Here is a 54,228-nt window from a genome sequence, read left to right on the forward strand (position 1 = left end):
GCTGCCGCGATCAGGAACAGAGTGTTATCGATACCCATCATCGCCAGTCCCGTGATGACGATAAAGGCGATATAGGTGCCGATCATATAGATTTCGCCGTGAGCGAAATTGATCATGCCAATGATGCCGTAGACCATGGTGTAGCCGATGGCGATCAATGCATAGGTACTGCCGATCGTCAGGCCATTGATGGTCTGCTGCAGGAAATAGAGGAGTTCATCCATTGAGGTTACCTGCGAAACATCGCCCGGTCAGTTTGTGACCGGCCGGGCGAGTGATATTGTCATTGTCGTTATTTAATGCGCTGAACCAATCAAACGCTATCGCGCATCAGTTGGCTTCTGTCTTGGTGCCATCGGCGTGCCAGTTGTAGACGACGAAGTTGAACTCTTCGAGATCCCCTTTCTCGTCATATTTCACCTCACCAATCGGCGTATCGAAGGTATTTTCGTGCAGATAGTCGGCGACTTCGTAAGGATCCGTCGATTCGGTTTCTTTCATTCCCTCGGCCATCAGATAAACGGCGCTGTAGGCCGGCATGACGAAGGGGCCTGAAGGGTCCTGATTCTTGGCTTCGAAAGCCTTGACCAGGTCGGCATTAGCCGGATCGGTTTCAAAAGCCTGGGGTAGCGTAACCAGCAGCCCTTCCGAAGCCTCGCCGGCAATCTTGGAAATATCCGGGTTACCGACACCTTCTGGCCCCATGAACTGAGCGTCAAAGCCTAGCTCCCGGGATTGACGCAGCAAGAGTCCCAGCTCCGGGTGATAGCCCCCGTAATAGACAAAATCGACGTTTTCACGCTTGAGCTTGGAAATAAGCGACGAGAAATCCTTGTCACCGGCGGTGATACCCTCGAACAGAACGACATTGACACCGGCCTCCTCGACGGTATCGCGCACGCCGGAAGCGATACCCTCGCCGTACTGCTGCTTGTCGTGGATGATCGCCATGTTCTCGGGCTTGGCCTGCTCGGCGACGTATTGGCCGGCAACCGGACCTTGCATGCTGTCAAGGCCGATGGTGCGAAAGACCGTTTCATAACCGGCTTCGGTAATTGCCGGACTGGTTGAGGCGGCGGTGATCATCAGGATTCCCTCTTCGGCATAGATATCCGAAGCAGGCTGAGTCGCGCTGGAACAAAGATGACCTACCACGAACTGCACACCGTCATTGACGATCTGGTTGGCCACTGCGACCGCCTGTTTGGGATCGCAGGCATCATCGTACTTCACGCCCTTGAGCTGCTCGCCGTTGACGCCACCTTGCTCGTTTATGCGTTCGATGGCCATTTCGGCGCCGGTGAACTGCATGTCTCCATACTGTGCCAGGGGTCCTGTCACCGGACCGGCCAGACCGATGGTAATGTCTGCCTGGGCCGCCAGACTGGACATCCCCGCACCTACGGCCACTGCCAACAGCGACTTGCGTATCGTGTTTTTCATATTTTTCCCATCTCGTTGTTATCTTTAGGAAAAACCGCCGCATTCAAGCGACTGTTCGAGGATATTATTGACAGCTTCATTGCAGAGTGTAAAGCGTCTTTAGTTCAATATGAGTGCGTTTGATCCGACGTCTTGTGATTACGTCAGACGAGCACGATGAGCAGGACCATCTGATGAAGATAATCGACGATAAATATTACTGCCAGGAAAATAGATAACGGTATAAATACCTGATATCAATTGCCTTGACATACAGGGCAGAAATAGAGTCGGCGGGAAGCTACCATGGTGCGCTCGACCAGCCTGCCACAGCCATGACACGGTAAACCGTCACGTTGAAATACGGCAAAACGCCACTGCTGACGTTTTTCTCCCTGCCGACGCGCTGCCTTGGCCCAGTCATCGCGATTGGTGACCCCTTTCTGGCGATAGGCACGCTCGACCACTTCCAGCATCATTCGCGCCAGCTGCTCTCGTTGAGCTGTCGTCAGATCCATGGGTCGCTGCCGATAAGAGAGCCGGGCAAAAAACAGGATTTCGGAGCGGAGATAGTTGCCGATGCCGGCAAACAATGACTGATCCAGTAGCAAGTTGCCAAGTGCCCGTCGTTTGAATCGTGTCGCCTCCAGACGCTCGACGATCGATCCGACGCTCACGGCATGAGTCAACAAATCCGGCCCTAGCCGAGCCAGAAAAGGATGTTCTTTCAGTCGATCGGCCTGCCACAAGGAGATATCCGAGGCACTGTACAAACTTGCCGAGCGCCCTTGCGCCGTGAGACGCGCTCGCAATGAGCGCTTGGTATCCGGCTCGCGTTCCTCGTCGTGATATTTCCATACGCCGTAGAGCTGATTGTGCGAATAAAGTACGCGCTCATCGTCGAAGCGAATCAGCAACGCCTTGCCCCAGCTGTCTACCGCCGCCACCTCACGACCTTTCAAGGAAGCGGCTTGACTGGCAAGTTCTGGAAAGGCGAACCACACCTCATCAAGGCGTCTACCGCCGATCTGCTCTTGAAGAGCATCCGCAGTACGGCGGATTTCGGGGCCTTCCGGCATCGCTCAGACCGTTCCTAGAAGCAATTGCTGCTCTTTGAGTTTGTGCAACTGATCCCGTAGCTGAGCCGCCGTCTCGAATTCGAGATTCTGCGCCGCCTCGTGCATTCCGTCTTCGACTCGAGATATTTCCTTGATGAGCTCATGGGGCGCCAAGGTGCTTGGATCGTAAATGGCGTCTTTTTCTGCCACCTGGCGTTCGCTCTTGCGACGGTTGCCCTTCTTGCCCGGGGTCTGGGCGCCTTCCATGATATCCGCCACGGACTTGGTCACGGTTCGTGGTGTGATGCCATGCTCTTCATTATGGGTGATCTGCTTGGCCCGACGCCGTTCGGTCTCATCGATGGCGCGGCGCATGGAATCCGTAACCCGATCACCATAGAGAATCGCCTTGCCCTTGGCATTACGAGCAGCGCGACCGATGGTCTGAATCAACGAACGGTCAGAGCGAAGGAAACCCTCCTTGTCCGCATCGAGGATCGCCACCAGGGACACTTCCGGGATGTCCAGCCCCTCACGCAACAGGTTGATGCCCACCAGCACGTCGAACTTGCCCAGGCGCAGATCCCGAATGATCTCGACCCGCTCCACGGTATCGATATCCGAGTGCAGATAGCGTACCCGGATATCATGCTCGTCCAGATATTCGGTCAAATCTTCCGCCATGCGCTTGGTCAGGGTGGTGACCAGCACCCTTTCGCCTACGTCGGTACGCAGTCGAATCTCAGAGAGCAGATCATCCACCTGGGTCGAAGCCGGACGCACCTCGACTTCCGGATCGAGTAGTCCGGTAGGACGCACCACCTGCTCTACCACCTGACCCTGATGTTCGGCTTCGTACTTACCCGGTGTCGCGGAGACGAACACCGTCTGCGGACAGACGCTTTCCCACTCCTCGAAGGTCATGGGACGATTGTCCAGGGCCGAGGGCAGCCGGAAGCCGTATTCGACCAGAGTCTCCTTGCGTGACCGATCACCTTTGTACATGCCGCCTACCTGGGGCACGCTGACGTGAGACTCATCGATGAACAGCAGCGCGTCCGCGGGCAGATAGTCGAAGAACGTAGGCGGCGGTTCGCCGGGTTTGCGACCCGAGAGATAGCGGGAGTAGTTCTCGATGCCGTTGCAATAGCCGAGTTCCAGCATCATCTCGATGTCATAGAGGGTACGCTGTTCCAGGCGCTGCGCTTCAACCAGCTTGTCGTGCTTGCGCATCCAATCCAGCCGGCCCGCAAGCTCTTCCTTGATCGAATCGATGGCACCCAGAATGGTTTCCCGAGGCGTCACGTAGTGACTCTTGGGATAGATGGTCATGCGCGGCACCTTGCCACGCGCCTCCCCGGTCAACGGATCGAACAGACTGATCGTATCAATCTCGTCACCGAACAGCTCGACCCGTACCGCCTCCTCCTCGGAGTCCGCCGGGAAGATGTCGATGACGTCGCCCCGCACTCGATAGGTACCGCGACGAAAATCCATGTCATTGCGGGTGTACTGAAGCTCTGCCAGACGCCGCAGAAAAGAGCGCTGATCGATGAGTTCGCCACGATTGAAGTGCAGTCGCATCTTCAGGTATTGGTCCGGGTCGCCAAGACCATAGATGGCCGACACCGATGCCACGATCAATGCGTCCTTGCGCTCCAGCAGCGCCTTGGTGGCAGACAGGCGCATCTGCTCGATATGGTCGTTGATCGAGGCATCCTTCTCGATGAAGGTGTCCGAAGACGGCACGTAGGCTTCGGGCTGGTAGTAGTCATAGTAGGAGACGAAGTATTCCACTGCGTTGTCCGGCAGGAACGACTTGAACTCGCCGTACAGCTGCGCCGCCAGTGTCTTGTTGGGGGCCATCACGATGGTCGGACGCTGCAACTTTTCGACCACGTTGGCCATGGTGAAGGTTTTACCGGAGCCGGTCACGCCCAGCAGAGTTTGATGGGCCAGGCCCGCTTCAAGACCCTTGACTAGCCCAGCAATGGCAGCCGGCTGATCACCAGCCGGCTGATAGTTTGATTGAATACGAAAGGATTTGCTCATGCACTTGAGATGGTTCCCCAGAGGATAAAGTTCAAGCGTAAACGTACTATAAAAATAGATCCGGGAAGCTAGGTGTCCATCTTAGTGGTTATCTGCACATCCGAAGTCGTCAACAGCCGATGGATCGGGCAGCGATCGGCAATCTCCAGCAGCCGGGCACGCTGTTTCTCATCCTCGATGCCTTCAAAGGCCATTTCGATATCGACGCGATAAACGCCGTGACGCTCCTGGCTGTCGTCCCGAGTGACGGTCACCCCTACCTTTTCCAACGGCCACTCCTTGCGCCGGGCGTACATCCGCGCAGTAATTGCCTTGCAGGCACCCAGGGCCAGATCGAGATAGTCGTGAGGGTCCGGCGCACTTTCCTCGCCTCCCACGATCTTGGGCGCATCGACGATGATATCCTCGAAGGATTCAATCTCGGCGCGCTGGCGCAACCCGTGACGATCCATACTGGTGATGACGATAGTCAAGACATTCTCCTTGATGGCTTGGTACTCAGTTTGCCTTGATGCCGAGCTTTTCCACGGCGGCGATCAAGGTCTCACGGCGCACGTTGCCTTCCACCTCGGCGCCGTGACGCCCAACCTCTGCACTCTCGACACCGTCCAGGGTCATTAGTGCAGTGGTAACGCGGTTGACCTGCTCAACACTTTCGAGTTCTTCGAAACTCAGCGATATGTGATCCACGAAAGTTTTCCTGTCGAATGGTGACACCGCTAGTTTGCAGTATAGAGTCCCAGTCGTCGAAGAGTAGCACTAGCCGCGGGTAAAAAACCCTCGGTCAATGCGCATTTCAGCCATATCCAATATAAAGATTCGCGAAAGGTTTTCTTTTTATTTCAATGATTTGATACCTCTTCCTTACTGTTATTAATAGCGCCTACGCTAACGAAAGATGTCTAGGCACTCCTCGTAAAGCGTAAATCTTCATCAGAGAGGACAACCCTTTCGGTGATAAATCTGTGCGGTATCGATAATTAAAGGGAGCAACGACATCATGAGAAATACGATCAAACTTCATAGCGCTGCCATCGCAGTTGCTTTTACGCTTGCCGGAGTGCTTGGAGTGAGCGCGATGGCAAGTGCCGACGTTGATAAAGACAATCTGAATCCGTGGCAACATTGCGGTATCGGCGCTGCTATTTTCGACAAAAATGAAACCGCTGCAGCGATCTCCAATGTCATCTGGGATTCCGGCACCACGGCCGTAACCTCAGCCACTCTTTCTCCTGACACTTGCGAAAGCGAACAAGTCCAGGTCGCTCAGTTCATCGATGAAACCTACGATGTACTCGCGATGGAAACTGCTGTGGGTGAAGGCGAGCATCTGCAAACAGCCTTGACCCTTGCGGGTTGTGCAGCAAGTACTCAGGAAGATGTCATCGGCACCTTGCGTACCGACCTTGGCAAGATCAGCGTCGATGCACGCTATGGCGATATGTCCCACAGCGATAAGGCCTACGAGTTTTACCGCAGTCTGACCACTGCTTCCGGTTGTTCCGTGGGTTAAACCCAACCGACCCGAATGACGGAAAAGATCGGAGCACTTTGCTCCGATCTGCCGTTCCCTCTACAACATATCCAACAATTCCGATGAGGCTTCTCCATGCGGCGAATTCGATTGCTCGTGGCTTTCTGTCTTGGCGCTTTGAGCGTTGACAGCATGGCGAATGAGATATCGCTTGCCGACGATGAGCAGTGGCGCTCGCTCTTGCATTTCGATCGAGGCGGCTTCTTCGAAGCGCCACGCAGTGCGGTCATCGACTCTAATTTTTTCCTTGCTCCTAATGGTGCTACCGATCCGACAGCAGAACTCGAAGCGACTCTGAACGCTTTTCGAGAAGATCCGAAGAGCATGGAAGCTGGGGCTCATGCGCTGTGCCGCTTTCCTGCACGAGCCTTGTGGATCAGTCGAATGACTGGAGAACAGTGGCCCCAAGGTGCAGTCTGCCCGGATTTAGATGTATGGAAAGAACGTTATCAGGATGCCTCGGTGGGACTGGTATTCGCCTCAGGGTATCTGGGAAACCCAGCCTCGTTTTTCGGACACCTGATGATTCAATTGACGCCTTCTGCGGCAGAGTCGAAGGAGTGGGTCGACGCGACTCAACTGCTCGATACCAGCCTCAATTTCGGTGCGGACGTGCCCGCAACGGACGGTCTTGCCAAGTACATGGCCAAGGGCTTGCTGGGGGGCTATGAGGCAAAATTTTCCAACGCGCCCTTCTATCGCAATACGACGATCTATTCCGAGAGGGAAATGCGCGATCTCTGGCACTACGAGCTAGCGTTACCGGATTGGGATCGTCAGCTTCTGATCCTCCATCTGTATGAAATCCTTGGTCAGGATTACGACTATCTTTTCTTGACCCAGAACTGCGCGTCACGAATCGCCCGAACCCTGGAAGTTGTCGTTGATACCGACCTGACCGCTGGTAGCGTCGCCTGGGTTACGCCAGAAAGCGTGATTCGCAATATCGGCACTATTAACAGTAGTTCAGGTAATAGTAATAGCTCAGACCAGCCATTGCTCAAGTCGGTCACTCACGTACCCTCGCGTCGCCTGATCACCGAGCAGCGCTATCGCGCACTAAGCAGTGCAGAGAAAACCGCGGCCCGCAGAATAGTGCCAAGAACGGATCACCTCGACCTGACCAGACCAGAGTACCTTGCGTTGTCACCCAAGCGCCGCGCAGCGGTGATCGAAACTTTGCAGAGTCATGTAGCTCTCTTGCGCGACACCCAGCCGCAAGCGACCTACCCGGATATCACGCGCCGGCTTCAATTGGAGCGCCTTGGGCTTCCTCCCGGCCAGCAGTCCGAGAATACGCAGACGAGCACGCCGATTCATGAAGCAACCCCTTCCAGTGCCATAAGAGCACAGGGTATCTACAATAACGTTCTAGGCAGCGGTTTGCGCTTGACGATACGGCCACTGCACTATGATTTGATGGATAGCGAAGCGACACGCATGCCCAACGCCGCTTTGGAAATCGGCACGACCAAAATCGATCTTGGATATGGAAATCCCAAGCTACGAGAATTCACACTATTCTCGATCACTAATCTTTATACGCAGCATGTTCCTCTACCGGCATCACCTACCCTGGCCTGGCATGCATCTGCGGGTATAGCTCGCTCAGCACTCGACTGTAACAATTGCCTCGATGGCAACGCCAAACTGCTTGCCGGCAAGTCCTCGCAGTTCGGCAGTCATATCCCTTTTGCCTTGATAGGCGGTCAACTCAGGACGCAGCGTCACAATGACGGCGCCCTGGCGCCAATGGCCCAAGCAGGTTTGCTGTCGCATTGGGCCAGTCGTCAGCGCACGCTCCTGACCCTCGAACACGCCGATGCTCTCCAGGGGAGATCTTCTCGATCGACGCACTGGAATATTCAATATCGCCTGGCCTTGAACAATAACCTGGATATCCGGGTCGAGGCACAGGGCGATGACGATGCCAGAGAACTCGCAGCCGGTATGTCGTTCTATTTTTGATTAGAGTATTCATAATGCTGCCGGAAGACGTTCGAGCTCCATCACCTTGCAATCCCTTGCGCTAAACCCAATAGTCATGAACAAACTCGGCGCTCAACGGAGCCCTCATGACCAATTGGACTGCTCATCTTCAAGCGGCCGGCGCACGCTGTCATGGCGAGCGCCAGATCGATTTCGGCGACCCACGACAGGCCCATCAGCCCAATGATGCCACCCTGCTCTCCCCCTTGATCCATCTCGGCATTCTGGAAATCGAAGGAACGGATACAAAACGCTTTCTTCAGGGCCAGACCAGCGCCCAGGTGGAATTGGCGAATGGCGATTTCGCACCTTTGACTGCGTTCTGCTCGGTCAAGGGTCGTATGTTGCTAACGCCCAACTGCTGCGCGTTGCCGAAGACCGCTATTGGCTGTTGCTCGATCGCGACTTGATCGAGCCGCTCACCAAGCACCTAAGCAAGTTCGCGGTTTTCTACAAGGCAGATATTCGTCCGCGAGACGACCTGGCCCTGATCGGCCTTCTGGGTCGCGATGCCCCGGCATTGCTGGAAGCACGCCTGGACATGCTACCGCCTGCCATCTGGCATCAGACGATGCAGGATGAATGCACACTGCTGCAGCATCCTGGCCCACGCTCTCGCTTCGTTGCGTGTGTGCCTTCAGCAGAGGCCAATACGGTCTGGGATGCCCTGGCTCGCTCGGCAACGCCGGTGGGCAATGCGGTCTGGCAATTGCACGACATCAAAGCGGGCCTTGCCTGGCTGACTGCGGCGCAGCAGGACACCTATCTCCCCCAGATGATCAATTGGGAAGCGCTTGGCGGTATCAGCTTCAAGAAGGGCTGCTATACAGGGCAAGAAGTCGTGGCTCGCGCGCATTTTCGCGGACAGGTCAAGAAGCGTCTGATACGGGCACAGCTCGATGGAAACCTAGTTCCCGAGCCCGGCACGCCGGTATGCAATGCCGAGGGCAAGCGTCATGGTGAGGTTTTCATCGCCGCTCTGGATGCCTACGACCAGGCGGAGATACTCGCGGTAGTCAATACGCGTGATGAGGAGACACCGCTCGAGGTTCTTGGGCAGCGTTTAAAGCGTCTCAAACTGCCCTATGCTATTGAGCGTCTCGACCCGGAGGAACTCGCCGCACAGGGCTAAATCACCCCGGGTTCCTGCGTTAGCCAACGTCGAGGCCGAACAATCGCAGCGCATTGCTCGTGCTGTTCAGGGCGACCTGCTCGAAGGGTTCGCCTCGTAAACCGGCGATATGCTCGCACACCCGAGCCACTCTTGCAGGTTCGTTACGCTGCCCTTGAAATCCCGCCAAGGGCATGTCCGGGCTGTCGGTTTCCAGCACGTAGCCATCATTCGGTAAAGAGACGACCGCGCGCTGCAGCCGCTTGGCCCGCTCATAGGTCGTCGCCCCACCTAGACCGAGCACAAACCCCAGATCGAGAAACTTACCAGCCTGTTCCGGGCTGCCGGCGAAAGCATGAATCATCCCACCCCGGGACAAATTCAGCTGACGCAAGCGCTTGGCAACCTTGTCGTTGGCCCGCACGCAATGAACCACGACCGGAAGATCGCGCTGCTTTGCGATTCGCAGCTGTGCATCGAAGAGCTGCCACTGTGCATCGAGGGTTTCTTCAAAGCGTGCATCGATGCCGCACTCCCCCAGCGCCACGGTGTCAGGATGCTCATCGAGCATCGCCTCCAGCGCCTCGATATCCTCATCTTCATGCTCTTCCATGAAGTAAGGATGAAGGCCCAGGTTCAGACTGACGTCCTCCCGCCGAGCAAGCTCGATCACCGCCGGCCAACGCGCTCGCGTCGTGCCAGGCACGATGAAATGTCTGACGCCGATCCCACGAGCCCGAGTGAATACGGCTTCGCGATCATCATTGAAGTCGTCGAGATCAAGATGGCAGTGAGCGTCGATCAGCATCCCTTTCCATGGACTCCATTCGGCTAGCGGGTTTGCATTTCGTCATCGAGCCTGGAGGTACAGGCAGGACAGCGGGTTGCATCGACGGGAATCTTGCTGATGCAGTAAGGACAGCTCTTGACCGTCGGTGCGGAGGTTTCCGGCGGATAGGCCAGGTTCTTCAGACGATTGATATTACGCACCAGGATAAACACCGCCAGGGCGACGATCAGAAAAGACAGCAAAGCATTGAAGAAAAGACCGTAATTGAGGGTCGCCGCGCCAGCGGCCTGAGCCTGTTCCAGGGTGTAGTAAGGCCCTTCTCCACTGCCTTGACGCAGCACGATAAACTGGTTGCTGAAATTGATGTCGCCGGTGATCAATCCAATCACCGGCGTGAAGATATCCTTGACCAGGCTATTGACGATGGAGGTGAAGGCAGCACCAATGATGATACCCACCGCCATATCGACGACATTACCCTTGACTGCGAATTCGCGAAATTCCTTGAGAAACTTCGATGCCATGATCACTGGATCCTCTTTTTGGAAGTTCAGGATTTGTTTTCAGTGTTCCCGGGTCGCGTTGAAGCGCACCTCCGGCCAGCGTTCCTGGGTCATCTGTAAATTGACGCGAGTCGGTGCAATATAGGTTAGATAGCCCCCACCATCCAAGGCGAGATTGGTGCTGGCCTTGCGCTTGAACTCATCAAGTTTTTTGGCATCGTCGCAGTACACCCAGCGCGCCGTCTGAACGTTGACTGCCTCATAGATGCAGTCGACCTTGTACTCTTCCTTGAGCCGGTGGGCGACCACGTCGAACTGCAAGGTGCCCACGGCGCCGACGATCAGATCGTTATTGTCCAAGGGCATGAACACCTGGGTCGCGCCCTCCTCGGAAAGCTGCTGCAGGCCTTTTTGTAGCGCCTTCATCTTCAGCGGATCGCGCAGGCGTACGCGCTTGAACAACTCCGGTGCGAAGTGCGGAATGCCGGTGAAACGCATCTCCTCGCCCATGGTGAAGGTATCGCCGATCTGGATGGTGCCGTGGTTGTGCAACCCGATGATGTCCCCGGGCCAGGCCTCCTCGACCTGAGCCCGGTCCGAGGCCATGAAGGTCAGGGCATCGGCAATCTTGACGTCCTTGCCGATACGCACATGACGCATCTTCATGTTTTTTTCGTACTTGCCGGAACAGACCCGCAGAAAGGCCACCCTATCCCGATGCTTGGGGTCCATGTTGGCCTGAATCTTGAATACGAAGCCGGAAAACTGTGTGTCGTCGGCACTAACGGTTCGCGTATCCGTATCTCGTGCCTGAGGCGCCGGCGCATGTTCGACGAAACCATCGAGCATTTCGCGCACGCCAAAGTTGCCCATGGCGGTACCGAAATACACCGGCGTAAGTTCGCCGCGACGATAGGCCTCTAGATCGAACTCATGAGAGGCGCCGCGTACCAGCTCCACCTCCATGCGCAGCTCCTCGGCTTGCTCGGTACCTAAGGTTTCATCGACCTGAGGGTTGTCGAGGCCTTCGATGCGCACATCTTCGGGAATACGGCTGCCCTGGCCCTGCTTGTAGAGATGAATCACATCGGTATAAAGATGATAGACCCCACGGAAATGGCGCCCCATGCCGATGGGCCAGGTCATGGGGGCGCATTGGATGTTGAGTACCGTCTCGACTTCATCCATGACCTCGACCGGATCGCGGATATCGCGATCCATCTTGTTGATGAAGGTCAGAATCGGCGTAGTGCGAAGCCGACATACCTCCATCAGCTTGATAGTGCGCTCCTCGACACCTTTGGCGCCGTCGATCACCATCAGCGCCGAGTCCACGGCGGTCAAGGTGCGGTAGGTGTCCTCGGAGAAATCCTCGTGTCCTGGCGTATCGAGCAGATTGACGATTCGCCCGCCGTAGGGGAACTGCATGACTGAGGTGGTCACGGAGATTCCCCGCTCCTGCTCCATTTTCATCCAGTCCGAGGTGGCATGGCGCTCGTTGCGCTTGCCTTTGACGGAACCAGCAAGCTGAATGGCATTACCGAACAGCAAGAGTTTTTCGGTAATGGTGGTCTTACCGGCATCCGGGTGGGAAATGATGGCAAAGGTGCGGCGAATATCCGCTTGTTGGGCTATCTGGCTATCGGGCATTGAGCGGTATCGCTAAGTTGTACTCAGTTTCGAACGCGTCGAAAGACGTTCAAAACCAAAGGAAGTGTGTTCTGGTGAGAGATTGTAATCATTGCGACCATGTGAGTGTAGCGTCTGAGCTTCATTAACAGTCTCTATCGTGACGATTAACACGAACGCTTCTCGTCGTTATCATGATCTGAATACCGAGACCTCTGCTATAAAACATGCCAAGCTGTTTCTCGTGAGTCCCGTTATTGGCCAGGAGATATCCATGAGCGATCGTTACGCGGTGGTAAAAGAATTCGATAATGACGACGAGGTGGTTGGCTGGAAGGTGATCGATACCGAACAGGATAATCACGTCATGGCGACCCACTCATCGGAGGGTGAGGCTCAGCGTGAAGCCAGCGAACTGGAAAGCAAACACACCTCTTCCTGAATCCATTATCGATCTATCCCATTATGCTGACACCCTATGATTTTGGCGCCGTAGGCGACGGGCGCGCCGATGATACCCAAGCCGTCAATGAGTTTCTCGCCTACGCCGCTGACCACATCGTGCTGGAAGCCAAGTTCGTGGGCACATTCCGTGTGACCGATACGATCAAGTTTCGCCCCAGCGATCCCAAGCAGAAGTCATTTGCCACCAGCGACATGCGCATGAGAGCCACGTTGATCGTGGATCGTTCCCTGCGCAACCCTGGCCCCGGCGTCGAGATTGCAGGAGTGCGAGGCTGCGTGTTCGGTGGCAAGCTGACGATAAAGGGTGTCACCGGACGGCGCTGGCCAGAAGATCGCAACATGACCCATGGCGTCGTCTATGGGGACAACGTGCGCCACACTCTGTTCGATTCGCTGTACGTTTCCGGCGCCCTGCTGTGGGGCGTGCAGAAAGTCGGCAAGGGCGAGGATGCGGTGGAGGACATCGGTTCCAATAGCCGCGTTCATCATCGCATGCTGTATTGCCACGACTGCGGCTTGTCAGACCGCAACAAGGCGTCCGCCGCCTGGGCCGGTCGCTATGTCGGGCATACCGACAACGACGATAGCCATGGCCGCGAGCGCTCCATCATCACCCTGGCCGATCCTGCGCCACCCCACTTGGAGGATGCAGGCCGCAGCGTCGTTCTCATTCGAGACAATCTCTACGGCGTTGCCCGGGTAGTGGATAGAACGCATCTCGAAGTGTTTCCCCGTATCGCCCAGGACGTGGCTAGCGGTGACGAGGTGACCTTTGCCATTGGCGGCGGCGTGTATCAGGACAGCGTCGATTTCAGCCTCTGGGCCTACGACATCGTCGATGTCGCTTGGTGCGGCATCGGTTGGTACGACGCCAACTCCTATGGCAACGCGGTTCAGCTGATGCATGTCAAGGAAGCCACGGTAGCCGGTCTCATTGGTCGCTTTCCAGACGGCTGGACCCACGGCGGTTTCATCGGTCAGCTCTACATCGAAAAAGGCAGCGTCATTCGCGGCCTGCCAACTTGGGGCGCGTCATCCTTTACCTTCGGCAATCGCGAAGTCGCCCATGAGAAGGATTTCTATCGTATTCGCGCCAATAAAGGTGAAGAGTACCGCCGCGCGCCTTTCCCGAATACGCCGTCTGACGCCGAATAGAAGCTGTCACCGAGTGCCGCTAGGAAGCAAGGGAGGTGAATCGGTTATCATGGCGCCACCTACTCTCGTGGAATCGCCATGCAGCCCCCTCTTCCCTTGCCGCTCTCGACGCCCAATCGTAATCTGGTACGCCTGACGCTGATCCGCGGCATCAGCTGGACCGGCTTTCTCGGCGCGATCGTTTTCGGTATCGAAGTGCTTGGTTTCGAACTGCGCACCGTGCCGGTCATCAGCGTCATCATTGCCATGGGCCTGATCAATATCATCACCTGGTGGCGTCTGAGCCGCCCCCGGGCCGTCACCAACACCGAATATCTCCTGCAGCTGCTCGTCGAGGTCGCTGGGCTCGCCATGCTGTTCTACTTTACTGGCGGGGCCACCAATCCGGTCATCAGCTACTATCTGGTTCCGGTGACCATAGCCGCCGCCACGCTACCCTGGCTGTATGCCTGGATCGTCGCCAGCGCTGCCATGGCCTGCTATACCTTTCTGATGCTCTTCTACGATCGTGTGCCGGAAATGAGTCACGGCCTGATGAGTCCGGATATCAGCCTGCATGTATTGGGCATGTGGCTGAATTTCGGTTTATCCGCCGGTCTCGTGACATTTTTCATCTACAAGATGGCGCTGGCGCTGCGGCGGCGAGACATGGCATTGTCTCGCACCCGGGAAACCGTGCTGCGTAACGAGCAGGTGCTTGCCGTGGCAACTCAGGCGGCGGGCACCGCTCATGAGCTTGGCACCCCCCTCTCCACCATGGCGGTGCTGCTAAGCGAAATGCGCCATGATGCCAAGGGCGATCCCGCTCTGGAAGAGGATATCGACCTGCTTCGCCAGCAGGTGGACACCTGTAAATCCCGCCTGCAGCATCTGGTGGAGAACGCGGATCGCCGCCGCCTGGCAGAACCGGAGGTTCGCCCTGCCGAAGAGTGGTTGCGCTATCTGATTCAGCGCTGGCTGGTACTGCGCCCGGACGTCACCCATCGCATCGAGTCACTCGGCAAGCGAGGCTCACCGGAGCTGGCGGTAGACACCACGCTGGATCAGGCGCTGATGAATCTGCTCAACAATGCCGCGGACGCCAATCCCAACGACATTTTGATCAGTCTCGACTGGAATCATGAAGAAGTGATTATCGACATTCGCGATCACGGCCCTGGTGTCACCATGGCGATCGCCGATCAGCTCGGCGACACTTTCGTCTCGACCAAGAGCAAGGGCATGGGTATTGGACTGTTCCTCACCCATGCCACCATCAATCGCTTCGGCGGCGGCGTGAGCCTGTACAATCATGAAGAAGGTGGCACCCTGACCGAAGTCAAGCTGCCTCGCGCCCTGGCGGGTCAGACTGTTTAGAAGAAAATCACGAGAGGTTCATCAAACAATGACCAACGACACTCCGGAACGCCTGCTGATCATCGATGACGATGAGATGTTCTGTTACGTCATGCAGCGCGCACTCAGTCGGCGTGGTTTTGATGTGACCGTTGCCAGCGATGCCGACCAGGCGCTGGCAGCAGCGCGCCGCTCCCCACCACAGCTGGCAACCCTGGATCTCAAGCTCGAACACACATCAGGCCTCAAGCTGTTGCCTGAGCTTCTGGCCATCGTACCCGAGTGTCGCGTCGTGGTACTTACGGGCTATTCGAGTATTGCGACCGCGGTCGAGGCCATCAAACTTGGTGCGATGAATTATCTCTGCAAGCCTGCGGACGCAGACGAAATTCTTGTTGCATTTGGTCGCGACGAAGGCGATCCGGATATTCATATTGCGGACAACCCTCCTTCGATCAATCGCGTCACCTGGGAACACATTCAAAAGGTGTTGCAGGAATATGACGGCAACATATCCGCCACCGCTCGAGCCTTGGGCATGCATCGCCGAACCCTGCAACGCAAGCTGCAAAAGCGCCCGGTGCGACGCTGACGCGCCAGCCATCATCGGGACCCGGGATGCCATGGATGCTAAACTGGCACAGCATTTTCGTGCTCTATCGTCGCATTCTATCTTTACACCCCAGGCAGGAGGCCTTATGCAACTCAGCGAGCGACTTGCCATCACCGTAGGTATTGCCGAGCAAGCAGGACGCATGATTCGCAAGGCGCGCCAGGAACAGAATTTCGAGCAGCGTTACAAACAAGATGAAGAGCTGGTCACCGACGCAGACGTGGCCGTCGATCGTTTCATCGCCGAGCAGTTGGAAACGCACTTCCCAGGGGAGGCCAGACTGACCGAAGAGCTTTCGCCGGAACGGGATGTTCTTGAACAAGGTGTCGATCTCTGGGTAATCGATCCTATCGATGGCACGGTCAATTTTGCTCGAGGATTGCCTCATGTAGCGGTATCCATTGCCTGGTCTCACAAGGACAAGGTACAGCTTGGCGTCGTTCACGCCCCGTTTCTCGATGAAACCTTTACCGCCCTGCGGGGCAAGGGCGCTTATCTCAATGACAAGGAGATCAAAGCCAGCGCCGCCAAACGCCTGGAGCACAGCCTGATCGCGACCGGGTTTCCTTATCGAAGAGAAGGACGTGCGCCTTTGCTGAGGCGCTTTGGAGCGGTCATGGATGCCTGCAAGGATCTGCGACGCTGTGGCTCCGCTGCACTGGATTTATGCAATGTGGCCTGTGGCCGTCTGGACGGTTATTACGAAAGCGTATCGCCCTGGGATTTTGCGGCGGGGTTTTTGATTGCACAGGAAGCCGGCGCGCGTACCGGGCATCTCTATCCTTGCCCGGACAACATTCCCAAAGAGCTTTATGGTGAACATATACTGGCAACAGCACCGGATATCTACAAAGCGCTCAATAAACTACTTATTCAGGCCGACGAGAACCGCGTACCCGTTTCTTGAATGTTCGCCTGCCCATGCTTGAACGGATTCGGACCGATAGCAGCGTGCAATAATGCAGGTAGTGACACTCTATTGGCATTATATTCTGCAATGGGAAACAATGGCGCACATTCTTTACTAGCTACTTTCAATTTTCCAACAGGAGTCTCTATGCTTACTGTCATTTTCGGTCGTCCCGGCTGCCCATTCTGTGTACGTGCAAAAGAATTGGCGGACAATCTTGCCAATCAACGGAATGATTTCAGCTATCGTTATATCGATATCCACGAAGAAGGCATTACCAAGGCGGATATGGAAAAGACGATTGGCAAGCCAGTAGATACGGTACCGCAAATCTTTGTCGATCAAACACATATCGGCGGCTACACCGAGTTCGATCAATACGTTCGCGATAATGAATTGCTGTCAAGTGCCGCTACAAACTAGATTACGATGTACCTCATGATGACGCCGATCCTTTGATCGGCGTCATCGTTTACGCTTGCATAACAAAACCATTCATATTTTTTCTTTCGTGTATCCCTGTCGTTGAATCGATGTCGCGCTAAACGCCTATACTCTTTGACAAGGTCAAGTTAAAGACTCATCAAAGGGTCGCGCACAGGGAAGACGCCGGACATGCAACGCGAAGAATTCTTACAGCAGTTATGGCTGGATTACGTTCATATGCATCCGGAATTGGGTGGGAAGTACGCCTGGGCCCAGAGCAAGGATGCGGAGTATTTTGCCATACTGACGCTTAACATTGGCCCTTTTGGCGCCGATACGTTGCAACGATCGCTGACGCGTTTTGGCTATCGTTCCACGGGTCGCTTTGCGATCGTCGATCGCGGCTTGCTCGTCACCCTTCTTGCTCCGCCTGACGATGGCGCCTGGCTGCTACTGGGAGAGTTCCAGACCGGCTCTTTGATGCAGCAGCCTCGACGCCAACTACAGACCCTGGTCGATCAAACCCAGCCTAGGGATTTTCGTGGTCAGAATCTTCTTTGTCGCGGACGCCCTTGGCCAATGCCGGATTGGACGACCTATGAAAATCTTAGGGCAGAGCATCCATTGGCCGCCTGGCTCGCGATAATGGGCCCCCGGATGCATCACGTGGGATTTGACTGCGAGCGCCTTGGCAGCGATCTAACCTCCTTGGACCATAGTATGCAGCAGGCGGGATTGCTTGGAAGTATCGATCCGCTACAGGACATTTTTCCCGTATCCCCCTTACTACAATACCGATTCTACCCTGCCTGCGCCCAGCGGTTACCGTTTGCTCAAGGTGACGAACATCGTGTCATTACTGGCGGCATTGCCTTGGTTCAGAAAAGCCTCGCGGGTACTCAGGAACGCGCTGCGGAGCTTCTGCTGCCTCATCACACGCGCTGCGAAATCGCCTAAGCCGACGTTTGGCCTCGGGCCAATCGTAACGGTCGTTGCTCTTGGGCAACGCCAACCGGGTTATACACAAAAGCTGTGGGCAAGACTGTGTAAGAGCGCTGCATAGTGGATCGCAATGACGATTATTGCCTGCCTGGACGCCGCCGATCATTTTTTCGCCACTCTACTCAACCTAATAAAACTCTATCGAACGTTTAAACAACGACTTACAGTTGTCGTGATAGGCTATCGCTAGATCATATTGAAAGGACTCTCTGCGCGCAGAATACTGACTTCAATAAGCCAGTCTCGCGTGCAGCTACGACAACGACCAGGACAAGAAAAGGAGGGAGCAATATGTCGCAACCACTCTGGCAGCCTTCTCGATCACAAATCGAAGCGACTCAAATGTATGCCTTGATGCAGCGCATCAACAAGGAATACGGCACTTCTCTCGAAGACTACACCGATTTACATGCCTGGAGCATCGACAACCTGGAAGCCTTCTGGGCACTGGTTTGGGAAGATAGCGGCGTCGTGGCCCAACGCCGTGGTGAAAGCGTGCTGGCGCGACCAGATGCCATGCCGGGCGCCCGCTGGTTTCCCGAAGCACAACTGAACTATGCGGCCAACCTGCTACAGCGCCGGGATGATCATCCGGCACTGGTTGTGTGTGACGAACGCGGGCGTCGACGGACATTGAGCTACGCAGAGCTCTACGTGCAGGTCGCCAAACTGGCCCACGCCTTGAAAGCCAGCGGTGTCACCGAAGGGGACCGGGTTGCCGGGTTCGTGCCCAATAGCGAACATGCCATCATTGGCATGCTGGCGGCAGCCAGTATCGGAGCGGTCTGGTCCTCCTGCTCACCGGATTTCGGTTTCAGCGGCGTGCTCGATCGTTTTGGCCAGATCCAACCCAAGGTATTGATCGCCACGGACGGCTATACCTGGAACGGCAAGTCCATCGACACCCGGGAACGCATCGCCCAGATCAGCGACGCCATCGAGTCCTTGGTCCAGGTCGTGGTTTTCCCCTTCCTCGAGGACGATCCGGACATCAGCGTCATTGGCAAGGCGGTTACCTGGAAAGCGTATCTCGACAACGACGCCCAGGAGATCGAATTCGCTCAGGAAACTTTCGATCATCCGCTCTACATCGTCTACTCCTCGGGCACCACCGGTGCCCCCAAGTGCATCATACACTCCGCTGGCGGCACCTTGTTGCAACATCTCAAGGAGCATCGGCTGCATACGGATTTGCGTCAGGACGACGTGCTGTTCTACTACACCACCTGCGGCTGGATGATGTGGAACTGGCTGGTTTCGGGCCTTGCCTGCGGTGCGACTCTGGTATTGTTCGATGGCTCACCATTTTCTCCGGAGCCGGACGTGCTGTGGAAACTCACCGAACAGGAAGGCATCACGGTGTTCGGTACCAGTGCCAAGTACATTGCGGCCTGTGAAAAGGAAGGACTCACTCCGGGCAAGCAGCACAATCTAGATGCGCTGCGCGCAATTCTCTCTACCGGGTCGGCCCTTGCTCATGAATCCTTCGACTATGTCTATCGGGACATCAAGCAGGATTTGCTGCTGGCCTCGATCTCCGGGGGCACCGACATCGTCTCCTGCTTCGCCCTGGGTTGTCCGATTCGCCCCGTCTATCGCGGTCAACTGCAATGCCGGGGCCTAGGCATGGCGGTTGATGTCTTCGATGACGATGGCACGCCGCTGCGTGAAGAAAAGGGTGAGCTTGTCTGTACACGCCCCTTCCCTTCCATGCCCATCGGGTTCTGGAACGATCCTGAAGGCGAACGCTACATGGAAGCCTATTTCGACGATTTTCCCGGTATCTGGGCCCACGGTGACTATGCGGAAATCACTGCAGAAGACGGCCTGATCATCCATGGCCGCTCCGATGCGGTACTCAATCCTGGCGGCATTCGTATCGGTACCGCGGAAATCTATCGCCAGGTGGAGAAAGTCGAAGGCGTGCTGGAATCTTTATGTATCGGTCAGGAGTGGAATGACGACGTGCGGGTGGTGCTGTTCATAAGGCTACGTGAAGGCATGACCTTGGACGATGAGCTGCGCGATGAGATCAAGCGCACGGTTCGCGCCAATACAAGCCCCAGACATGTGCCGGCAAAGATCATTCAGGTCGCGGATATCCCACGCACCCTGTCCGGCAAGATCGTCGAACTGGCGGTGCGCAACGTGGTACATGGCCAACCGGTAAAGAACAAGGACGCCCTGGCCAACCCGGAAGCATTAAAGTTTTATCAGGATCTGCCCGATCTACAGAAATAGAGGCCTGTCCAGGATGGTCGACAGGCCATCCTGGACTGGGCAGCGCCGGCCCCATCCAGTAGCATACCCCCAAGTCATTGAAGGAGAATGGCATGTCGACCCTGAAAGGGATCGTCAGCATGCTGCTGCTGGTACTTAGCACTCTGTTCTGGGCAGTTCCGTTGTACGCCTTGGCACTACTCAAACTGATAGCCCCCACCCGGCGGCTGCGTGAGCGGCTGCTAGCCGGGCTCAATCATATTGCCCTGGCCTGGATCGGTACCAACCTGTGGTGGATGAGGCACTGGCTCAACCCCCGCCTGGAGATTCATTTACCCGAGGGGCTGTCGCCTCGACAGTGGTGGCTAGTCATCGTCAATCATCGTAGCTGGACCGACATTTTCATGCTGCAGCTGGCCCTGCATCGGCGTATTCCCATGCCCCGCTTCTTCATGAAACGCGAACTTATCTGGGTGCCGGTGATTGGACTTGCCTGGTGGGCACTGGAGTTTCCGTTCATGCGGCGCTACAAGCGCGATCGCCTGGAGCGCAATCCTCGTCTGGCCAAGCGCGATCAAGAGGCTACCCGATTGCTGTGCGCTCGCGCGCAAAATATGCCCATGGCGATCTACAACTTCGTCGAGGGAACCCGTTTTACCGCGGCAAAGCACAAAGCCCAGGCAAGTCCTTATGACAACCTGCTTAAACCCCGGGCAGGGGGCACTGCCCAGGTAGTGAGCCTGCTGGGAAAACGCCTGAGTGGCGTTCTCGATGTAACGCTGGTCTATACCCGGGAACGCCCCAATTTCTGGGACTTCCTATGTGGTCGCGAAACCCCGGTCGTGCTTCATGCGCGTCGAATTGAATTGCCGAACTGGATGCACGATGGGGATTACCATCGGAATCCGCAGTATAAGGAACGCTTCCAGACATGGCTCAACGCCTTGTGGCAGGAAAAAGACCGCACCCTCGCTTCATTGCGCTGATACTACTGGCGCTTTTCATGCTGAGCGGGTGCGCTTCATCATCCTCTTCTACCTGGCGTGGCGCTTCGCTGGCAGGGAACTGGGTCACCATTCAACGTGGCGACACGCTGGGCGCCATTGCTCGTCGCGCCGACATTCCTTTGGTACGGCTGCAGCGCTTCAATCCCGGCGTCAGTGCTCGCCAGCTTGCCATCGGTCAACGCATCCTGGTTCCCAGCAAGAATGAACGCGCTCCCTCCGGGGGGCCCTACCGTTATCAGGTAAGACCCGGCGATACCTATTCGAACATCGCTCGCTATTTTGGCACCACTGCCGGACGCATTCAGGCAGCCAACCGCTCCGCAAATCCTTCCCAATTGCGAATCGGTCAGATGGTGCAGGTACCCTTGAAGGGCGATAATCGCATCAGAAGCACCGCTGGCGTTTCAAGACCAGCCTCTTCTCGTCCCGCAGCCAAACCGGCACGGCCCGGGGTGGCCAAGCCGGTATCGCGTCCGGCCTTGAAGCCATTGCCAAGTCGTTCCAGGGGGTGGCCCTGGCCTCTCAACGATTACCGTATCGTGCGCTATTTTGGTGCCGACAAGCACGGTACCCTGCAACCCATGCTACTCAGCAGCCGTGCCGGCAGTCAGGCTCGATCGGTCGCGGACGGTCAAGTTCGTTTTGCCAGCAGCATGCGCCAACTGGGCAGGGTCGTGATCGTTCACCATGCGGATAACCTGCAAACGGTGTACGCCCTTTGCGATGCTCTCAAGGTCAACGATGGGGATCAGATAAAGGCTGGGACGCCGGTATGCACTGTTGGTTATAGCGGGGCAACACAGCGCTACGATCTATTGTTCGATGTACGTCATGGTGGCAAACCCATCGATCCGCGCAAGGTGCTGCGCTGATGCTGATGTCGAGCGGTCTTCTTTTGCTTAGCCCATTAAAAAACCGCTTCGGGTAGAAGCGGTTTTGATTAAACAAGATAACGGTATACTTATGCATCAACCACGATGATAGCCTGGTTTGATAAATGGCGGTTTGCTGATTGTCATAGGCAAGCGCTTGCCACGTACCTCAGCGTAAATCACGTTGTCGATGTCCGCGTCATCGACATTCACATAGGCCAGTGCCACGGGTTTGCCAACGCTCGGACCGAAACCTCCCGAGGTGACCACACCGATATGACGATCGTCACCGCTGTAGAGTTCGGCTCCTTCACGCACCGGTGCGCGCCCTTCACCTAGAAGTCCAACCCGTTTACGCCGATGATCACGCGCTTCGATCTGATGCAGGATGATATCCGCGCCGAGGAAACCCGCTTCGCGCTCACCGCCACGACGCCGCGGTTTGCCGATGGCCCAGATCAGTCCTGCCTCGACCGGTGTCGTGGACTGATCGACATCATGTCCGTATAGGCACAGTCCGGCTTCAAGACGCAGGGAATCACGAGCGCCAAGACCGATAGGTTCGACCTCGGACTCTTGCAAGAGTCGACGTGCAATGGCTTCGGTCCGATCAGCTGGAATCGATATCTCGAACCCGTCTTCCCCGGTATAGCCACTGCGACTGATCCAGACTTCGGCCCCCTCCATTGTGAATACGCCCTGCTGCATGAACGTCAGCTCGCAAGCGTCCGGACACAACCGCGCCATGACCTCTGCCGCCTTGGGGCCCTGTAGCGCCAGCAAACCACGATCGAGTTCTTCGACGTCATAATCGGTGCCAAGCCCCATGCGAAGATGAGGAATGTCTCGCGCCTTGCAAGCGGCGTTGACCACTAGGAAGAGATGATCGCCGGTATTGGCCACCATCAGATCGTCGATGATGCCGCCCTCGTCGTTGGTGAACAACGCATAGCGCTGCATGCCTACCGGCAAACCGACGATATCGGCACACACCAGGGTTTCGAGCGCCTCGGCGGGGTTAGGCCCGCTGATCATGACCTGCCCCATATGGGAGACATCGAACAGGCCACAGGCAGCACGGGTATGCTCATGCTCCTTCTTGATCCCCATGGGGTACTGCACCGGCATGCTGTAACCGGCGAATTCGACCATCTTGCCGCCTAACTCGACGTGCAGGTCGTGTAACGGGGTCTTGCTGAGCTCGTCCATTGAATCCCTCCATCAGTACGAATTATCGAATACGCCCGTTAGCGTTTCAGATCCTCACCCGGCAATATCGACTCACCGGCGAAATGGCGTCTGGTCAAATCGAAGACCACCGGCGATAGCAAGGCCAACGCAATTAGGTTGGGAATTGCCATCAAGGCATTGAATACACTGGCCATCAGCCAGACGAAGTTCAGTGGCGCGATCGCCCCCAGCATGATCGCCAGAATATAGACCACCCGATAGATCTTGATCGACCCTACACCGAACAGGAACTCGAAGCATTTTTCACCGTAGAATGCCCAGCCCAGGATGGTGGTGAACGCGAACACCGCCAAGGCAAAAGAGACAATATACTGCCCCACTCCGGGCAAGGACTCATTGAACGCCATGGTAGTCAGCGCCGCCCCGGTTTCCCCTCCGGTCCAATGGGTTGAGGTCAGGATGGCAAGGGCGGTAATCGAACACACGACGATCGTATCGATGAAAGTGCCCAGCATGGCGACCAAGCCCTGGCGCACGGGATTCTTGGTTTGGGCTGCAGCGTGGGCAATAGGTGCGCTACCCAGCCCCGCCTCGTTAGAGAACACCCCTCGCGCGACGCCGAACTGAATGGCCTTGGCCACCGCCGCGCCGGCAAAACCGCCTGCCGCAGATATGGGAGTGAATGCATGGGTGAAGATCATGCTAAAGGCAGCACCGATCTGCTCAGCGTTGATGATGAGCACGACAATACCCGCGCAAATGTAAGCAACCGCCATGATGGGCACCAGTTTGCCCGCCACCTTGGCGATACGGCGGATACCCCCGAGAATTACCGCTCCGGCCAGCACCATGATCACAAGCCCGGTGACCCAGTAGGGCAACCCGAGAGACTGATTAAGACCGTCGGCCACGGAGTTGGACTGTACGGTATTGCCAATGCCGAAAGAGGCAATGGCACCGAAAAAGGCAAAGGCAGCACCCATCCAGGCCCACTTCTTGCCCAGGCCATTGCGGATGTAATACATCGGACCGCCAACGTGATCGCCGTCCTTGTTGACCTCACGATAACGTACCGCCAGCACCGCCTCGGAGAACTTGGTGGCCATCCCGACCAGGGCGGTAATCCACATCCAGAACACTGCGCCGGGCCCCCCTAGGAAGATGGCGGTAGCCACCCCAGCGATATTGCCCGTTCCGATGGTCGCCGACAGGGATGTCATCAAGGCGTTGAAGGGCGATACCTCCCCCTCGTCCTCATCACCTTTTTGCGTGACCCGCCCTTTCCACAGCAGGCCAAATCCCGTGCCCAGCTTGCGAATCGGTATCAGTTTCAAACCAAGCTGCAGGTACAGCCCAACCCCCAACAGCAGGACCAGCATCAATGGTCCCCACACCACGTTTTCGATCGCCGTAAAAATTCCTGTCAAGGTTTCCATATGAGTTTTCTCCAGGCGTTTTCTTGTTATGCACCGTTGTTACCGAAGCGCTAGCGGCTAGACAGCGACGACAGTGCTCGAACCCGCATACCTTAGCGGATACCCTGGGCACTCCACCAGCACCGACATCTTGGATCGTGTTTCTTATTGGAAACATGGGCCCGTGATAGCATTGCCCACCGCGAAATCAACCGGACAAATCCCGGTGACAATGCGTCAACTGGACGTTGAGTAAGAACTTGACCACTCTATAGGCGACGGTCATTGCCGGTAGCGTAGAAAGACACCAGAAAACCTCTGTTGAAACGCCCAGGGGCTCGTCAATACGCTGTAATAGCGTTACGATTCCCTGAAATAGAAAACCTTTTCTTATAGGAAAAAATCATGAGCTCCATTCCCGGGAACCTGCACTACACGGAAAGCCACGAATGGGTCCAGGACAATGGTGACGGCACCGTTACCATTGGTATTACCGACCACGCGCAACAAGCTCTGGGCGATGTGGTATTCGTCGAACTGCCAGAGGTCGGCCGCTCACTTGATAACGGTGACGAGTTCGGCGTCATCGAATCAGTAAAGGCCGCGTCAGATTTGTATGCACCTTTGGCCGGTGAGGTGGTCGAAATCAATGAAAGCCTCGAAGAGGCGCCGGAAACCATCAATGAAGCGCCTTACGAAGGCGGCTGGATCATCAAGCTCAAGCTTGCGGACGGCAGTGCGCTGGACGACTTGCTCGATACCGATGCCTACACCCGCCACGTCGAGGCAGAAGAAGACTGATCGAATAGTGAACGGGGCAGCTTCTGCCCCGTCATACCTCTAGCGCAACGACTCTTTTCAATGTCTGAATACCGGACCTGACCGTCCTGACAACCTATAGGTGTCCCATGGCTAAAGATCAACGCCGGCTGGCGGAACTTGCCAGTCACGATGCTTTCGTTCATCGCCACAACGGACCGGATAGCGATGATGTCGCTCACATGGTCGAAACACTCGATACCGATACCATTGAGGCTTTGATCGACAAGACCGTGCCGGCGGGCATTCGTCTGGACCGTGAACTCAATCTGGATACGCCCAAAGGCGAAGCCGAATCCTTGGATTATCTCAAGCGTCTGGCGCGCCAGAACAAGGTATTCAAGACCTATATCGGACAAGGCTATTACAGCACCTATACCCCAGCGGTGATCGCGCGCAACGTGCTCGAGAACCCGGGCTGGTACACCGCTTACACGCCCTATCAGCCGGAAATCTCCCAGGGCCGCCTCGAAGGGCTGCTCAACTTCCAGCAGATGGTCATGGACCTGACCGGCATGGATCTGGCCAATGCGTCGCTTCTTGATGAGGCGACTGCCGCTGCCGAAGCCATGGCGCTGTGTCGGCGCGCCAACAAGAAGGCCAAGACAAACAGCTTCTTCGTGGCGGACGATGTGCTGCCGCAAACCGTGGACGTTCTACGCACTCGGGCGGAATACTTCGGCTTCGAGCTCATCGTTGATAGCGCCGAGAAAGTGGCGGAACACGAAACCTTCGGCGCTCTGTTCCAATACCCCGGTCAAACCGGCCGAGTACATGATCTTGCAACCTTGATCGAGGCGGCGCACGGACAAGGCGCAATGGCCTGCGTGGCAACGGATTTGATGAGTCTGGCGCTGCTCAAGGAGCCTGGCGCATTGGGCGCGGATATCGTGCTGGGCAACTCCCAGCGCTTTGGTGTGCCGATGGGCTACGGCGGCCCTCACGCTGCGTTTTTTGCCACCTCGGACAAGCACAAGCGCTCCATTCCCGGCCGCATCATCGGTGTCTCGAAAGACAGTCGGGGCCAAATTGCCCTACGCATGGCCATGCAGACCCGAGAGCAGCATATCCGCCGGGAAAAGGCGACCTCCAACATCTGCACTGCCCAGGCCTTGCTTGCCAACATGGCCGGCTTCTATGCGGTCTATCATGGCGCCGAAGGCATTCGCACCATCGCCACTCGTATTCACCGCCTGACGACCATCCTCGCGGAAGGTCTCAAGCGCAAGGGTTTGGAGCTGGCCAATGACAGCTGGTTCGACACTTTGACCCTGGTTGGGGCGGACGCAGGCAAGATCTATGGGCGTGCGCTCTCTCACGAGATCAATCTGCGCATGTACAAGGACGGGCGCATTGGCATCAGCCTGGACGAAACCACCACGGCGGCAGATGTTGCCAAGCTCTTCGACGTACTGCTGGATGATGAGCATGACCTGTCGATCAGCACCTTGGATGACGAGATCGTTGCAGCAGGCACCACGGGCATTCCAACCAACTATGCTCGAGAAAGCGATTTTCTGACTCACCCGACCTTCAAGCGCTATCGCAGCGAAACCGAAATGATGCGCTATCTTAAGCGCCTGGAGAATCGTGATCTGTCCTTGGCTCACGCCATGATCCCGCTGGGCTCCTGCACCATGAAGCTCAATGCCACCAGCGAGATGATTCCGATCACCTGGCCCGAGTTTGCCAACATCCATCCCTTTGTGCCCGCGGAGCAGGCGGTAGGCTACAAGCAGATGATCGATGAGCTGTCGGCGTTTTTAGAAGAAATCACTGGCTACGATCATATCTCCATGCAACCCAATTCCGGAGCCCAAGGCGAATACGCCGGCATGCTGGCCATTCGCCGCTATCAGGCGGCCCAGGGCGAGGCGCATCGCAACATCTGCCTGATCCCAAGCTCTGCTCACGGCACCAACCCCGCCTCCGCCGCCATGGCCCAAATGAAGGTAGTGGTGGTGGAGTGTGACAAGGATGGCAACATCGATCTGGAAGACCTTCGCAGCAAGGCCGAGAAATATAGCGATACGCTTTCCGCCACCATGATCACCTATCCCTCGACTCACGGCGTGTTCGAGGAAGACGTGCAGGAAGTGTGCGACATCGTGCACAAGCACGGTGGCCAGGTCTATATCGACGGCGCCAACATGAACGCCCAGGTAGGCCTGTGCCGACCCGGGGATTTCGGCGGCGACGTATCGCACCTGAATCTGCACAAGACCTTCTGCATCCCTCATGGCGGCGGCGGACCGGGCATGGGACCGATCGGCGTGAAGGCGCATCTGGCCCCCTTCGTGTCCAACCATGTGGTGACACCGATTGCGGGGGTTCGCGAAGAATGTGGCGCCGTTGCATCCGCAGCCTACGGCAGCGCCTCGATCCTGCCCATCTCCTGGGCCTACATCAAGATGATGGGCGCACGAGGCCTGAGGGAGGCCACGGAGCTTGCCATCATCAATGCCAACTACATTGCCCGACGCCTGGAAGAGCATTTCCCGGTGCTGTATCAGGGTGTGAACGGCACCGTGGCCCACGAGTGCATCATCGATATTCGCCCGCTCAAGCAGGCATCAGGGATCAGCGAAGAAGATATCGCCAAGCGTCTGATGGACTATGGTTTCCATGCCCCGACCATGTCTTTCCCGGTACCCGGCACCCTGATGATCGAGCCAACGGAATCCGAATCTCGCTATGAGATCGACCGCTTCTGCGATGCCATGATTGCCATTCGAAAGGAGATCAAGCGGGTGGAGAAAGGCGATTGGCCAGGGGATGACAATCCGTTGGTAAACGCACCGCACACCATGGCGGATCTGATGGACGACGAGTGGGAACGCCCCTACTCACGCAAGATCGGCGCCTTTCCCTCCGAGCATGTTCAGGCGGCCAAATACTGGCCCGCGGTCAACCGGGTCGACAACGTGTATGGCGACCGGCAATTGATCTGCTCTTGTCCGAGCATCGACAACTATCGTGATTGATCTGCAGCTCGCTTGTACCAACCCCCGGGCCTTAAACCCGGGGGTTTTTCTTTCGTCGTTCTTGTCGTCTTCAAGCATCAGCTATCAAAACTGGGTTCTTCGGAAATCGCGTAGAGGGTATTACGACGCTGTTGGCGAAAATCATCGAGTAGCTGGGTATAGCGTTTGGGAAGTTCAGTATCCGTCGGCGCGACTACCTGCAAGGTTTCATACACCGGATTGGTCAATATCAGCTCTTTGACCTGACGCTGCCAGGGAGAGGTTTCAAGCACCAGCCGAGACACCACGGTAAAGCCCAATCCCCGGGCAACCGCATCCAGCACCATGCTGACTTCATTGGTAAAGCCCTGCCTTGGAAACCGACTCATGGACCGAAATTCGCCAGCGAAATTGGCCTGCAGTAGCTGAGTCGCATAGTTGCCGGCGCCGGAATAATCGATGAAACCAAGCGCCGTCAATTCACTCAAGGTCGATCCGGTAAAATCCGCTGGCGCAAGCAAACATAAAGGCTCCTGATACCAAGATGTATAGGTCAACCCGGGATGCTTGATCACCTCGGTCATGATGCCTAAATCGTAACGCCCTTCTACCACGCCCTGCAGGATATCGCGATTGAAGGCAAAGTCGTAACTGATCGTCAAACCGGTGTAGGCCTGCTGATAACCCAACAAGAAAGGATAAAACATCAACCCTACGCTGCCCGGCGAGGCAATCCGACAATCGCCGGAATTCAGGGATTCGTCGTCCAGTGAATGGCGAAAATACTTGTGCTCGGCGAACAGCTTCAGCGCGTAATCATAGGCACGCCGGCCCGATTCGGTAAGCGTAAAGCGACGCCCATGGCGATTGAGCAATGGTTTGTCGAGATACTCTTCCAGTTTACGAACGTGCTGGCTAACGCCGGGCTGCGTCATTTCCAGACGTTGAGCAGTGAGGGTAAAACTACCGGTTTCCACCAGGGTAATGAAGGTACGAAAGTATTGAGTATTGAACATGGAAATCAGTCAATTCCTTGTGGCGCAGCGCTGCGGGGCCCGTCGGAGCATGATAGCATTCCTGCAAGACAACCTTCATTCAACAGACATTCAAGAGCCAGGAGTATCATGTCAGACCCATTCGTCGGCCGGGCACAGAAACTTCAGCGTACGCTGCTTGCCATGGAAGATAACGCCGCAGAAGACGATCTTTTCGCCCTTGGCTACATGATTCCACAGATAGGACTTGTGCTAGAGATGGCGGACTATGATGCAAGTACCGTCGAGGCGGAAGACTTCGATGCCACCTACTGGCAATGGCTGGAATCGACATTCAGGGAAGACAGCATGAGCGAAGACGATCGTCTTCGCATCGCACAATTATGGGAGCACGCTCGCGCCGAAAGCGACGCTTCCTGACCCACCTTCTGGACAACAAGATGACCGAGAAGCTTTCCGCCACGACGACCCCTGAGGGCAGTCTAGAGGTTCTTTCCCAGCATGAAGTGAATCGACTTCGCGATACCTCTGCCAATGGACTTCACGACATACTGCGCCGGTGTGCGCTGGCCGTGCTCAACTGCGGTAACCCCACGGATGACGGTCTTGCCGTGATGCAGACCTACCATGACTTCGATATCGAAGTACTGCAGCAAGACCGTGGCATTCGTCTCAAATTGACCAATGCGCCCGCGGAGGCCTTCGTGGATGGGCGCATGATTCGCGGCATCCGCGAACATCTGTCTTCCGTGCTGCGAGATATCGTCTACGTTCATAACGAGATACAGCAGCATCCGCGCTTCGATCTGGCCTCTAGCGAAAGCATCACCAATGCGGTATTTCACATCCTGCGCAACGCCGGCACGCTGGACCCTTCCCGGGAGCCGAGCCTGGTGGTGTGCTGGGGCGGGCATTCGATCTCTCGGGAAGAGTACGACTATTCCAAGGGGGTCGGCTACCAGCTTGGGCTGCGGGATCTCGATATCTGTACCGGCTGCGGGCCCGGGGCGATGAAGGGACCCATGAAAGGCGCAAATGTGGCCCACGCCAAACAGCGCCGCAAGCGGGGTCGCTATCTGGGAATTTCCGAACCCGGCATCATTGCCGCGGAGTCGCCCAATCCAATCGTCAACGAACTGGTGGTGATGCCGGATATCGAAAAGCGTCTGGAGGCATTCATTCGCGTCGGTCACGGGATCATCGTTTTCCCCGGCGGCGTCGGTACCGCTGAGGAGATACTCTATCTACTGGGCATTCTGCTGCACCCAAGCAATGCCAACATTCCGTTTCCGATCATCTTTACTGGGCCACGAAGCGCTGCGGAATACTTCCAACGTATCGATGAGTTTCTGGCTTATACCCTGGGTGACGAAGCGCGCAATCGCTATCGCATCATCATCGACGACCCGACTGCCGTGGCACGCGCCATGCGTGAAAGCATCGAAGAAGTCACCGCTTTTCGACGCACTCACGACGATGCGTTCTACTACAACTGGCGACTCAACATCGCGCCGGACTTTCAGCATCCCTTCGACGCTACTCACGAAGCCATGGCGGGATTGGCGCTGCATCGCGAGCAACCCGTGCATGAACTGGCCGCAAATCTGCGTCGTGCGTTTTCCGGCATCGTCTGCGGCAACGTCAAAGAGCCGGGTATTCGCTCCATTGAAGCGCACGGCCCCTTCAAACTGCACGCGGAGCCTGAACTCATGGCGCGTCTGGACGATCTGCTGACCTCTTTCGTTGCTCAAGCCCGGATGAAGCTCCCCGGCAGTCATTACGTGCCCTGCTATACGCTGGAATGAACTGCCAGCGCCAGTCCTTCGAACTGGCGCTAGCCTGCCGCTGCATCAATGCCAGGCATTGCGTTGTTGCATACCCATGCCAAGCGCATGAATCAATAGCCCCAAGGTGGCGCCGTGGGACAACAGCAAGAGTTCATTCAGGCCGCTGGTGAACACTTGCCATAGCGCCACAAGCAGTATGCCCAGTAATACCATCACCGCCAGACGTCCCAACAGCCTGGGTACGCGACGTCGTGATTCCACCGTCAGCATGCGCCAGGCGAAGACAGCCACGACCGCGATGGCGGCAAACGCGATCAGGATCAAGGTCAATCGACCCTGATTGCCGTTGACCAGATAGCGCGGCAGTGTTGCCAGGATGGCCAGCAGTACACCCACCATCACGCTGAGTCGCTCGGGGGTCATTGCGGTCGTCATATCGAGACTACTCCTGCGATAACACGTGAAAGATTCAGCGATTCAATCCCTGCTCCTCGATCCATGCCTCGACCCAGGGTACTGCTTCGTCGTCCGCCATAAACGTCTCCATGGCGTCCACCTCCAGCCGCTCGCCCAACCGCTCGGCCCCATACTCGCCAAGCAAGGCATCAAGCGCTCGGCCCGCACCGCAGAAGGTTTCACCATAGGAGCTATCGCCCATTGCGATCAATCCATAGCGTAGATGGGCAAGAGAGGGTCCCTTGTCAGCAATGTCACTGGCCAGACTGGCGAAATTACCGGGATAATCACCGCTACCCGTAGTCGAGACACAAAACAGGGCCAGTTCCACGGGAGGCTCGATCAAATCTTCCAAGGTAGGCTGTTCGTGAATGGTCACCGTATAACCACAGTCTTCGAACAGTGGTTTGACCTGTTCAGCAACGTCCAACGCCCCCCCGTACATGGTGGCGACAAAAATATCGAGAGTAGACATGGTGTTCATTTACTTGAGGAATTTACTGGGATATTAGCACGCCTTGGCGATTTCGCTCACGTGCTTACAGGGAATGACGCGATTGAAAATGGTACACCAGCGCGTTAACGGTCAGCCGGGTATAATAGTGGCCCAATCCTGCGGAGGCTATCATGGAAAGAACGTTCGAAGCCTGGATCACGCCGCTAATGATTGGCGGATTGATACTCTTTATGTGCTTCATCATCTGGGAGCTGGCCCGCGAGTCGAAAGCAGGCAAATTCGGCACGATTATGCTGTTCGTTGTGCTGGGGGCCGGGATGCTGGGATTTGTGATCAAGACGTGATCACCGAATTGCTGGAAAAAGGCGGCGCATTCTAAAAACCAACCAACTCTTGCATGCCCTACCATAATACGAAACCGGCCCTTTCAAGGCCGGTTTCTTTTGGCGTTTGCCTGGTGTTTTTTCCTGTGGTTCAAATGTGGCTCAGGCGTCCGTGCCTTCCAGCGCAGGCCGGCCCTCGTAATCCTCGACCCGGGCCTTGAGCTTCTGACCTGGCCGAAATGTTACGACACGACGCGCCGATATCGGAATTTCTTCACCGGTTTTCGGGTTTCGGCCAGGACGCTGACCCTTGTCGCGCAAATCGAAATTACCAAAACCGGACAGCTTGACCTGTTCGTTTTCACGCAGGCAGCCACGTATTTCTTCGAAGAAAGCTTCTACCATCGTCTTGGCTTCGCGCTTCGAGAATCCCAGCTCACCGTGCAGATGTTCTGCCAGTTCTGCCTTGGTCAACGCCCCCATAACCACACCCCCTCTACAGGACCTTATCCTCCAGTCGCTCAACCACGAAGTTCCGCGCCGAAGCGTCGACTGGACTCAGTAACGATCGTATCGACTAACTGATTGATTTCCTCATCATTGAGCGTGCGCGAAGGATGCTGCCAGGTCAAGCCCAGTGCAATACTCTTGTTATCTTCGGCGATGCCCGGCCCACGATAGACATCGAACAAGTGCAGATTCGTCAGCCATTCGCCTGCAAACTCACGCAACGTATCAAGCAAAGCCTGAACCGGAATATCTTCACTCATTACCAACGCCAGATCGCGACGAACCTCCGGATAGCGAGACAAGGCGCTAAACGAAGGCAAGCGCCCCTGAGTCAGTGCATCAAGGCGCATCTCGAAAAGAAACACCTCGGGCTTGATGCCAAGCTCAGAGCGCAGTGCAGGATGCAAAGCGCCCAGCCAGCCTACCGACTCTCCTTGATAGATCAGGCGAGCCGTTTGGCCCGGATGCAACGCAGGATGCTCCGATGGCTCGAAACGCCAGGCTTCATCGTTACCCCCCAGCTTCAGCAGACTCTCGACGTCGCCCTTGAGATCAAAGAAATCCACGCCGTCACGACGCGCCGCCCAACCTTCCGGGTCTCGGGATCCACAGATCAAGCCACTCAGCATTGGTATCTGCTCGACGCTGTCCAATTCACCCTGAAAGACAAGTCCGGTCTCAAATAGCCGAATGCGGGACTGCTGCCGGTTCAGGTTGTAGGTCAACGCTTTTACAAGACCTGGAAACAGGCTTGCCCGCATGACCGCCATATCGCTGGATATCGGGTTGGCCAGACGCGGTGCGGTCATGTCCGGTGCCAACAGCGCCTGCAGCTCCGGTGCCACAAAACTATAGGTAATGGCTTCCTGGTAACCACGCGCCACCAGCTGGCGACGCAGAAGCGTCAGGGGCTGACGGCGTTCATCGTCCACAACTAGCCCAAGCCGCGCCGCTGGACGGCGTACAGGCAAGCGATTATAGCCATGAATACGCGCCAACTCTTCGATCAGATCCTCTTCGATCGCTATATCAAAGCGCCAGCTGGGTATCTTGACCAGCCAGGCACCGGTTTCATCGGCTACGTCAACCACATCACGACTGACCTGCATGCCGAGCCGCTCCAGGATATCGACGATCTCAGCATCGGGCAGCCTGATGTTCAGACACTGCTCAATGCGTGACCCGCGCAGGCGGACCTGACGCTCACCGGGTAGATGCTCCGCGCTGAAGGTTTCTTTGATTGGCCCTGGCTCGCCTCCGGCAATCTCGATCAGCAGTGCCGTGGCTCGTTCCGCCGCCTGACGGGGTAATTCAAAATCGACACCGCGCTCAAAACGATGAGATGCATCCGTATGCAGGCCATAAGAGCGAGCTTGGCCGGCAATCGCCAGTGGCGTGAAAAAGGCGGATTCCAGAAACACATCTCGGGTTTGCGCACTAACACCTGAATGCTCACCCCCCATTACGCCAGCAATTGCCAGCACCTTGTCATCGTCGGCAATGATCAGGGTGCCTTCCCGCAGGCAACGTCCTGGCCGTCAAGAAGCACCAGGCGCTCCCCTGCGCGAGCCCCGCGCACTTCGATCCTGTTCTCGAGATTCGCTAGATCGAAGGCATGCAGCGGCTGCCCCAGCTCAAGCATTACGTAGTTGGTAATATCGACCACCGCATCAATAGAACGCAGACCGCTGCGACGCAAACGCTCTACCATCCATAGCGGCGTAGGCGCCGTCACATCGACATTCTTGATCACCCGCCCCACATAGCGGGGACACTGCTCTGGCGCACTGAGCCGTACCGGGAATTCATCGTCACAACCAGGCGCTTGAGGCTCCAGGTCAGGACTGTTCAGGGGCAGGCGATTGAGTACACCAATCTCTCGGGCCACTCCTTTGAGACTCAAGCAATCGCCGCGATTGGGGGTCAGGTCGACCTCGATGGTACTGTCGTCCAGGGTCATCCAGTCACGTAGGCTTTGACCAATTGGCGCATTCAAGGGCAGCTCGAGAATTCCTGGCGACGTCTCTTCCTCGAGACCCAACTCCGAGGCGGAGCAGATCATGCCCCTGGATTCGACGCCTCGCAGCTTAGCCTTCTTGATCTTGAAATCCCCGGGCAGAACAGCACCTACCTGGGCGAAAGGCACCTTCTGACCTACTGCCACGTTAGGGGCGCCGCACACCACCTGTACAGGATCGCTAGAACCGTCATTCACCTGGCAAACGCTAAGCTTGTCCGCGTCCGGATGCGGCGTCTTGGCGACGACTTCCGCCACCAGAACACCCTCGAATTTGGCGGCAACTGCTTCCACGGCATCCACTTCGAGACCGGCCATGGTGATCTGATCGGCAAGTGCTTGGGTCGAGAGTTCAGGTGACACCCATTCGCGCAGCCACTGTTCGGAAAATTTCATCGTACGTCTCGCCTCCGTTAAAAATTAGGTGAACTGGCGCAAGAAACGCAGATCGTTATCGAAGAACAGACGCAGATCGTTGACCCCGTAACGCAGCATGGCCAAGCGCTCGGCGCCCATGCCAAAAGCAAATCCGGTATAGCGCTCGGTATCGATATTGGAATGACGAAACACTTCCGGATGCACCATGCCGCAGCCCATCACTTCCAGCCAACCGCTATGGGAACATACCCGGCAACCGTCACCGCTACACATCACGCACTGGATGTCGACCTCGGCGGAAGGCTCCGTGAAGGGGAAATACGATGGTCGAAAACGCACCGAAAGATCTTCCCGCTCGAAAAAGGCGTGAAGAAAATCTTCGATCGTGCCCTTCAAGTCTGCAAAACTGACATCCTCGTCGATCAAAAGCCCTTCGACCTGATGGAACATAGGCGTATGAGTCAGATCCGAGTCACTGCGATATACCCGTCCCGGACAAACGATTCGAATAGGGGGTTCCTGGGACTCCATGGTGCGCACCTGTACCGGAGAAGTATGGGTGCGCAGCAGGCGATTGGCGTCGAAATAGAAGGTATCCGCCATGCCTCGAGCCGGATGGTGTGCCGGGATATTCAACGCCTCGAAGTTATGATAGTCATCCTCGATTTCCGGCCCTACCGCTACGTCAAATCCAATACGCGTAAACAGACCTTCGATGCGCTCCAGAGTACGCGTCACTGGGTGCAGTCCGCCGGTGGACTGGCCACGCCCCGGAAGCGTCACGTCAAGACGCTCGCTTTTCAGACGCGCATCAAGCGCTCTCTGCTCGAGTTCGCGTTTCCGCGTCTCAATTTCACCGCTGAGCTGTTGCTTGGCCTGATTGATTCGTTCGCCCGCCTGGGGGCGCTGTTCCGGCGCCAGCTTGCCCAACCCTTTGAGCAGCGTCGTTATCTCGCCTTTCTTGCCAAGATACTCCACGCGCACCGTGTCCAGTGCAGAGACGTCGTTGGCATCGGCAATGGCAGCACGGGCCTTGGTGACCAGGGCGGGAAGATGATCCATCCGTTACTCCAATAATGTCCGTGTCCCGGAATGCGTCAGTGAAACGCAACCCAAAAAACAGGGGAAGAGCGACTGCTCTTCCCCTGCGAGATTCACAATGAGCCGGTTATCCGATACGACCAGCTTCATCGTTCACTTAGCTAGCAGCCTTGGCCTTTTCAACAATAGCGGCAAAGGTTGCCTTTTCATGGACAGCAAGATCAGCCAGTACCTTACGATCGATCTCGATACCTGATTTCTTGAGACCAGCGATGAAACGGCTATAGGACAGGCCGTTCTGACGTGCGGCAGCATTGATACGTGCAATCCATAGCGCACGGAACTGACGCTTGCGCTGACGACGGTCGCGGTAGGCATATTGACCTGCCTTTATGACCGCCTGCTTGGCAACACGAAATACGCGAGACCGGGCACCGTAATAGCCCTTGGCCTGCTTCATTATCTTCTTGTGACGACGACGGGCGACCACGCCACGCTTGACACGACTCATAGCTTTCTCCTGACGTTAAAGAATTCGACCGCGGGCGTTACAGAGTGGGCAGCATGCGCTGAATCAGTGCCTTGTCGGCATCGTGAACCAGCTTAGTGCCACGTAGCTGACGCTTACGCTTGGTCGTCTTTTTAGTCAGAATATGACTACGAAAAGACTGCTTGTGCTTGAAGCCATTGGCAGTCTTCTTGAAACGCTTGGCAGCGCCTCGGTTACTCTTGATCTTCGGCATGAGGGAACACTCCACTCGGGTTCTTTAGAAAATCCGTGGCCAATGGCCGAGGTATCATTACCACGTCCATTCGTTAACTTGCCTGCGGATCACTTCTTCTTGGGGGCAACGATCATGACCATCTGGCGCCCTTCCATCTTTGGAAAGGACTCAACTGCTCCCAGATCTTCGAGATCCGACGCGATCCGTTCCATCAGCTTGCGGCCGATATCCTGGTGCGCCATTTCACGGCCACGAAAACGCAGTGTGACCTTGCCCTTGTCGCCACCTTCGAGGAAACGCGTCAGGTTCTTGAGTTTTACCTGATAGTCACCCTCGTCGGTGCCAGGCCGGAATTTCACTTCCTTGACCTGAATCTGCTTGGTTTTCTTTTTCTGAGCGCCTTTCTGCTTTTTTTGCTCGAAAAGAAACTTACCGTAATCCATGATCTTACAGACGATAGGATCGGCATTGGAAATCTGCACGAGATCCAAACCAGCCGCCTCTGCCCTTTCCAACGCCTCGCTGGTCGGCACGACACCGATTTGCTCACCGTCGCTTTCGATCAGACGAACTTCGTCTTCCAGGATTCGGTCATTCATTGGGGGGCGCTTGTCTTGAGGACGCCCACGCTGTGTATTCCGCTTGATCGTTAAATCTCCGTTCCGGTTAACGTTGTGATCGGCCCCGCTCGGTTTCAAGACGAGCAATGAGCTCATCCACTTGCATGGCGCCCAGATCTTCACCGCTACGAGTACGCACAGCCACTGAGTCGGACTCTATTTCCTTATCCCCTACTACCAGCAGGTACGGGACCTTCTGCAACGTATGTTCACGGATTTTAAAGCCGATCTTCTCGTTCCTCAAGTCCGCCTTGACGCGAAGCCCGATTTTCTGCAACCGCTGCTCGAGTTCGACCGCATAATCACGCTGTGCATCGGTAATGGTCAGCACGACTGCCTGCTGGGGCGCGAGCCATAGTGGCAATGCCCCAGCATAGTGCTCGATCAGAATCCCCAGGAAACGCTCGAAGGAGCCCAGGATTGCACGATGCAACATGACAGGCGTCTTGCGCGCACCGTCTTCATCGACATATTGCGCCCCAAGGCGTTCAGGTAGATTGAAATCGAGCTGCAGAGTACCACATTGCCAGACGCGGTTGAGACAGTCGCGAAGAGAAAATTCGATCTTGGGACCATAAAAAGCGCCTTCGCCGGGTAGCAGCTCCCATTCGAGGCCGGAGGCGTCCAATGCCTGAGCCAACCCCTTCTCGGCTCGCTCCCAGTTTTCCGGCTCGCCGACATAGGATTCCGGACGAGTGGAGAGCTTGAGCTCCACATCCTCGAACCCCAGTTCGCGATAGACCTGTAAGGTTAGCGCAATGAAAGCTTCGGCTTCGGATTGAATCTGAGCCTCGGTACAGAAGATGTGAGCATCATCTTGGGTAAACGCTCGCACCCGCATCAAACCATGCAACGACCCGGATGGCTCGTTGCGATGACAGCTACCGAACTCCGCCAGTCGCAAAGGCAGATCCCGGTAGCTCTTGAGCCCCTGATTGAAGACCTGCACATGGCCCGGGCAATTCATTGGCTTTACGGCAAAATCCCGCTTCTCGGATTCGGTAACGAACATCAGCTCGGAATAATGTCCCCAGTGACCGGACTTTTTCCACAGGGATAGATCAAGCACCTGAGGCGTCTTGATCTCTTGATACCCATGCTCGTGCTGCACACGACGCATGTACTGCTCGAGAGCCTGGTAGATGGTCCATCCGTTAGGATGCCAAAAGACCATGCCCGGCGCTTCTTCCTGAAGATGAAACAGGTCCATCCGCTTGGCCAGCTTGCGATGGTCCCGTTTCTCAGCCTCTTCGAGACGCTTCAGATACGCCTTGAGCTGCTTGCTGTCCGGCCAGGCAGTCCCATAGATGCGCGTGAGCATGGGATTTTCTGCATCGCCACGCCAATAGGCGCCAGCCAGCTTGGTCAGTTTGAATGCCTTGAGATGACGAGTGTTCGGCACGTGGGGGCCGCGACACATGTCGATATATTCTTCATGGTGATACAGGCGGATGGTCTCGCCCTCAGGAATGCCCCTCACGATCTCCTGCTTGTAGGGCTCGTCACGGTGCAAAAAGGTCAGCATTGCCTTATCGCGATCGACGTATTCGCGCACCACGTCGTAATTGCTGTCGATCAATTGCTTCATGCGCTGTTCGATGGCAGCAAGATCGTCCGGGGTTATCGAGTCCTCGAAATCGATGTCGTAATAAAATCCGTCTTCGATCACCGGTCCAATCGCCATCTTGGCCTCGGGATAGAGCTGCTTGACCGCATGACCGATCAAGTGAGCGCAGGAGTGGCGAATGATCTCAAGACCTTCGGCGTCTCGGGCTGTCAAGATGGCAACCGCGGCATCACGATCGATGATGTCTGCAGCGTCCGCGGCGATGCCATCGATCTTGCCGCCCACGCAGGCTTTTGCCAGGCCGGGACCGATGGATTCGGCAAGCTGCATGATGCTAAGGGGTGTATCGAAGGTTCTTTGGCTGCCGTCTGGCAGGGTCACGATAGGCATGAAAAAAACGTCCTTGAGCGCAGTGGTGATCCATACCAGGGACCACGTATCGCAGGAGAGGAATGAAACATCGCTAGCAGGCAATGAAATACGAAGGACAAAACATTAGCAGTTGGCGGCAACCCTAGTCCATACCTGACCAACTCAGACAGCCGATCAATGCAAAAAAGGGGCGCCTGAAGGCGCCCCTTTCATTAGCTATCCGTGAATCAGATAACGTTTTTCTTAACGCTTACTGCTGCCACTCGCCCAGCTCGACGCGACGGTTCTCTGCGCGACCTTGCTGGGTTTCGTTGCTGGCTACCGGCTGCTCTTCCCCATAGCCGATCGCCTGCATGCGGCTTTCGGGGATACCCTGAGACGCCAAGTAAGACTTCACGGAATCCGCACGACGCTGAGACAGTTCCTTGTTGTAGGAGTCGGGGCCAACGGAGTCGGTGTGACCTTCGACGCGCACGCGGACATTTTCGTTACCGCGCAGCTTGTCAGCGACGCCATCAAGAATCTGTTCGGCATTGGACGTCAGCTGAGCGGAGTCAAATTCAAAATTGACATCGCGCAGAACCACGTCGGCTTCACAGCCAAGGGCGTTGACCTGAGCACCGGCCGGAGTGTTCGGGCACTGGTCCATGTAGTCCGGTACGCCGTCACCATCGGAGTCCAGCGGGCAACCGGAGGCATCGACTTCGACACCGGCCGGTGTTCCCGGGCACTCGTCCTGGTAATCCGGCACGCCGTCACCATCGGTATCGAGCGGACAACCATTGGCATCCACCGCTACCCCGGCAGGGTGTTGGGACACTGGTCGCGATCGTCCGGGACGCCGTCGCCATCACTGTCGCCGGTAGCGCTTGAATAATCGGCACACAGCAAGGCACCGGCAGTTGCACCTGCAACACCGCCTAGAGCCAGGCCATCGTCTTCATCGTCTTCACCGCTGGTCGCATAGCCAATACCACCACCGATCAAGCCACCCGCCAGACCACAAACGAATGGGCTTTGATACCACGCTTTTTGATCACTGCTGCTCATCGAGGACTGTGAGGACTGCCCGCCTGAGCTGGCACAACCTGACAAACCAACGACCAAAGCAGAACCCAACAGCAAGCCAGTTGTAGATTTCTTCATGTAACACTCCTTCATTCACATAACGCTAGGCGTAACGACACGTTACTCAGTGGGTCTATCCTGGAGCCCCAATAGGAGGCAGAGCGGCTACCACTCAAACTTTCCCACGGAAAAAGAAAGCACATTTATGCCTTTCGAGCCAGTGCTTTCCCAATATTGTCGCAATGTTTATCAACGATACACATTCACTTTTTATCGCGAGCATCAAACTGACTTGTAATCACCGTACTGCCCAAGTCACATCTTGCATTAGCAATTTACAAGGCTGCAGAATTCTAAGCAATTATGCAAGATTACGATCAACAAACCTACTGTTAATAGTGTAGATTCTTGATATTGCCAAGCATAATGCCGCCATTTTGTAATACTCGCGAGATACTCAACGTTCGTTTGCCTCCCATTGCCGTTTGAAATCGAGTACAGCCGATGCTGCTGTGCGAATATCATCCTGTAGCGATTGTTCCACGGTAATGCGCTCGCGATCTTCTTTAAAGCGCTCTCGGGGAGTCAGCGCACGCCGTGCAGAATGAGTATGCAGGTGAGCGGTGCGCTGATATACCTCACCAAAGGGGCTGAACACTCTTCGTTCCAGCAGGGCGGGATCAATGATCTCCAGCAAGACTTTGCAACGAAGACTGCCTTCGATTAGATCGACCTGATCGGCCAGCATTGCTTGCGCGATCATCTCGAGACTTTCCAGACAATTGTTGTTGGCACGGCGAATCTCATCCTCCCGGAACGCTTGACGCCGCTTGACCTCACGCAAGAGTTTCAGCGCATAGCCGGCCAATGCCACGACCACGATTACTGCAATACCCAACAATCCCCAGGCCAGGACTTCGCTCATGCCAACTCCAGCAATAGATTTCGATGAAGCAGTATACGGGTCCCAAAGGATCACCCCAACTGCTTCATCATCGATACCGAGTTGAACTAGGGTGTAGTAGAGTCGCGTTGCTTTTTTTTCATGCCAGTTTCGAGGTAAGCCATGTCCACATCGACACAGACACCTGACGAATCAGATACACACCCTTCCATGGCCTCCCGTATCGGTCTCTGGTTGGGTCCGCTCTGGGTTCTGATAACCTTGGTTCTACCACCCCCCTTGGGGATGCCGGATGCCGCCTGGGCCTGTGCGGGGCTCGCGCTGCTGATGGCCACCTGGTGGGCCACGGAGGCCATTCCCATACCCGCCACCGCCCTGCTGCCCCTGGTACTCGTGCCGGCACTTGGCATCGGGGAGCTGGACGCGGCGGCACCCAGCTACGCCAACCCCATCATATTCTTGTTCTTGGGCGGTTTCTTGATTGGTATCGGCATGCAGCGCTGGAACCTGCATCGGCGGATTGCCCTGAAGGTGCTTAAAATCGTCGGATCAGAGCCTCGGCGTCAGATCGGTGGGTTCATGATCGCCACCGGTTTTCTCAGCATGTGGGTCTCCAATACCGCCACCGCCATCATGATGTTGCCGATCGGCATGTCCGTGGTCAGCCTGCTCGAGGACAGCGACCCGAAAGAGCTAAATCGCTATGCAACCGCGCTGCTTCTGGCAATCGCCTACTCCGCCAGCATCGGTGGCATCGCAACGCTGATTGGCACGCCGCCCAACGCCCTGTTGGCAGGCTATCTGGCGGACGATCGGGGTATTGATATTGGTTTTGCACAGTGGATGGTGATCGGCGTACCGGTGAGCCTTGTGATGATGGCGGCGGCCTGGTGGTGGCTGACCCGTGGCGGCTTTTCCCTGGGCAACAATCAGAGCAGTGCCGACATGATCCACGAAGAATTGGACAAACTGGGGCGCATGTCTTCCGCTGAATTGCGCGTCGGCCTCGTCTTCCTGCTTGCCGCCCTCTCCTGGATCTTCCGGCCCTTGCTCAACGACATAGGCATTGCCTGGCTGTCAGATACCAACATTGCCATCGCTGCAGGGCTCATATTGTTTCTGCTGCCCAGCGGTAACAGCCCTGGGGTGCGTTTGCTCAACTGGGAGGAAGCCAAGGAATTGCCCTGGGGCGTGTTGCTGCTGTTTGGTGGCGGTCTGGCGCTGGCCAGTGTCGTCAAGAGTTCAGGGTTGGCGGAATGGATTGCCAACCAATTGTCGCTGTTCGAAGCACTACCCCTGATTGCGCTGATTGGAATGATCGTTCTGATCATCATTTTCCTGACCGAGTTGACGTCGAACACGGCAACCGCCGCGGCCTTCTTGCCATTGCTGGGTGCATTGGCGGTGTCCATCGACGTATCCCCGATACTGATCACGGTGCCGGCAGCCATTGCCGCAAGCTGTGCCTTCATGATGCCGGTAGCAACACCCCCGAATGCGATCGTCTTCGCCACCGGCCACCTGAAGATTCAATCCATGATTCGAGCCGGTTTCATGCTCAATCTTATCGGTACCCTGGTCGTCACCGGTCTTGGCTATCTATTGGTCAGTACCTTCTGGTAACCAGGGTCGTTGCGTTTCATAGCGCAACTTCCGGTGTTGACGTCTTGAAACCAACGTCAATACGCCGCCGAGACCCGAAGTTTCGGCGGCGTTTTCATTCATCGACGAGGAGCAGGACTGAGGCAGACTCGTCGCACGCCACACGGTCATGGTCATGACGAGCGCCAGCAGTACCGCGCCCGCAGTGTGGGCCAAGGCCAGATCAAGGGGTAGCCACAGCAACACGTTGGCAATGCCCAAACCAAGCTGCAGCGCATAGATTCCCGACAATAGCGTGAGATATGGACGCAAAACGCGACGGTGCCAATAGCGCACTGTCAGCAACAGCATCACGAGCCCAAGCGCGATAGCGCCCAGACGATGGGCCACCTGGATTGCCGTACGCGCCTCCGCGTGCAATTGCCCGTAAAGATAGTTGGGGCCAATGGTCTGGGTCAGGTTGAAGCCTTCGGACCAGTCCATTGTCGGCCACCACTGGCCATTGCAGGTTGGAACGCCGTGACAGGCGATGCCTGCATAATTGCTCGAGGTCCAACCGCCCAACGCTATCTGTAAAACCAGCAATCCAATAGCGATCAGCCACAATGCACCCGGTCGCGACAGCCTGTATCCGCCACGGGCTCGAGCATCGATTCTTCTCAGGCTCAGGTATAGCCACAAAAAAAGCAGCGTGACCCCCAAGCCGCCCAACAGATGCAGGACAACTACCTGTGGCCAAAGCTTTAGCGTGACCGTGAACGCACCGAACGCGCCTTGCAGCAAGATGGCAAGCAATAACACAGCGCTGGTGCGCCAGGGGTAGCCAGCCACGCTTCGCGCGCGCCAGGCAAGAAACGTCAGGCCTAGCACCAGTAATCCAAGTACCCCTGCCATGTAGCGATGAAACATTTCTGCCCAGGCCTTGCCCGGGTCCAGGGGCACATGAGGCGAGTGCGCCAGCGCCGTTGCATCGTCAGGCACCACCAGCTTGCCATAGCAGCCCGGCCAGTCAGGGCAGCCAAGCCCGGCATCGACAAGGCGTGTCCAGGCCCCAAGCAGCATCACGACAAGGGCCAGTAGCACACCGAAAAGGCTCAAACATCGTGCCAGGCGAACATGTTTTGTTGTTTTCATGGGCCGCCCTCTTCGTTAAATCACATTTCTGACACTCACACCCTGGCTTGCCGAGAAGCGCTCGATCTCCGGGTTCATGCGCAACAACCGGCGTATGTCCTTGAGAATTTCTCTAGGATCGTCCTGCTGGTCATAGCGCACGACGACCCGCCCCTCGAAGTCGATCAGCCATACCGACTTGCCATCGCTCCAGGCGGGCTGAGTTCGCCACTGTGCCACCTGCTCGCCGGGCAGCGGCTGCGCCTGGCCACCCAGACGCAGCCGGGACACCCGCGGTGCCTCACGCCCCAGAGCGCGATGCAATCGCCACAGATGATCCGCGACGTCTGCGCACTCGTCCCGGCAGTCATAGGCCAGTATCCAATCGTCTTGATCGCCATCATCGAGAGCCGAAGAAGTCTTCTTCAAAGGCCACTCCGGAAGCGCAGGCAGCTCCGGCATCAGTTGGCCATGAGCGACTCGCTCATCAGGAATGCCCAGGCGCCATTCCACCATCGCCCAGGCGGTAATCACAGGGCCCGCAAACAGGATGATCAGCGCAGTCAGCTTGATTTTCTGACGCAGATTCCTGGATAAATATCGATTCATGGCGTTTGTCCTCGAGAATCCTTGAGCCTCGCAACGCGGGGTCGCCCCAGCCACATGACGATGCTTGCCGCCAGCGCGAGCCCCCACCACTGAAAGGCATAGCCCAGGTGGCGGCTGGGCGGCATTACCGCCGGCACCCACCAGGAAGCAAAGCGCCCCTGTCCAGTATGCTGGTGCAGCCAGCCCGCATGCAGGAACGACAGGTCCTCCGACCAGACTGAAAGATCGATTCGTTGCACTCGCCGCCCCTCCTGGTTCGGACCAAACAGCAAGGCGTTATCCTGAGCCTGTGCTTGCCATCGCCCGCTGATCTCGACTTCTCCTGAAGGGGTCTCGATCACTGGATCGACCCGTTCCGGCCCAGAAGGAACAAAGCCCCGCTCGATCAACCAGTAACGCCCATCGCTATCGATCAACGGCGTGAGCACCGCGACCCCCACGCGTCCCTTCAGCACCCGGTTGTCCAGAAAGCGCGTCTGATCCGCTATAAAGCGCCCTTTCACCGTCACCTCGGCGCCAAACGGCGGTGAGCGTTCAGGCATAGTCAAACTAGGCGCTGCCTCGAGCCGTGCAAGATAGTCGCGTTTTTCCTCTGCCCGCTGCCATTGCCAGTTGCCCAATGCCAGGCCGAGAACGATTACCAGACTCCATCCAAGCCACCAGAGCGACTTTTTCTTGACGCCAGCGGCAAGCTTGTTTGAACTGAAAGTGCTCATCTACGGGAGTCCCTCATGCTCAAGATACTGATCGCCGCCGTCTTTCTGGCCATGCTCACCAGTTTGCTGATGGGGGCCGGCTATCTCATCCGCGATGACAGTCAGTCCAAGCGATTGCTGACCTCACTCAAAATCCGCGTCAGCCTGGCGGCGGTGCTGATCGCCTTGCTGCTATATGGATTTTATGTCGGCGATCTCGGCAGTGCCTGAGACCGTTCGACACGCCCGTTCAAAACACATAGACGAAAATGAACAGTCCAATCCACACCACATCGACGAAGTGCCAATACCAGGCAGCGGCCTCGAAACCGAAATGATTGTGGGCGGAGAAGTGGCCTTTCTGAATTCGCCAGAGCATGACACCGAGGATGATGGCTCCGATGGTGACATGGGCACCGTGAAAACCCGTCAGCAGGAAGAAGGTCGACCCATAGATGCCTGCCTGTAGCGTAATACCAAGATGATGATAGGCCTCGTAGTACTCGAGCCCTTGCACCATCAAGAAAAGCACGCCCAATAGCACCGTGATGGCCAGGCAGTTACGGGCGGTATCGCGATAGCCCTCCTTGAGCGCTTCGTGAGAGAGCGTCAAAGTGATGCTAGACGTGACCAAAAAGAGCGTATTGACCAGCGGCAGCTGCCACGGGCTGACCACTGCCTTGGCGCCAACGATGTCCGTATCCGGCGGATTCATGAGCGGCCAGCTGGAAACGAAATCCGGCCACAGCAAGGCGCTGACACCCTTCGCCCCTTCACCATCAAGCCAAGGTAGCGCGAAGACTCGCACGTAGAACAGCGCGCCGAAAAAGGCGAGAAAGAACATGACTTCCGAGAAGATGAACCAGCCCATGCCCCAGCGAAAGGAGCGATCCATCTGGGCATCGTAAAGCCCGCTGCGGGATTCCCGAATGACATCTCGAAACCAAAATGCCATGACGGTGATGATCGCTGCCGCACCCAGAGGCAGCAGTACCATCCCCGTATCGAATACCAGCACGATACCCGTGCCGATCATGAACAGCCCAACGGCCAAACCTGCCAGGATGGGCCATTTGCTACTTGCAGGTACGTAATAGCTGCCGCCGCTCATGCGCCACCTCCTTGGGTGAGTGCGATCACGCTAGAGGAAAGTTGATCATCCGCTGCGGGATACAGGGTGTAGGCCAGGGTTACGGTATGAACGTTTTCCGGTAGATCTCTGGAGAGCTGGAACATCAAGGGCAGCTCGAGTCGCTCACCGGCCTGAAGACGCTGTTCCTGAAAACAAAAACAGGTGATCTTGCGTAGATGCAAGGAGGCTTCCGAGGGGCTGACGCTAGGAACGGCGCGGCCACGACGAGCGGTCTTGCCATGATTGACGAAGGCGAAGCGCACCTCATAGGCCTGACCGGGATGCACTCGCACCTGACGATCCAGCGCCGTCAGCCGCCAAGGCAGACCGCTACCGGTACGGGTGATGAACTGCACGGTGACATAGCGGGATTCATCGATCTCACCGCTGACGATGGCTCGGGGTTGGCTCGCGGACTTGCCATTGAGACCGGTGATATCACAGAACACGTCGTACAGCGGCACCAGCGCAATGGTGAACCCCACCATCATCACCAACGCAACCAGGGTCTTCGTCACCGTGCGCTGTACGGGTGTCATCTCATGTTCTCTCCGGCATCTTCAGGCCTTCTGCTTCAATGAAACTTGAAGCCGCGAAGGTCCGGTGGCGTTTCAAAGGTATGCAATGGTGCCGGGCTAGGCACGGTCCATTCCAGATCGGTCGCGCCGTCCCAGGGGTTGGCGGGTGCTTTTACCCCGCCGCGAACGCATTTGACCACGACCCAGATGAACAGCAGCTGGGAAAAGCCGAACAGGAATCCCCCGATGCTCGAGGCCATGTTGAAGTCGGCAAACTGCAGGGCGTAATCCGGAATCCTGCGGGGCATGCCGGCAAGCCCGGCAAAGTGCATGGGAAAGAACAGCAGGTTGACGCCAATCACCGATAGCCAGAAATGCCAGCGCCCGAGTCGTTCGTCTGGATAATGACCTGTCCATTTGGGCAGCCAGTAATAGACCGCCGCCATGATCGAGAACACTGCCCCGGGCACCAGCACATAGTGAAAGTGCGCCACCACAAAATAGGTGTCGTGGTACTGAAAATCCGCCGGCGCGATCGCCAGCATCAGTCCCGAAAATCCCCCAATGGTGAACAGCACGACGAAGGCAAGAGCAAACAGCATCGGCGTCTCGAAGGTGATCTCGCCGCGAAACAGCGTGGTGATCCAGTTGAATACCTTCACCCCGGTCGGCACGGCGATCAGCAGCGTGGTGTACATGAAGAAAAGCTCCGCGACCAGAGGCAGCCCGACGGCGAACATATGATGTGCCCAGACCAGAAACGACAGAATGGCAATCGCTGCCGTGGCGTAGACCATGGAGGCATAGCCAAACAAGCGCTTACGGGCAAAGGTCGGAATGATCACCGAGACGATGCCGAAGGCCGGCAGGATCATGATGTACACCTCGGGATGTCCGAAGAACCAGAACAGATGCTGGAACAGCACCGGATCGCCGCCGCCGGCGGCATTGAAGAAGCTGGTGCCGAAATTGATATCCAGCAGCATCATGGTGATGACACCGGCCAGCACCGGCATCACCGCGATCAGCAGGAAGGCAGTGATCAACCAGGTCCACACGAACAGGGTCATGTCCATCAGGCGCATGCCTGGGGCCCGCAGATTGAGAATCGTGGCGATGATGTTGATCGCCCCGAGGATCGAGCTGATACCCGCCATGTGCAGTGCAAAAATGAAGAACGTGGTGGAAGGTGGCGCGTAGGTAGTGGAGAGCGGCGCATAGAAGGTCCAGCCGAAATTGGGGCCGCCCCCAGGCATCAGCAAGGTCGACAACAGCAAGGTAAAGGCAATGGGCAGCAGCCAGAAACTGAAGTTGTTGAGCCGAGGCAGTGCCATGTCCGGCGCCCCGATCTGTAGCGGGATCATCCAGTTGGCCAAGCCGACGAAGCCGGGCATGACCGCGCCGAACACCATGATCAGACCATGCATGGTGGTCATCTGATTGAAGAATTCCGGCTGTATCATTTGCAGCCCCGGCTGGAATAACTCGAGCCGGATAACTAGCGCCATGGCACCGCCGATCATGAACATCGACAAGGAGAAGATCAGATACAGCGATCCGATCTCCTTGTGGTTGGTGGTCAACAACCAGCGCAGTGGCCCACTGCGATAGTGATGCTCTTCTTCCTGGAACTCATCGGCCGCGGCGCTACCGGATGCACTCTGACTGTGCTCCAGAGTGGCCTTGGGAGGTGATTGAGGCGCCATTGAACATTCTCCTTGCAGATACATTTCTGCCTGCGGAACTGTCGATTCACGGCTGTTTGAGCAACCCGTCAGGGGCTGAGAAGGGCTTGGATATCCGCCGGCTGCACCACATCACCGGTTTCATGGCCCCAGGCATTGCGCTCAAACGTAATGACCGCCGCGATATCAATTGGATTGAGGGTGCCGCTGAAGGACGCCATGGCGGAACCGGACACGCCGTTGACGACCGCATCGATGTGATGCTCAAGATCGTCCATCAACGCCTGATTTCCCGCCAATGCCGGAAACGTGGGCGGCAACCCCTGACCTTCCGCCTGGTGACAGGCAGCGCAGATGGTGGCGTAAACCTTCTCGCCTCGCTCGACCAGCTCTGCGAGCTCCCATTCCCGATCGACGCCGCCGGCGTCCGCCGCAGCGGCCTGTCTGCGTTCCTCAAGCCAGGCATCGAACTGCTCTTGTTCCATGGCGTGCACGACAACCGGCATGAAGCCATGATCCTTGCCGCACAGCTCGGTACATTGACCGCGATAGATGCCTGGCTCATCGATGCGCGTCCAGGACTCGTTGACAAACCCCGGTATGGCGTCCTTCTTGACCGCCAGATCCGGCACCCACCAGGAGTGAATGACATCCGCTGAAGTGGTCAGCAGCCGAATCTTGCGATTGATTGGCAACACCAGCGGCTCATCGACCTCGAGAAGATAGTGCTCACCCTTTTCTTCGGTGCCGGCAATCTGCTCCCGGGGAGTACCAAGGTTGGAGAAGAACGTGACGCCCTCGCCCATGTAATCGTACTGCCAACGCCATTGATGACCGGTAATCATTACGTCGTAATCCGCCTCGGAGGCGTCGTACATGTTCTTGAGCGTAGCGGTGGCAGGAATGGCCATGGCAACGAGAATGAGAAACGGGATGGCTGTCCAAAGCACTTCGACAGTGGTGTGTTCATGAAACTGCGCCGCTTTCGCGCCCTTGGACCGGCGATATCGAAACAAGGAGTAGAACATCACGCCGAACACGACGATGCCGATGACCACGCAGATCCAGAAGATAATCATGTGCAGATCATAAACGTCACGACTGACCTGAGAGACACCGACCGGCATATTCCAGTCTGTTGCGTGAGAAATCGGAAACTGACCACTGAGACCCGCCAGCAACGCAGCGAGAGCGAACATCTTGCGCATCCATCCCTCCTTAGTTGTTCTAATGCGTTGGAGCGACTAACTAAAAGATGAATAAATCAGGCGAGTACTTCAGGAGTATAGAAGAGCTTTGAGAATTGCGAGAAAAGAGACGTCTTGAAATTAAACGCAGATAGTTTCAACCCGCAGCCATGCGGGCTATGGCAAACACGATGGCAACCATCACCAGAGCCAGCAGAATGCCTACTATGATGAATGCACCCGGCTTGCCCTGTTCGAAATCCTTGCGTCGACGTTGATCCTGCTGTACGCCAAAAAAGGCAGCCAGCACCGACTTGACGACATCCCACATAAGACCTCCCATCTGGGCCAGCCGTTTCTCAGCCTGACCCTAGGTCAGCTTACGGGTACAGCAAACACTCTGATTCAACGCTTTTACATGATCGGTATCAAGTTATGACGAGAAAGTTTGTGAACTCGCCCTTCACAACTACCGTGAAGGTGTACGCTTAACATGGGTTACCAATATTAGTGTGACATGACGCTACAACCTTGTCTGAGTGCTACCCGGAGGCCTTCATGACAAAGTCCAATACCAAGCCAACTATTCTGCCGTTGGTCAACTTCATTCCGCCGCCGTTCCCGATGCCATCGAAAAACGACGAGCCGGCCATGTCTCCTATCTGGTGGTTGAACCAATGGATGGAAACGGCTAATTCGGCTGCCCGGCTCCAACTTATCTGGTGGGATATGGTGGGAAATGCCATGCATCAGGAAGCCGAGTTTTTCAAGATCATGGCAAACTCGACGGAAAGGATGGCCCAGGGCGTGATGAATCAGGATTTGCTGCGAGATCCCGCGGCCATGGCAACTCACTATCGGCAAATCGCCAAGGATATCAACGAGGCAACGATGAACCGCATGACCAAGGTCTCGAATCTGTCCGAGGATTTCCGCGACCGCCTTTGGGAAGAAATGTGTTGATGCGCCTTTCATAGACCAAAAAGCGCGGTAATCAAAGGCAGCAAAAAAGCCGTCAGCATGCCGGTCAGGCCCATTGCCAGGCCGGCAAAGGCGCCTGCCATCGCTCCAAGCGAGGCAAAGCTCTGCGCCGTGCCGAACCCATGGGCAGCAAGCCCCATGGTGAAGCCTTGAACGCTCGGGTCTTTGACATTGAGCCAACGAAAGATCATTGGCCCCAGCGCACAGCCAATGGAGCCGGTCAACAACACCAATCCTGCTGCCAGGGAAGGAATACCCCCGATTTGTTCTGCGATCCCCATGGCGATGGGCGAGGTCACAGAACGCGGTGCCAGTGACAGCAGTGTTTCACGCTGGGCCCCCAATATCAGCCCAATGCCAAGCGTCGAGGCCACCGCAACACCAATGCCCGTCACACAGGCGACTAGAATCGGCAACAACATACGACGAACACGTTCACGATGATCGAACAGTGGAATTGCCAGGGCTACGGTGGCCGGCCCCAGCAGGAAATGAATGAACTGGGCGCCCTGAAAATAGGTGGCATAGTCGATGCCCGTGATCAGTAGAAAGCCGATCAGCAAGGCAATCGCGACCAATACCGGATGTGCAAAGGGTGAGCCACCCAGCAAGCGATTGATACGCGTCGCCAATATGAACGCGATCAAGGTCACCAGCAGTGACAACAAGGGGTTACCGGAGAGATAAACCCAAAGTTGATCGATCGACACTAGATTCATCATTGTTTTCCTTGGGTATAGCGTCTTGCCAACCAGTCAAGCACTTTGGCCGTGACCGCCAGGGTAACCGCCGTCGAAAGTACCAAGGTGATTACAAGTGTCCAGAAGTCGGCACGAATCAACTCGAAATGCATTATCAGTCCGACTCCAGCGGGGACGAACAGCAAGGTCAAGTAACGCAGGAGCCCCTCGCCGGTCTTACGCAAGGCATCAGGCACGTGGCCGTTGATCATCAATCCGATCAACAAAATCACCATCCCCAGTACCGGGCCCGGCACTGGAATCGCAAACCCCTTGGACAACAACTCGCCGAGAAACTGACATCCCAACAGCACGCTCATGCCAATGATCAGTGGCATCACTGTCTCCGCTCTTGGTTGAAATTGGGGAATAATACAACGAAAGCCAAGCATTGCGGCACGGTCTCTTCATGGATCGTTCTATCAGTGACAACCGATTGAAACGAAAGCCGATTCCAGACTTGCATTTGATATGAAAATCGCTACTATATGCCTCGTTCCATGCCGGCCATTTCAGCACACTCTGATTTAACGGTTAGCATGAATCTGGAAACAGGAATCGGAGCGTGGCGCAGCTTGGTAGCGCGCTGCAATGGGGTTGCAGAGGTCGCAGGTTCGAATCCTGTCGCTCCGACCAGAAAGATTACAAAAAACCGCCATCTGCAGCTCATGCTGGGTGGCGGTTTTTTATTGGTTGTTTTTCAAGCAGTAACCAAGTAGCAACTTGATGAAGCTGCATTGTGCTGCGACTTGCCAGTCTAACCTCAAGACTGGGCCTTTCATCAACTCTACAGCAGGGAAACATCCCATGGCATACATGACGGGTCGTCTTCTACAGCGCGTTGGAGCCGGTATCCTAGGCATCAGCGTAATGTTCCTGACAGCGGGCTATTCTTACTCCACTGAAACCGAGCAAAAAGTTTCGGAATTGAGCGTCATCGACAACGGGCACGGAAAGCATGCGGTGATCTCCAGCAAGAGTTCCACCGACAATGCTGAAACGTTATCCAGAAAACTCATCATTGCGAACGGAGCGTGCTTCTACGCCACGGCTCGCAACGCCGCTCCTACGCTTCTGATTTTCCCAAGCGACACCAAAATCACCCATGACGGCAGGCCCGCAATAGAACTTGAGGGCAAACGCTACTTCGTGGGAGCGCATCTAAAATTTACCGGTACCGAGGTGACAATCAGCGACGATCAGCGTTCTCAAATCAGCCCCTGCTCGCCTCATGGGAACGTGTTTCAGGTGACGGGTATCAGCCGTTAGTCGCTCCCGCCTAGCGCATTAAAAACCGCTACTCAAGAAGCGTTCGAGTAGCGGTTTCAATGGCAACGGCCTGAAGTGGCTTAATGGGCCTGCTCTTTTATTCTGCGACGATAACGCAGCAGAGTTTTCAAATCGCCGACAAGTTTTGCCGACTCTGGATTCGAGTCAACGCCATTCGCTCCTCTGATCCCTTGAGGTTCATTCGCTGAGCGCCCTTCGCCAAACCGCTTGATCACCGCTTCGGCTTTTGACGAAAGAGATGTCGAATAATGATCCGCAGGAAGATCGGTTTGATTCGATAAATTACGTACCAGCTCATCGATCACCCTATCCGTGGTAGACAGGGCTTCTGTATCCAACGCCTCTAGCAAACGCGCCTTTTCGATGTTGCCGAGTAATTCAACAAGGGTGCTGGCGTGTTGACCGAGTACCCTGCCCTCATCTTCCTGAACCTGGGGAGAGTGCTTCATGACGCTCAACGCCGTCCGATAGAGATCCGTCTTGCCGGCATCGAGCTCGCCTACAAGGGTTTCCGCTTCTTTGGTCAAACGCTGCAGCTTGATTTCGCTACCCAGGATCGTGATATGAGTGACGCGTGGCCAGATCAGCGTGACAAGTCCCACGCCGAAAGCCAAGGTCAAGAGGCTGACGAAAGCGCCTCCTTCGATGCGCCCGCTATGCAGATAAAAGAAGGCAAGCCCCGCCAATATGGCAAAAGCAGCCATGGCAAGAACCCGACGTCTGCGCTGTGTACTCCAAAGATCAGCAACGCTCGCGTTTTCTTGGTTCTGAGCCTTTCTGCGTAGCGGTTCTTCCATGAATATATTCCACGGGCTGCTTGATCGCGTAATCAACTGATTACAAGTCAGTTGCCGACGATTGACAAGCTATTGAAGGAAATTTCAGAACCGAGGAAGGTTTTGATGTTGAGAGACGCTGGCTCCCCGAACAGGACTCGAACCTGTGACCCAATGATTAACAGTCATTTGCTCTACC

At 56.2% G+C, this 54,228-nt stretch carries 53 protein-coding genes, 1 tRNA gene and 4 pseudogenes; 24 read left to right on the top strand and 34 right to left on the bottom strand.

The genetic code is table 11. The annotated features are described in order from the left end of the window. The 6 genes and pseudogenes from CH74_RS06085 to CH74_RS06110 all read right to left on the bottom strand — a co-directional run. Nucleotides 1-224, bottom strand: a pseudogene (locus tag CH74_RS06085) (branched-chain amino acid ABC transporter permease LivH); the annotation flags it as partial. Nucleotides 225-330: 106 nt separating this feature from the next. After that, complete coding sequence (locus CH74_RS06090) at nt 331-1,443, bottom strand: branched-chain amino acid ABC transporter substrate-binding protein (protein WP_048306588.1); 1,113 nt, start codon at nt 1,441-1,443, stop codon at nt 331-333. 236 nt (nt 1,444-1,679) lie between these two features. After that, the gene (nei, locus tag CH74_RS06095) at nt 1,680-2,501 is read right to left on the bottom strand and encodes an endonuclease VIII (RefSeq protein WP_048306589.1); all 822 of its coding nucleotides are present in this window, start codon (nt 2,499-2,501) and stop codon (nt 1,680-1,682) included. A 3-nt stretch (nt 2,502-2,504) separates the two neighbouring features. After that, nucleotides 2,505-4,532: an excinuclease ABC subunit UvrB gene (gene uvrB, locus CH74_RS06100; protein WP_048306590.1), complete on the bottom strand. Its 2,028-nt coding sequence runs from the start codon at nt 4,530-4,532 to the stop codon at nt 2,505-2,507. Nucleotides 4,533-4,600: 68 nt separating this feature from the next. Next, a complete protein-coding gene (locus CH74_RS06105; RefSeq protein ID WP_253272971.1) occupies nt 4,601-5,005 on the bottom strand; it encodes an OsmC family protein in 405 nt (134 codons plus the stop codon). Nucleotides 5,006-5,030: 25 nt separating this feature from the next. Next, nucleotides 5,031-5,222, bottom strand: coding sequence for a hypothetical protein (locus CH74_RS06110; protein WP_048306591.1), 192 nt, complete (start codon nt 5,220-5,222; stop codon nt 5,031-5,033). Between the two features lie 310 nt (nt 5,223-5,532). Between CH74_RS06110 and CH74_RS06115 the strand changes: the two genes are divergently transcribed. The 4 genes from CH74_RS06115 to CH74_RS06125 all read left to right on the top strand — a co-directional run bounded on the left by CH74_RS06115 (nt 5,533) and on the right by CH74_RS06125 (nt 9,187). Further along, complete coding sequence (locus tag CH74_RS06115; RefSeq protein ID WP_053070653.1) at nt 5,533-6,045, top strand: DUF3015 family protein; 513 nt, start codon at nt 5,533-5,535, stop codon at nt 6,043-6,045. Nucleotides 6,046-6,198: 153 nt separating this feature from the next. Then, nucleotides 6,199-8,034: a DUF4105 domain-containing protein gene (locus CH74_RS06120; RefSeq protein ID WP_172656307.1), complete on the top strand. Its 1,836-nt coding sequence runs from the start codon at nt 6,199-6,201 to the stop codon at nt 8,032-8,034. 107 nt (nt 8,035-8,141) lie between these two features. Then, complete coding sequence (locus CH74_RS19975; RefSeq protein WP_367379100.1) at nt 8,142-8,465, top strand: hypothetical protein; 324 nt, start codon at nt 8,142-8,144, stop codon at nt 8,463-8,465. Beyond that, complete coding sequence (locus tag CH74_RS06125) at nt 8,447-9,187, top strand: folate-binding protein YgfZ (protein ID WP_367379101.1); 741 nt, start codon at nt 8,447-8,449, stop codon at nt 9,185-9,187. Before CH74_RS19975 ends, CH74_RS06125 begins: the two co-directional genes overlap by 19 nt. A 19-nt stretch (nt 9,188-9,206) precedes the next feature. Here CH74_RS06125 and CH74_RS06130 read toward each other — a convergent pair whose 3' ends face one another. The 3 genes from CH74_RS06130 to CH74_RS06140 are packed head-to-tail and all read right to left on the bottom strand — an operon-like array spanning nt 9,207 to nt 12,109. Beyond that, nucleotides 9,207-9,974, bottom strand: a complete 768-nt coding sequence (locus CH74_RS06130) for a TatD family hydrolase (RefSeq protein WP_048306593.1) — start codon at nt 9,972-9,974, stop codon at nt 9,207-9,209. A 23-nt stretch (nt 9,975-9,997) separates the two neighbouring features. Beyond that, complete coding sequence (mscL, locus tag CH74_RS06135; RefSeq protein ID WP_048306631.1) at nt 9,998-10,480, bottom strand: large conductance mechanosensitive channel protein MscL; 483 nt, start codon at nt 10,478-10,480, stop codon at nt 9,998-10,000. A gap of 39 nt (nt 10,481-10,519) precedes the next feature. Next, nucleotides 10,520-12,109, bottom strand: coding sequence for a peptide chain release factor 3 (locus tag CH74_RS06140; RefSeq protein ID WP_048306594.1), 1,590 nt, complete (start codon nt 12,107-12,109; stop codon nt 10,520-10,522). Nucleotides 12,110-12,362: 253 nt separating this feature from the next. Between CH74_RS06140 and CH74_RS18610 the strand changes: the two genes are divergently transcribed. From CH74_RS18610 to CH74_RS06185, 10 genes are all read left to right on the top strand, one after another. Continuing rightward, entirely contained in the window at nt 12,363-12,530 is a 168-nt protein-coding gene (locus CH74_RS18610) for a hypothetical protein (RefSeq protein WP_156181404.1), read from the top strand. Nucleotides 12,531-12,553: 23 nt separating this feature from the next. Continuing rightward, complete coding sequence (locus CH74_RS06145; RefSeq protein ID WP_048306595.1) at nt 12,554-13,708, top strand: hypothetical protein; 1,155 nt, start codon at nt 12,554-12,556, stop codon at nt 13,706-13,708. A 78-nt stretch (nt 13,709-13,786) separates the two neighbouring features. Continuing rightward, nucleotides 13,787-15,064, top strand: a complete 1,278-nt coding sequence (locus tag CH74_RS06150; RefSeq protein ID WP_048306596.1) for an ATP-binding protein — start codon at nt 13,787-13,789, stop codon at nt 15,062-15,064. 28 nt (nt 15,065-15,092) lie between these two features. Continuing rightward, nucleotides 15,093-15,635 carry a response regulator transcription factor gene (locus CH74_RS06155; protein WP_048306597.1) on the top strand — a complete coding sequence of 181 codons (543 nt, stop codon included), beginning with the start codon at nt 15,093-15,095 and terminating at the stop codon, nt 15,633-15,635. Between the two features lie 106 nt (nt 15,636-15,741). After that, nucleotides 15,742-16,563: an inositol monophosphatase family protein gene (locus CH74_RS06160; RefSeq protein WP_048306598.1), complete on the top strand. Its 822-nt coding sequence runs from the start codon at nt 15,742-15,744 to the stop codon at nt 16,561-16,563. A gap of 150 nt (nt 16,564-16,713) precedes the next feature. Continuing rightward, nucleotides 16,714-16,989, top strand: coding sequence for a GrxA family glutaredoxin (locus CH74_RS06165; RefSeq protein ID WP_048306599.1), 276 nt, complete (start codon nt 16,714-16,716; stop codon nt 16,987-16,989). Between the two features lie 192 nt (nt 16,990-17,181). Continuing rightward, nucleotides 17,182-17,949, top strand: a complete 768-nt coding sequence (locus CH74_RS06170; RefSeq protein ID WP_048306600.1) for a DUF1338 family protein — start codon at nt 17,182-17,184, stop codon at nt 17,947-17,949. 336 nt (nt 17,950-18,285) lie between these two features. Continuing rightward, nucleotides 18,286-20,235: an acetoacetate--CoA ligase gene (locus CH74_RS06175; protein WP_048306601.1), complete on the top strand. Its 1,950-nt coding sequence runs from the start codon at nt 18,286-18,288 to the stop codon at nt 20,233-20,235. Between the two features lie 92 nt (nt 20,236-20,327). Continuing rightward, complete coding sequence (locus CH74_RS06180; protein ID WP_048306602.1) at nt 20,328-21,200, top strand: acyltransferase; 873 nt, start codon at nt 20,328-20,330, stop codon at nt 21,198-21,200. Continuing rightward, nucleotides 21,146-22,093: a LysM peptidoglycan-binding domain-containing protein gene (locus CH74_RS06185; RefSeq protein ID WP_253272972.1), complete on the top strand. Its 948-nt coding sequence runs from the start codon at nt 21,146-21,148 to the stop codon at nt 22,091-22,093. Before CH74_RS06180 ends, CH74_RS06185 begins: the two co-directional genes overlap by 55 nt. Nucleotides 22,094-22,189: 96 nt before the next feature. On the opposite strand, the gene gcvT is transcribed toward CH74_RS06185, so the two are convergent. Then, complete coding sequence (gene gcvT / locus CH74_RS06190; RefSeq protein WP_048306603.1) at nt 22,190-23,302, bottom strand: glycine cleavage system aminomethyltransferase GcvT; 1,113 nt, start codon at nt 23,300-23,302, stop codon at nt 22,190-22,192. Between the two features lie 38 nt (nt 23,303-23,340). Beyond that, complete coding sequence (locus tag CH74_RS06195) at nt 23,341-24,720, bottom strand: sodium:alanine symporter family protein (RefSeq protein ID WP_048306604.1); 1,380 nt, start codon at nt 24,718-24,720, stop codon at nt 23,341-23,343. 384 nt (nt 24,721-25,104) lie between these two features. Here CH74_RS06195 and gcvH point away from each other — a divergent pair, with 384 nt between their 5' ends. Continuing rightward, entirely contained in the window at nt 25,105-25,500 is a 396-nt protein-coding gene (gcvH, locus tag CH74_RS06200) for a glycine cleavage system protein GcvH (RefSeq protein ID WP_048306605.1), read from the top strand. Nucleotides 25,501-25,607: 107 nt separating this feature from the next. Then, nucleotides 25,608-28,502 (top strand): aminomethyl-transferring glycine dehydrogenase, encoded by a 2,895-nt coding sequence (gene gcvP, locus CH74_RS06205; protein ID WP_048306606.1) that lies wholly within the window; start codon nt 25,608-25,610, stop codon nt 28,500-28,502. A gap of 77 nt (nt 28,503-28,579) precedes the next feature. Here the strand turns inward: gcvP and CH74_RS06210 are convergent, their stop codons facing one another. Further along, complete coding sequence (locus CH74_RS06210; RefSeq protein ID WP_048306607.1) at nt 28,580-29,497, bottom strand: LysR family transcriptional regulator; 918 nt, start codon at nt 29,495-29,497, stop codon at nt 28,580-28,582. A 108-nt stretch (nt 29,498-29,605) separates the two neighbouring features. On the opposite strand from CH74_RS06210, the gene CH74_RS06215 reads away from it, so the two are divergent. Both CH74_RS06215 and ppnN read left to right on the top strand, forming a co-directional pair. After that, nucleotides 29,606-29,896 (top strand): YfcL family protein, encoded by a 291-nt coding sequence (locus CH74_RS06215; RefSeq protein WP_048306608.1) that lies wholly within the window; start codon nt 29,606-29,608, stop codon nt 29,894-29,896. Nucleotides 29,897-29,916: 20 nt separating this feature from the next. Continuing rightward, nucleotides 29,917-31,281 (top strand): nucleotide 5'-monophosphate nucleosidase PpnN, encoded by a 1,365-nt coding sequence (gene ppnN, locus CH74_RS06220; RefSeq protein WP_048306633.1) that lies wholly within the window; start codon nt 29,917-29,919, stop codon nt 31,279-31,281. A gap of 45 nt (nt 31,282-31,326) precedes the next feature. On the opposite strand, the gene CH74_RS06225 is transcribed toward ppnN, so the two are convergent. Then, nucleotides 31,327-31,698: a hypothetical protein gene (locus CH74_RS06225; protein WP_048306609.1), complete on the bottom strand. Its 372-nt coding sequence runs from the start codon at nt 31,696-31,698 to the stop codon at nt 31,327-31,329. 34 nt (nt 31,699-31,732) lie between these two features. Next, nucleotides 31,733-32,194, bottom strand: coding sequence for a flavodoxin domain-containing protein (locus CH74_RS06230; RefSeq protein ID WP_048306634.1), 462 nt, complete (start codon nt 32,192-32,194; stop codon nt 31,733-31,735). A gap of 152 nt (nt 32,195-32,346) precedes the next feature. Here CH74_RS06230 and CH74_RS06235 point away from each other — a divergent pair. Then, nucleotides 32,347-32,555 (top strand): annotated as a pseudogene (locus CH74_RS06235) (DUF2788 domain-containing protein). A gap of 106 nt (nt 32,556-32,661) precedes the next feature. On the opposite strand, the gene ihfA reads toward CH74_RS06235, so the two are convergent. The 9 genes and pseudogenes from ihfA to CH74_RS06280 form a co-directional block, all read right to left on the bottom strand. Then, the gene (gene ihfA, locus CH74_RS06240) at nt 32,662-32,982 is read right to left on the bottom strand and encodes an integration host factor subunit alpha (protein ID WP_048306610.1); all 321 of its coding nucleotides are present in this window, start codon (nt 32,980-32,982) and stop codon (nt 32,662-32,664) included. Between the two features lie 38 nt (nt 32,983-33,020). Continuing rightward, nucleotides 33,021-35,422: pseudogene (pheT, locus tag CH74_RS06245) on the bottom strand (phenylalanine--tRNA ligase subunit beta). A gap of 24 nt (nt 35,423-35,446) precedes the next feature. Then, nucleotides 35,447-36,466: a phenylalanine--tRNA ligase subunit alpha gene (pheS, locus tag CH74_RS06250; RefSeq protein WP_048306611.1), complete on the bottom strand. Its 1,020-nt coding sequence runs from the start codon at nt 36,464-36,466 to the stop codon at nt 35,447-35,449. A 136-nt stretch (nt 36,467-36,602) separates the two neighbouring features. Continuing rightward, nucleotides 36,603-36,956: a 50S ribosomal protein L20 gene (rplT, locus tag CH74_RS06255; protein ID WP_048306612.1), complete on the bottom strand. Its 354-nt coding sequence runs from the start codon at nt 36,954-36,956 to the stop codon at nt 36,603-36,605. A 37-nt stretch (nt 36,957-36,993) separates the two neighbouring features. Further along, nucleotides 36,994-37,188: a 50S ribosomal protein L35 gene (gene rpmI, locus CH74_RS06260; RefSeq protein ID WP_048306613.1), complete on the bottom strand. Its 195-nt coding sequence runs from the start codon at nt 37,186-37,188 to the stop codon at nt 36,994-36,996. An 89-nt stretch (nt 37,189-37,277) separates the two neighbouring features. Then, nucleotides 37,278-37,886, bottom strand: a complete 609-nt coding sequence (gene infC / locus CH74_RS06265; RefSeq protein ID WP_082140316.1) for a translation initiation factor IF-3 — start codon at nt 37,884-37,886, stop codon at nt 37,278-37,280. Next, nucleotides 37,837-39,747: a threonine--tRNA ligase gene (thrS, locus tag CH74_RS06270; RefSeq protein WP_048306615.1), complete on the bottom strand. Its 1,911-nt coding sequence runs from the start codon at nt 39,745-39,747 to the stop codon at nt 37,837-37,839. Before thrS ends, infC begins: the two co-directional genes overlap by 50 nt. A gap of 232 nt (nt 39,748-39,979) precedes the next feature. Further along, nucleotides 39,980-40,875: pseudogene (locus CH74_RS19980) on the bottom strand (OmpA family protein). 379 nt (nt 40,876-41,254) lie between these two features. Continuing rightward, complete coding sequence (locus CH74_RS06280; RefSeq protein ID WP_048306616.1) at nt 41,255-41,722, bottom strand: DUF2489 domain-containing protein; 468 nt, start codon at nt 41,720-41,722, stop codon at nt 41,255-41,257. A 141-nt stretch (nt 41,723-41,863) separates the two neighbouring features. Between CH74_RS06280 and CH74_RS06285 the strand changes: the two genes are divergently transcribed. Further along, entirely contained in the window at nt 41,864-43,324 is a 1,461-nt protein-coding gene (locus CH74_RS06285) for a DASS family sodium-coupled anion symporter (protein WP_048306617.1), read from the top strand. Here the strand turns inward: CH74_RS06285 and CH74_RS06290 are convergent. The 3 genes from CH74_RS06290 to CH74_RS06300 are packed head-to-tail and all read right to left on the bottom strand — an operon-like array spanning nt 43,301 to nt 45,741. Further along, nucleotides 43,301-44,437, bottom strand: a complete 1,137-nt coding sequence (locus CH74_RS06290; protein WP_082140317.1) for a heme A synthase — start codon at nt 44,435-44,437, stop codon at nt 43,301-43,303. The two genes, CH74_RS06285 and CH74_RS06290, sit on opposite strands and share 24 nt — an antisense overlap. A gap of 15 nt (nt 44,438-44,452) precedes the next feature. Then, nucleotides 44,453-45,025: a hypothetical protein gene (locus CH74_RS06295; RefSeq protein WP_048306618.1), complete on the bottom strand. Its 573-nt coding sequence runs from the start codon at nt 45,023-45,025 to the stop codon at nt 44,453-44,455. Continuing rightward, nucleotides 45,022-45,741: an SURF1 family protein gene (locus CH74_RS06300; RefSeq protein WP_048306619.1), complete on the bottom strand. Its 720-nt coding sequence runs from the start codon at nt 45,739-45,741 to the stop codon at nt 45,022-45,024. Before CH74_RS06300 ends, CH74_RS06295 begins: the two co-directional genes overlap by 4 nt. A 15-nt stretch (nt 45,742-45,756) precedes the next feature. Between CH74_RS06300 and CH74_RS06305 the strand changes: the two genes are divergently transcribed. Further along, nucleotides 45,757-45,951: a DUF2909 family protein gene (locus tag CH74_RS06305; protein ID WP_048306620.1), complete on the top strand. Its 195-nt coding sequence runs from the start codon at nt 45,757-45,759 to the stop codon at nt 45,949-45,951. Between the two features lie 19 nt (nt 45,952-45,970). Here the strand turns inward: CH74_RS06305 and CH74_RS06310 are convergent, their stop codons facing one another. The 5 genes from CH74_RS06310 to CH74_RS18170 form a co-directional block, all read right to left on the bottom strand. Then, nucleotides 45,971-46,831, bottom strand: coding sequence for a cytochrome c oxidase subunit 3 (locus CH74_RS06310; RefSeq protein ID WP_048306621.1), 861 nt, complete (start codon nt 46,829-46,831; stop codon nt 45,971-45,973). Further along, nucleotides 46,828-47,391 (bottom strand): cytochrome c oxidase assembly protein, encoded by a 564-nt coding sequence (locus CH74_RS06315; protein WP_048306622.1) that lies wholly within the window; start codon nt 47,389-47,391, stop codon nt 46,828-46,830. Before CH74_RS06315 ends, CH74_RS06310 begins: the two co-directional genes overlap by 4 nt. 35 nt (nt 47,392-47,426) lie before the next feature. Further along, nucleotides 47,427-49,076 (bottom strand): cytochrome c oxidase subunit I, encoded by a 1,650-nt coding sequence (gene ctaD / locus CH74_RS06320; protein ID WP_048306623.1) that lies wholly within the window; start codon nt 49,074-49,076, stop codon nt 47,427-47,429. 68 nt (nt 49,077-49,144) lie between these two features. Further along, complete coding sequence (gene coxB / locus CH74_RS06325) at nt 49,145-50,263, bottom strand: cytochrome c oxidase subunit II (RefSeq protein ID WP_048306624.1); 1,119 nt, start codon at nt 50,261-50,263, stop codon at nt 49,145-49,147. A gap of 136 nt (nt 50,264-50,399) precedes the next feature. Beyond that, the gene (locus CH74_RS18170; RefSeq protein ID WP_082140318.1) at nt 50,400-50,573 is read right to left on the bottom strand and encodes a DUF2970 domain-containing protein; all 174 of its coding nucleotides are present in this window, start codon (nt 50,571-50,573) and stop codon (nt 50,400-50,402) included. 227 nt (nt 50,574-50,800) lie between these two features. Here CH74_RS18170 and CH74_RS06330 point away from each other — a divergent pair, with 227 nt between their 5' ends. Next, nucleotides 50,801-51,205, top strand: coding sequence for a hypothetical protein (locus tag CH74_RS06330; RefSeq protein ID WP_053070654.1), 405 nt, complete (start codon nt 50,801-50,803; stop codon nt 51,203-51,205). An 8-nt stretch (nt 51,206-51,213) separates the two neighbouring features. Here the strand turns inward: CH74_RS06330 and CH74_RS06335 are convergent, their stop codons facing one another. Then, nucleotides 51,214-51,942 carry an LrgB family protein gene (locus CH74_RS06335; RefSeq protein WP_048306625.1) on the bottom strand — a complete coding sequence of 243 codons (729 nt, stop codon included), beginning with the start codon at nt 51,940-51,942 and terminating at the stop codon, nt 51,214-51,216. Continuing rightward, nucleotides 51,942-52,301 (bottom strand): CidA/LrgA family protein, encoded by a 360-nt coding sequence (locus tag CH74_RS06340; RefSeq protein ID WP_048306626.1) that lies wholly within the window; start codon nt 52,299-52,301, stop codon nt 51,942-51,944. Before CH74_RS06340 ends, CH74_RS06335 begins: the two co-directional genes overlap by 1 nt. A gap of 221 nt (nt 52,302-52,522) precedes the next feature. Here CH74_RS06340 and CH74_RS06345 point away from each other — a divergent pair. Beyond that, nucleotides 52,523-52,599, top strand: a tRNA-Pro gene (locus CH74_RS06345). Between the two features lie 171 nt (nt 52,600-52,770). Further along, nucleotides 52,771-53,232, top strand: coding sequence for a hypothetical protein (locus CH74_RS06350; protein ID WP_048306627.1), 462 nt, complete (start codon nt 52,771-52,773; stop codon nt 53,230-53,232). An 80-nt stretch (nt 53,233-53,312) separates the two neighbouring features. Here the strand turns inward: CH74_RS06350 and CH74_RS06355 are convergent, their stop codons facing one another. Continuing rightward, complete coding sequence (locus CH74_RS06355; RefSeq protein WP_156181406.1) at nt 53,313-53,957, bottom strand: hypothetical protein; 645 nt, start codon at nt 53,955-53,957, stop codon at nt 53,313-53,315. Between the last annotated feature and the right edge of the window lie 271 nt (nt 53,958-54,228).

Source organism: Halomonas sp. PR-M31 (genome assembly GCF_001039575.1).
Classification (GTDB): Bacteria; Pseudomonadota; Gammaproteobacteria; order Pseudomonadales; family Halomonadaceae; genus Modicisalibacter.

Excerpts from the sequence above, each read along its gene's own strand:
- CH74_RS06090 (WP_048306588.1), bottom strand. The coding sequence starts at position 1,443 with ATGAAAAACACGATACGCAAGTCGCTGTTGGCAGTGGCCGTAGGTGCG.
- nei (WP_048306589.1), bottom strand. The coding sequence starts at position 2,501 with ATGCCGGAAGGCCCCGAAATCCGCCGTACTGCGGATGCTCTTCAAGAG.
- uvrB (WP_048306590.1), bottom strand. The coding sequence starts at position 4,532 with ATGAGCAAATCCTTTCGTATTCAATCAAACTATCAGCCGGCTGGTGAT.
- CH74_RS06115 (WP_053070653.1), top strand. The coding sequence starts at position 5,533 with ATGAGAAATACGATCAAACTTCATAGCGCTGCCATCGCAGTTGCTTTT.
- CH74_RS06120 (WP_172656307.1), top strand. The coding sequence starts at position 6,199 with ATGGCGAATGAGATATCGCTTGCCGACGATGAGCAGTGGCGCTCGCTC.
- CH74_RS19975 (WP_367379100.1), top strand. The coding sequence starts at position 8,142 with ATGACCAATTGGACTGCTCATCTTCAAGCGGCCGGCGCACGCTGTCAT.
- CH74_RS06130 (WP_048306593.1), bottom strand. The coding sequence starts at position 9,974 with ATGCTGATCGACGCTCACTGCCATCTTGATCTCGACGACTTCAATGAT.
- mscL (WP_048306631.1), bottom strand. The coding sequence starts at position 10,480 with ATGGCATCGAAGTTTCTCAAGGAATTTCGCGAATTCGCAGTCAAGGGT.
- CH74_RS06140 (WP_048306594.1), bottom strand. The coding sequence starts at position 12,109 with ATGCCCGATAGCCAGATAGCCCAACAAGCGGATATTCGCCGCACCTTT.
- CH74_RS18610 (WP_156181404.1), top strand. The coding sequence starts at position 12,363 with ATGAGCGATCGTTACGCGGTGGTAAAAGAATTCGATAATGACGACGAG.
- CH74_RS06145 (WP_048306595.1), top strand. The coding sequence starts at position 12,554 with ATGCTGACACCCTATGATTTTGGCGCCGTAGGCGACGGGCGCGCCGAT.
- CH74_RS06150 (WP_048306596.1), top strand. The coding sequence starts at position 13,787 with ATGCAGCCCCCTCTTCCCTTGCCGCTCTCGACGCCCAATCGTAATCTG.
- CH74_RS06155 (WP_048306597.1), top strand. The coding sequence starts at position 15,093 with ATGACCAACGACACTCCGGAACGCCTGCTGATCATCGATGACGATGAG.
- CH74_RS06160 (WP_048306598.1), top strand. The coding sequence starts at position 15,742 with ATGCAACTCAGCGAGCGACTTGCCATCACCGTAGGTATTGCCGAGCAA.
- CH74_RS06165 (WP_048306599.1), top strand. The coding sequence starts at position 16,714 with ATGCTTACTGTCATTTTCGGTCGTCCCGGCTGCCCATTCTGTGTACGT.
- CH74_RS06170 (WP_048306600.1), top strand. The coding sequence starts at position 17,182 with ATGCAACGCGAAGAATTCTTACAGCAGTTATGGCTGGATTACGTTCAT.
- CH74_RS06175 (WP_048306601.1), top strand. The coding sequence starts at position 18,286 with ATGTCGCAACCACTCTGGCAGCCTTCTCGATCACAAATCGAAGCGACT.
- CH74_RS06180 (WP_048306602.1), top strand. The coding sequence starts at position 20,328 with ATGTCGACCCTGAAAGGGATCGTCAGCATGCTGCTGCTGGTACTTAGC.
- CH74_RS06185 (WP_253272972.1), top strand. The coding sequence starts at position 21,146 with ATGGCTCAACGCCTTGTGGCAGGAAAAAGACCGCACCCTCGCTTCATT.
- gcvT (WP_048306603.1), bottom strand. The coding sequence starts at position 23,302 with ATGGACGAGCTCAGCAAGACCCCGTTACACGACCTGCACGTCGAGTTA.
- CH74_RS06195 (WP_048306604.1), bottom strand. The coding sequence starts at position 24,720 with ATGGAAACCTTGACAGGAATTTTTACGGCGATCGAAAACGTGGTGTGG.
- gcvH (WP_048306605.1), top strand. The coding sequence starts at position 25,105 with ATGAGCTCCATTCCCGGGAACCTGCACTACACGGAAAGCCACGAATGG.
- gcvP (WP_048306606.1), top strand. The coding sequence starts at position 25,608 with ATGGCTAAAGATCAACGCCGGCTGGCGGAACTTGCCAGTCACGATGCT.
- CH74_RS06210 (WP_048306607.1), bottom strand. The coding sequence starts at position 29,497 with ATGTTCAATACTCAATACTTTCGTACCTTCATTACCCTGGTGGAAACC.
- CH74_RS06215 (WP_048306608.1), top strand. The coding sequence starts at position 29,606 with ATGTCAGACCCATTCGTCGGCCGGGCACAGAAACTTCAGCGTACGCTG.
- ppnN (WP_048306633.1), top strand. The coding sequence starts at position 29,917 with ATGACCGAGAAGCTTTCCGCCACGACGACCCCTGAGGGCAGTCTAGAG.
- CH74_RS06225 (WP_048306609.1), bottom strand. The coding sequence starts at position 31,698 with ATGACGACCGCAATGACCCCCGAGCGACTCAGCGTGATGGTGGGTGTA.
- CH74_RS06230 (WP_048306634.1), bottom strand. The coding sequence starts at position 32,194 with ATGTCTACTCTCGATATTTTTGTCGCCACCATGTACGGGGGGGCGTTG.
- ihfA (WP_048306610.1), bottom strand. The coding sequence starts at position 32,982 with ATGGGGGCGTTGACCAAGGCAGAACTGGCAGAACATCTGCACGGTGAG.
- pheS (WP_048306611.1), bottom strand. The coding sequence starts at position 36,466 with ATGGATCATCTTCCCGCCCTGGTCACCAAGGCCCGTGCTGCCATTGCC.
- rplT (WP_048306612.1), bottom strand. The coding sequence starts at position 36,956 with ATGAGTCGTGTCAAGCGTGGCGTGGTCGCCCGTCGTCGTCACAAGAAG.
- rpmI (WP_048306613.1), bottom strand. The coding sequence starts at position 37,188 with ATGCCGAAGATCAAGAGTAACCGAGGCGCTGCCAAGCGTTTCAAGAAG.
- infC (WP_082140316.1), bottom strand. The coding sequence starts at position 37,886 with ATGAGCTCATTGCTCGTCTTGAAACCGAGCGGGGCCGATCACAACGTT.
- thrS (WP_048306615.1), bottom strand. The coding sequence starts at position 39,747 with ATGCCTATCGTGACCCTGCCAGACGGCAGCCAAAGAACCTTCGATACA.
- CH74_RS06280 (WP_048306616.1), bottom strand. The coding sequence starts at position 41,722 with ATGAGCGAAGTCCTGGCCTGGGGATTGTTGGGTATTGCAGTAATCGTG.
- CH74_RS06285 (WP_048306617.1), top strand. The coding sequence starts at position 41,864 with ATGTCCACATCGACACAGACACCTGACGAATCAGATACACACCCTTCC.
- CH74_RS06290 (WP_082140317.1), bottom strand. The coding sequence starts at position 44,437 with ATGAAAACAACAAAACATGTTCGCCTGGCACGATGTTTGAGCCTTTTC.
- CH74_RS06295 (WP_048306618.1), bottom strand. The coding sequence starts at position 45,025 with ATGAATCGATATTTATCCAGGAATCTGCGTCAGAAAATCAAGCTGACT.
- CH74_RS06300 (WP_048306619.1), bottom strand. The coding sequence starts at position 45,741 with ATGAGCACTTTCAGTTCAAACAAGCTTGCCGCTGGCGTCAAGAAAAAG.
- CH74_RS06305 (WP_048306620.1), top strand. The coding sequence starts at position 45,757 with ATGCTCAAGATACTGATCGCCGCCGTCTTTCTGGCCATGCTCACCAGT.
- CH74_RS06310 (WP_048306621.1), bottom strand. The coding sequence starts at position 46,831 with ATGAGCGGCGGCAGCTATTACGTACCTGCAAGTAGCAAATGGCCCATC.
- CH74_RS06315 (WP_048306622.1), bottom strand. The coding sequence starts at position 47,391 with ATGACACCCGTACAGCGCACGGTGACGAAGACCCTGGTTGCGTTGGTG.
- ctaD (WP_048306623.1), bottom strand. The coding sequence starts at position 49,076 with ATGGCGCCTCAATCACCTCCCAAGGCCACTCTGGAGCACAGTCAGAGT.
- coxB (WP_048306624.1), bottom strand. The coding sequence starts at position 50,263 with ATGCGCAAGATGTTCGCTCTCGCTGCGTTGCTGGCGGGTCTCAGTGGT.
- CH74_RS18170 (WP_082140318.1), bottom strand. The coding sequence starts at position 50,573 with ATGTGGGATGTCGTCAAGTCGGTGCTGGCTGCCTTTTTTGGCGTACAG.
- CH74_RS06330 (WP_053070654.1), top strand. The coding sequence starts at position 50,801 with ATGACAAAGTCCAATACCAAGCCAACTATTCTGCCGTTGGTCAACTTC.
- CH74_RS06335 (WP_048306625.1), bottom strand. The coding sequence starts at position 51,942 with ATGAATCTAGTGTCGATCGATCAACTTTGGGTTTATCTCTCCGGTAAC.
- CH74_RS06340 (WP_048306626.1), bottom strand. The coding sequence starts at position 52,301 with ATGCCACTGATCATTGGCATGAGCGTGCTGTTGGGATGTCAGTTTCTC.
- CH74_RS06350 (WP_048306627.1), top strand. The coding sequence starts at position 52,771 with ATGGCATACATGACGGGTCGTCTTCTACAGCGCGTTGGAGCCGGTATC.
- CH74_RS06355 (WP_156181406.1), bottom strand. The coding sequence starts at position 53,957 with ATGGCTGCTTTTGCCATATTGGCGGGGCTTGCCTTCTTTTATCTGCAT.